At 53.3% G+C, this 57,420-nt stretch carries 58 protein-coding genes and 1 tRNA gene (1 of these 59 only partly in view); 13 read left to right on the forward strand and 46 right to left on the reverse strand.

The window, feature by feature from the left end:
- Positions 1–67: 67 nt before the first annotated feature.
- Both AB1S56_RS20860 and AB1S56_RS20865 read right to left on the reverse strand, forming a co-directional pair.
- A complete protein-coding gene (locus AB1S56_RS20860) occupies positions 68–1,096 on the reverse strand; it encodes a LysM peptidoglycan-binding domain-containing protein (RefSeq protein ID WP_340873390.1) in 1,029 nt (342 codons plus the stop codon).
- Between the two features lie 302 nt (positions 1,097–1,398).
- The gene (locus tag AB1S56_RS20865; RefSeq protein WP_340873391.1) at positions 1,399–1,716 is read right to left on the reverse strand and encodes a hypothetical protein; all 318 of its coding nucleotides are present in this window, start codon (positions 1,714–1,716) and stop codon (positions 1,399–1,401) included.
- A 146-nt stretch (positions 1,717–1,862) separates the two neighbouring features.
- Here AB1S56_RS20865 and AB1S56_RS20870 point away from each other — a divergent pair, with 146 nt between their 5' ends.
- The gene (locus AB1S56_RS20870; RefSeq protein WP_340873392.1) at positions 1,863–3,092 is read left to right on the forward strand and encodes an aminopeptidase; all 1,230 of its coding nucleotides are present in this window, start codon (positions 1,863–1,865) and stop codon (positions 3,090–3,092) included.
- A gap of 124 nt (positions 3,093–3,216) precedes the next feature.
- Here AB1S56_RS20870 and AB1S56_RS20875 read toward each other — a convergent pair whose 3' ends face one another.
- The 6 genes from AB1S56_RS20875 to AB1S56_RS20900 form a co-directional block, all read right to left on the reverse strand.
- Positions 3,217–3,924 carry a DNA alkylation repair protein gene (locus AB1S56_RS20875; protein WP_340873420.1) on the reverse strand — a complete coding sequence of 236 codons (708 nt, stop codon included), beginning with the start codon at positions 3,922–3,924 and terminating at the stop codon, positions 3,217–3,219.
- A gap of 53 nt (positions 3,925–3,977) precedes the next feature.
- Entirely contained in the window at positions 3,978–5,303 is a 1,326-nt protein-coding gene (locus AB1S56_RS20880) for a hypothetical protein (RefSeq protein ID WP_340873393.1), read from the reverse strand.
- Positions 5,304–5,383: 80 nt separating this feature from the next.
- Positions 5,384–6,007 carry a DUF4157 domain-containing protein gene (locus AB1S56_RS20885; protein ID WP_340873394.1) on the reverse strand — a complete coding sequence of 208 codons (624 nt, stop codon included), beginning with the start codon at positions 6,005–6,007 and terminating at the stop codon, positions 5,384–5,386.
- Between the two features lie 90 nt (positions 6,008–6,097).
- Positions 6,098–7,261 (reverse strand): DUF4317 domain-containing protein, encoded by a 1,164-nt coding sequence (locus AB1S56_RS20890; RefSeq protein WP_340873395.1) that lies wholly within the window; start codon positions 7,259–7,261, stop codon positions 6,098–6,100.
- Positions 7,262–7,412: 151 nt separating this feature from the next.
- Positions 7,413–7,598, reverse strand: coding sequence for a DUF3934 family protein (locus tag AB1S56_RS20895; RefSeq protein ID WP_340873397.1), 186 nt, complete (start codon positions 7,596–7,598; stop codon positions 7,413–7,415).
- Positions 7,599–7,803: 205 nt separating this feature from the next.
- Positions 7,804–8,337 (reverse strand): cupin domain-containing protein, encoded by a 534-nt coding sequence (locus AB1S56_RS20900; RefSeq protein WP_340873421.1) that lies wholly within the window; start codon positions 8,335–8,337, stop codon positions 7,804–7,806.
- A gap of 631 nt (positions 8,338–8,968) precedes the next feature.
- Between AB1S56_RS20900 and AB1S56_RS20905 the strand changes: the two genes are divergently transcribed.
- Complete coding sequence (locus AB1S56_RS20905) at positions 8,969–9,823, forward strand: helix-turn-helix domain-containing protein (protein ID WP_340873398.1); 855 nt, start codon at positions 8,969–8,971, stop codon at positions 9,821–9,823.
- Between the two features lie 156 nt (positions 9,824–9,979).
- A complete protein-coding gene (locus AB1S56_RS20910; RefSeq protein ID WP_340873399.1) occupies positions 9,980–10,909 on the forward strand; it encodes a haloalkane dehalogenase in 930 nt (309 codons plus the stop codon).
- 478 nt (positions 10,910–11,387) lie between these two features.
- On the opposite strand, the gene AB1S56_RS20915 is transcribed toward AB1S56_RS20910, so the two are convergent.
- On the reverse strand, positions 11,388–11,462 hold the full coding sequence (locus AB1S56_RS20915) for a hypothetical protein (RefSeq protein WP_367903476.1): 75 nt from the start codon (positions 11,460–11,462) through the stop codon (positions 11,388–11,390).
- Between the two features lie 362 nt (positions 11,463–11,824).
- Positions 11,825–13,369: a 23S rRNA (uracil(1939)-C(5))-methyltransferase RlmD gene (rlmD, locus tag AB1S56_RS20920; RefSeq protein ID WP_340873400.1), complete on the reverse strand. Its 1,545-nt coding sequence runs from the start codon at positions 13,367–13,369 to the stop codon at positions 11,825–11,827.
- Positions 13,370–13,509: 140 nt separating this feature from the next.
- On the opposite strand from rlmD, the gene AB1S56_RS20925 reads away from it, so the two are divergent.
- A complete protein-coding gene (locus AB1S56_RS20925; protein WP_340873401.1) occupies positions 13,510–14,061 on the forward strand; it encodes an SRPBCC domain-containing protein in 552 nt (183 codons plus the stop codon).
- 139 nt (positions 14,062–14,200) lie between these two features.
- Here AB1S56_RS20925 and AB1S56_RS20930 read toward each other — a convergent pair whose 3' ends face one another.
- Positions 14,201–15,253, reverse strand: coding sequence for a M42 family metallopeptidase (locus AB1S56_RS20930; RefSeq protein ID WP_340873403.1), 1,053 nt, complete (start codon positions 15,251–15,253; stop codon positions 14,201–14,203).
- Between the two features lie 121 nt (positions 15,254–15,374).
- Entirely contained in the window at positions 15,375–17,720 is a 2,346-nt protein-coding gene (locus AB1S56_RS20935; RefSeq protein ID WP_340873405.1) for an ATP-dependent helicase, read from the reverse strand.
- Positions 17,721–17,905: 185 nt separating this feature from the next.
- Between AB1S56_RS20935 and AB1S56_RS20940 the strand changes: the two genes are divergently transcribed.
- Together AB1S56_RS20940 and AB1S56_RS20945 are read left to right on the forward strand one after the other, a co-directional pair.
- Complete coding sequence (locus AB1S56_RS20940; protein WP_340873406.1) at positions 17,906–18,487, forward strand: sigma-70 family RNA polymerase sigma factor; 582 nt, start codon at positions 17,906–17,908, stop codon at positions 18,485–18,487.
- Complete coding sequence (locus AB1S56_RS20945) at positions 18,480–19,265, forward strand: DUF4367 domain-containing protein (RefSeq protein ID WP_340873408.1); 786 nt, start codon at positions 18,480–18,482, stop codon at positions 19,263–19,265. Before AB1S56_RS20940 ends, AB1S56_RS20945 begins: the two co-directional genes overlap by 8 nt.
- A 95-nt stretch (positions 19,266–19,360) precedes the next feature.
- Here AB1S56_RS20945 and AB1S56_RS20950 read toward each other — a convergent pair whose 3' ends face one another.
- The 5 genes from AB1S56_RS20950 to modA all read right to left on the reverse strand — a co-directional run bounded on the left by AB1S56_RS20950 (position 19,361) and on the right by modA (position 22,329).
- Positions 19,361–20,170, reverse strand: a complete 810-nt coding sequence (locus tag AB1S56_RS20950; RefSeq protein ID WP_340873410.1) for a polysaccharide deacetylase family protein — start codon at positions 20,168–20,170, stop codon at positions 19,361–19,363.
- Positions 20,171–20,206: 36 nt separating this feature from the next.
- Complete coding sequence (locus AB1S56_RS20955) at positions 20,207–20,359, reverse strand: hypothetical protein (protein ID WP_340873412.1); 153 nt, start codon at positions 20,357–20,359, stop codon at positions 20,207–20,209.
- A 75-nt stretch (positions 20,360–20,434) separates the two neighbouring features.
- On the reverse strand, positions 20,435–20,836 hold the full coding sequence (locus tag AB1S56_RS20960; protein ID WP_340873413.1) for a hypothetical protein: 402 nt from the start codon (positions 20,834–20,836) through the stop codon (positions 20,435–20,437).
- 23 nt (positions 20,837–20,859) lie between these two features.
- Positions 20,860–21,528: a molybdate ABC transporter permease subunit gene (modB, locus tag AB1S56_RS20965; protein WP_340873415.1), complete on the reverse strand. Its 669-nt coding sequence runs from the start codon at positions 21,526–21,528 to the stop codon at positions 20,860–20,862.
- A gap of 9 nt (positions 21,529–21,537) precedes the next feature.
- Complete coding sequence (gene modA, locus AB1S56_RS20970) at positions 21,538–22,329, reverse strand: molybdate ABC transporter substrate-binding protein (protein WP_340873417.1); 792 nt, start codon at positions 22,327–22,329, stop codon at positions 21,538–21,540.
- A gap of 147 nt (positions 22,330–22,476) precedes the next feature.
- On the opposite strand from modA, the gene AB1S56_RS20975 reads away from it, so the two are divergent.
- Together AB1S56_RS20975 and AB1S56_RS20980 are read left to right on the forward strand one after the other, a co-directional pair.
- Positions 22,477–22,550 (forward strand) — tRNA-Pro (locus AB1S56_RS20975).
- 265 nt (positions 22,551–22,815) lie between these two features.
- Entirely contained in the window at positions 22,816–23,253 is a 438-nt protein-coding gene (locus tag AB1S56_RS20980; RefSeq protein WP_340873418.1) for a methylglyoxal synthase, read from the forward strand.
- An 89-nt stretch (positions 23,254–23,342) separates the two neighbouring features.
- On the opposite strand, the gene AB1S56_RS20985 is transcribed toward AB1S56_RS20980, so the two are convergent.
- Together AB1S56_RS20985 and tnpB are read right to left on the reverse strand one after the other, a co-directional pair.
- On the reverse strand, positions 23,343–24,026 hold the full coding sequence (locus AB1S56_RS20985; RefSeq protein WP_340873419.1) for a serine/threonine protein kinase: 684 nt from the start codon (positions 24,024–24,026) through the stop codon (positions 23,343–23,345).
- A 218-nt stretch (positions 24,027–24,244) separates the two neighbouring features.
- Positions 24,245–25,333, reverse strand: a complete 1,089-nt coding sequence (tnpB, locus tag AB1S56_RS20990; protein ID WP_367903384.1) for an IS200/IS605 family element RNA-guided endonuclease TnpB — start codon at positions 25,331–25,333, stop codon at positions 24,245–24,247.
- Between the two features lie 268 nt (positions 25,334–25,601).
- Here tnpB and AB1S56_RS20995 point away from each other — a divergent pair, with 268 nt between their 5' ends.
- Positions 25,602–26,033 carry a YtxH domain-containing protein gene (locus tag AB1S56_RS20995; protein ID WP_340870513.1) on the forward strand — a complete coding sequence of 144 codons (432 nt, stop codon included), beginning with the start codon at positions 25,602–25,604 and terminating at the stop codon, positions 26,031–26,033.
- 584 nt (positions 26,034–26,617) lie between these two features.
- Here AB1S56_RS20995 and AB1S56_RS21000 read toward each other — a convergent pair.
- Genes AB1S56_RS21000 through AB1S56_RS21010 form a run of 3 tightly spaced genes read right to left on the reverse strand, consistent with a single transcriptional unit; the run spans position 26,618 to position 28,301 of the window.
- Entirely contained in the window at positions 26,618–27,394 is a 777-nt protein-coding gene (locus AB1S56_RS21000) for a sigma-70 family RNA polymerase sigma factor (protein WP_340870512.1), read from the reverse strand.
- Positions 27,391–27,834: an ATP-binding protein gene (locus tag AB1S56_RS21005; RefSeq protein ID WP_340870518.1), complete on the reverse strand. Its 444-nt coding sequence runs from the start codon at positions 27,832–27,834 to the stop codon at positions 27,391–27,393. Before AB1S56_RS21005 ends, AB1S56_RS21000 begins: the two co-directional genes overlap by 4 nt.
- Before the next feature lie 35 nt (positions 27,835–27,869).
- Positions 27,870–28,301 carry a DUF948 domain-containing protein gene (locus AB1S56_RS21010; RefSeq protein ID WP_340870511.1) on the reverse strand — a complete coding sequence of 144 codons (432 nt, stop codon included), beginning with the start codon at positions 28,299–28,301 and terminating at the stop codon, positions 27,870–27,872.
- A 213-nt stretch (positions 28,302–28,514) separates the two neighbouring features.
- Here AB1S56_RS21010 and AB1S56_RS21015 point away from each other — a divergent pair, with 213 nt between their 5' ends.
- Both AB1S56_RS21015 and AB1S56_RS21020 read left to right on the forward strand, forming a co-directional pair.
- Positions 28,515–31,334, forward strand: a complete 2,820-nt coding sequence (locus AB1S56_RS21015; RefSeq protein WP_340870510.1) for a response regulator — start codon at positions 28,515–28,517, stop codon at positions 31,332–31,334.
- Positions 31,331–32,251 carry a protein-glutamate O-methyltransferase CheR gene (locus AB1S56_RS21020; protein ID WP_340870509.1) on the forward strand — a complete coding sequence of 307 codons (921 nt, stop codon included), beginning with the start codon at positions 31,331–31,333 and terminating at the stop codon, positions 32,249–32,251. The genes AB1S56_RS21015 and AB1S56_RS21020 overlap by 4 nt, the downstream gene beginning before the upstream one ends.
- Positions 32,252–32,309: 58 nt before the next feature.
- Here the strand turns inward: AB1S56_RS21020 and AB1S56_RS21025 are convergent, their stop codons facing one another.
- The 6 genes from AB1S56_RS21025 to AB1S56_RS21050 all read right to left on the reverse strand — a co-directional run bounded on the left by AB1S56_RS21025 (position 32,310) and on the right by AB1S56_RS21050 (position 35,794).
- A complete protein-coding gene (locus AB1S56_RS21025) occupies positions 32,310–32,720 on the reverse strand; it encodes an ATP-binding protein (RefSeq protein WP_340870508.1) in 411 nt (136 codons plus the stop codon).
- An 11-nt stretch (positions 32,721–32,731) separates the two neighbouring features.
- The gene (locus AB1S56_RS21030; RefSeq protein ID WP_340870517.1) at positions 32,732–33,064 is read right to left on the reverse strand and encodes an STAS domain-containing protein; all 333 of its coding nucleotides are present in this window, start codon (positions 33,062–33,064) and stop codon (positions 32,732–32,734) included.
- 37 nt (positions 33,065–33,101) lie between these two features.
- A complete protein-coding gene (locus AB1S56_RS21035; RefSeq protein ID WP_340870507.1) occupies positions 33,102–33,746 on the reverse strand; it encodes a hypothetical protein in 645 nt (214 codons plus the stop codon).
- A gap of 77 nt (positions 33,747–33,823) precedes the next feature.
- Positions 33,824–34,966, reverse strand: coding sequence for a fused response regulator/phosphatase (locus tag AB1S56_RS21040; RefSeq protein ID WP_340870506.1), 1,143 nt, complete (start codon positions 34,964–34,966; stop codon positions 33,824–33,826).
- A 167-nt stretch (positions 34,967–35,133) separates the two neighbouring features.
- Positions 35,134–35,559: a general stress protein gene (locus AB1S56_RS21045; RefSeq protein WP_340870505.1), complete on the reverse strand. Its 426-nt coding sequence runs from the start codon at positions 35,557–35,559 to the stop codon at positions 35,134–35,136.
- 73 nt (positions 35,560–35,632) lie between these two features.
- Positions 35,633–35,794, reverse strand: coding sequence for a DUF1328 domain-containing protein (locus tag AB1S56_RS21050; protein ID WP_340870504.1), 162 nt, complete (start codon positions 35,792–35,794; stop codon positions 35,633–35,635).
- Positions 35,795–35,963: 169 nt separating this feature from the next.
- Between AB1S56_RS21050 and AB1S56_RS21055 the strand changes: the two genes are divergently transcribed.
- Complete coding sequence (locus tag AB1S56_RS21055) at positions 35,964–36,131, forward strand: hypothetical protein (RefSeq protein ID WP_340870503.1); 168 nt, start codon at positions 35,964–35,966, stop codon at positions 36,129–36,131.
- Positions 36,132–36,269: 138 nt separating this feature from the next.
- On the opposite strand, the gene AB1S56_RS21060 is transcribed toward AB1S56_RS21055, so the two are convergent.
- Complete coding sequence (locus AB1S56_RS21060; RefSeq protein WP_340870502.1) at positions 36,270–36,488, reverse strand: hypothetical protein; 219 nt, start codon at positions 36,486–36,488, stop codon at positions 36,270–36,272.
- A 160-nt stretch (positions 36,489–36,648) separates the two neighbouring features.
- Between AB1S56_RS21060 and AB1S56_RS21065 the strand changes: the two genes are divergently transcribed.
- The gene (locus tag AB1S56_RS21065; protein ID WP_340870501.1) at positions 36,649–37,185 is read left to right on the forward strand and encodes a superoxide dismutase family protein; all 537 of its coding nucleotides are present in this window, start codon (positions 36,649–36,651) and stop codon (positions 37,183–37,185) included.
- A gap of 108 nt (positions 37,186–37,293) precedes the next feature.
- On the opposite strand, the gene AB1S56_RS21070 is transcribed toward AB1S56_RS21065, so the two are convergent.
- From AB1S56_RS21070 to AB1S56_RS21150, 17 genes are all read right to left on the reverse strand, one after another.
- Positions 37,294–38,028 (reverse strand): MBL fold metallo-hydrolase, encoded by a 735-nt coding sequence (locus AB1S56_RS21070; protein ID WP_340870500.1) that lies wholly within the window; start codon positions 38,026–38,028, stop codon positions 37,294–37,296.
- Positions 38,029–38,174: 146 nt separating this feature from the next.
- Complete coding sequence (locus AB1S56_RS21075) at positions 38,175–38,918, reverse strand: hypothetical protein (RefSeq protein WP_340870499.1); 744 nt, start codon at positions 38,916–38,918, stop codon at positions 38,175–38,177.
- The gene (locus AB1S56_RS21080; protein WP_340870498.1) at positions 38,915–39,520 is read right to left on the reverse strand and encodes a hypothetical protein; all 606 of its coding nucleotides are present in this window, start codon (positions 39,518–39,520) and stop codon (positions 38,915–38,917) included. The genes AB1S56_RS21075 and AB1S56_RS21080 overlap by 4 nt, the downstream gene beginning before the upstream one ends.
- A 384-nt stretch (positions 39,521–39,904) precedes the next feature.
- Complete coding sequence (locus AB1S56_RS21085; RefSeq protein ID WP_340870497.1) at positions 39,905–41,131, reverse strand: MFS transporter; 1,227 nt, start codon at positions 41,129–41,131, stop codon at positions 39,905–39,907.
- Positions 41,132–41,417: 286 nt separating this feature from the next.
- Complete coding sequence (locus tag AB1S56_RS21090; RefSeq protein ID WP_340870496.1) at positions 41,418–42,272, reverse strand: ABC transporter permease; 855 nt, start codon at positions 42,270–42,272, stop codon at positions 41,418–41,420.
- Positions 42,272–43,186 carry an ATP-binding cassette domain-containing protein gene (locus tag AB1S56_RS21095; RefSeq protein ID WP_340870495.1) on the reverse strand — a complete coding sequence of 305 codons (915 nt, stop codon included), beginning with the start codon at positions 43,184–43,186 and terminating at the stop codon, positions 42,272–42,274. The genes AB1S56_RS21090 and AB1S56_RS21095 overlap by 1 nt, the downstream gene beginning before the upstream one ends.
- Complete coding sequence (locus AB1S56_RS21100) at positions 43,170–43,607, reverse strand: hypothetical protein (RefSeq protein WP_340870494.1); 438 nt, start codon at positions 43,605–43,607, stop codon at positions 43,170–43,172. The genes AB1S56_RS21095 and AB1S56_RS21100 overlap by 17 nt, the downstream gene beginning before the upstream one ends.
- A 32-nt stretch (positions 43,608–43,639) precedes the next feature.
- Positions 43,640–44,077, reverse strand: a complete 438-nt coding sequence (locus AB1S56_RS21105; RefSeq protein WP_340870493.1) for a LytTR family DNA-binding domain-containing protein — start codon at positions 44,075–44,077, stop codon at positions 43,640–43,642.
- A 495-nt stretch (positions 44,078–44,572) separates the two neighbouring features.
- Positions 44,573–48,232, reverse strand: a complete 3,660-nt coding sequence (locus tag AB1S56_RS21110) for a phosphodiester glycosidase family protein (RefSeq protein ID WP_340870492.1) — start codon at positions 48,230–48,232, stop codon at positions 44,573–44,575.
- A gap of 33 nt (positions 48,233–48,265) precedes the next feature.
- Positions 48,266–50,191 (reverse strand): CehA/McbA family metallohydrolase, encoded by a 1,926-nt coding sequence (locus AB1S56_RS21115; protein ID WP_340870491.1) that lies wholly within the window; start codon positions 50,189–50,191, stop codon positions 48,266–48,268.
- A 41-nt stretch (positions 50,192–50,232) separates the two neighbouring features.
- On the reverse strand, positions 50,233–51,129 hold the full coding sequence (locus tag AB1S56_RS21120) for a carbohydrate ABC transporter permease (RefSeq protein WP_340870490.1): 897 nt from the start codon (positions 51,127–51,129) through the stop codon (positions 50,233–50,235).
- A gap of 12 nt (positions 51,130–51,141) precedes the next feature.
- Entirely contained in the window at positions 51,142–52,077 is a 936-nt protein-coding gene (locus AB1S56_RS21125) for an ABC transporter permease subunit (RefSeq protein WP_340870489.1), read from the reverse strand.
- Positions 52,078–52,169: 92 nt separating this feature from the next.
- Positions 52,170–53,813, reverse strand: a complete 1,644-nt coding sequence (locus AB1S56_RS21130; protein WP_340870488.1) for an extracellular solute-binding protein — start codon at positions 53,811–53,813, stop codon at positions 52,170–52,172.
- 204 nt (positions 53,814–54,017) lie between these two features.
- Positions 54,018–54,794 (reverse strand): GntR family transcriptional regulator, encoded by a 777-nt coding sequence (locus AB1S56_RS21135; protein WP_340870487.1) that lies wholly within the window; start codon positions 54,792–54,794, stop codon positions 54,018–54,020.
- Between the two features lie 166 nt (positions 54,795–54,960).
- Positions 54,961–55,512 carry a glutathione peroxidase gene (locus AB1S56_RS21140; protein WP_340870486.1) on the reverse strand — a complete coding sequence of 184 codons (552 nt, stop codon included), beginning with the start codon at positions 55,510–55,512 and terminating at the stop codon, positions 54,961–54,963.
- An 83-nt stretch (positions 55,513–55,595) separates the two neighbouring features.
- A complete protein-coding gene (locus tag AB1S56_RS21145; protein WP_340870485.1) occupies positions 55,596–56,846 on the reverse strand; it encodes an MFS transporter in 1,251 nt (416 codons plus the stop codon).
- 19 nt (positions 56,847–56,865) lie between these two features.
- On the reverse strand, positions 56,866–57,420 hold the 3' portion of the coding sequence (locus AB1S56_RS21150) for an ABC transporter ATP-binding protein (protein ID WP_340870484.1). The gene runs 192 nt beyond the window's last position; the window shows 555 of its 747 coding nt (coding positions 193–747); its start codon lies beyond the right edge, outside the window; it ends in the stop codon at positions 56,866–56,868.

The raw sequence follows: 57,420 nt of genomic DNA on the forward strand, positions 1-57,420 counted from the left end.
CATATAATATCACACTATAAAACAAACTTTCAAGTCACAATTTTATCCATTTCGAATTTTCATTTACTTATGGATGGATGACGACCTTCGCTCCCATTGGCAGCAAGTTGTATAGCCATTCCACATCCTCATTCAGCAGCCGGATGCAGCCGGCGCTAGCGTTCGTACCAATGGATTCAGGAGCATTCGTACCGTGAATGCCGTATTTCTCCCCCTTCGTATTCGGAACGCTTAGACCGAGCCAGCGGCTGCCCAGCGGATTATTCGCTGCCCCTCCAGCAATCCCTTTTGCCGAGTACCACGGATTCTCAAGCTTCATGGCAATCTCGAAGGTGCCTGTGGGCGTCAGCCCTTTTTTCCCGCTCGCGACACTGAAGCTCTTCAACACCTTGCTTCCAGATTTCACATCAAGCTTATGCTCGGAGAGATCGATTTCAACGCTCAGAACCGCGGCGGCCACACTTGTCGACAAGCCAACGGAAGCGTCCTCTGCCCTGTAGAATGGGTTCGGAATTTGAAGCACCTGCCCCACCTTTATGACGCTCGCCGCAACCTGCATGCCGTTAGCTCTCGCAATTGCATTTTGATAATCGGATACCTTGTAATAGACCGTTGAGATGCTGAACAAGGTTTCGCCAGCTTGAACGAGATGTCTCTTCTCTCCGGCTGGGAGCGGTATTCGCAGGGCCATACCTGCCTTCAACGCTTGAGCGCTCTTCAACTGATTGTATTGCATCAACACGCTAATATAGTTGGCCCGGCTGAAATAACGGCTTGCAATTCCATACAGCGTATCGTTGTTCTTCACCGTGTAATAATCGAATACGAGCGGATTGTTGAGCTCCAGCTGCGCTCCCACTCTAAGCTTTTCATCAGGATCAAGTCCATTCTGCTTCGCGAGGCTTGTGAAATCGCCGTTCAAATAATGCTTTCGAGCGATTCCGTATAAGGTATCCCCCGCCTGAACCCCATAATAGATCCGGATGGTTGCCTCCTCTTGTGCGCTGCCAGCGCTTGAAGCATAAGGAGCTGCAGCCAGCAGCGCCAAGCCAGCAGCCATACTTACGGCCCATTTCCACTTCTTAATCAACATCATCACACCTTCTGTCCAATGGATTGCGGCTCACAAGATTCGTCGCCTTCAGGCAAGAATCCTTTATTTTCGGCAGCAAGCCTAACAAATTAATCCAATCGGAGCAGAAGCGTCAGACAAATACACGCAAGCCGGGTCCCAAAGTCGTGCAACTTATGGCCTTAACCCGGATGTAGACCAGGACTTGGCAGCCGCAACACCGCAGCCTATTCAAGCTCGCCGGCGAGCCTTACGCTCCAAATAAATGTCGAGCAGGCTATACGCTGCACCAGCAGCACCAAACAGCCAGATCGAAGTCCAGCTATTCAGCCTACAAAACCCTCGTCATACCAGCTGCGGAATATCGTATAGCCTCCCGCCGCACTAAGCATGATCATACCCGTACAATACACCGCTGTGTTAACCGTCCTGCGGAACATCCAAGATAACGGACCAACAATGACCGGGTAGAGAGGGACTGACATCAGAAACACTAACGCGACATAACTAAAGCCGCCATTTTGCAAGCCATAGTATTCAGTGGTTGTTATTTTGAAGCCTTCCGTCATTTCCAAAGCTAACCATGCAAGCACAATTAAAATTGTAGTAGCCATCCATAATACAATGTGTTTGACAAACCGCATGATATAACCCCCTTCATCATTTGGCTCTGGCTTGTTTTGTCCACTCCTGATGACAGGTTTGAAGCCTTACCGCAATCTGTTATGCTTGCAATGTAAACGATTCGGCCGATCCGGCCTGCAATAGATTCCAATAGGAGGAATAACAAATGCCGTCTATAACCGATTTACACAAATACGCCGATCTGATCGTCAGAACAGCGGTACATATTCAGCAGGGACAAGAGCTGTGGATCAATGCCCCCATTCATGTTCCGGAGCTAGTCCGGCTCATCGTGAAACAAGCTTATGAAGCAGGCGCGAAGAAAGTACATGTGGAGTGGCGTGACGAGCAAGTCACGAAGCTGACGTATGGTCTGGCACCGGACGAAGCGTTCGAGGATTATCCGGCGTGGCGGGCTCAGGCCATGACAGCACTGGCGGAGCAAGGCGGGGCTTATCTGCTTATTCATTCCGAGGACCCTGAGCTGCTCAAAGGCATTGATCCGAGCCGAATCTCGAAGTTCTCGCGAGTATCCTCCGCCGCTCTCGCCACCTTCCGGTCTTATATGTCCTCGAAGAGAATGACTTGGTCGATCGTGGCGGCTCCATCCGAGGGCTGGGCCAAGCTGGTGTTCCCGGAGCTTCAGGGCGAGGACGCCGTGGAAGCCTTGTGGGAGGCCATATTCCGAATTGTCCGTGTGAGCGACGAGGATCCCGTAGCCGCTTGGGAGTCGCATAACAACAATCTGCTCGCCAAGCGTGCTTATCTGGAGAGCAAGCAATACAAGAGCCTCCATTACAAGGCGCCGGGCACTGACCTGATCATCGAGCTGCCTGACAATCATCTCTGGAATGGAGGCATCTCCAGGAACGAGCAGGGCCATACCTTCAACCCGAATGTGCCGACTGAAGAGGTATATACCGCACCGCACAGAGACGGCACAAGAGGTGTTGTTCGAAGCACGAAGCCCCTCAGCTATCAAGGCAATCTCATTGAAAACTTTAGCCTGACCTTCGAGAATGGGCGGGTCGTCGACTTCACGGCCGAAAAAGGCTACGATTCATTGAAGGCCATGCTGGATTTGGACCATCAATCCCGTTACCTTGGCGAAGCCGCGCTCGTGCCGCATCGCTCACCTATTTCGGCCTCGAATATTATATTTTTCAACACTTTATTCGATGAGAATGCGTCCAATCACCTGGCTCTTGGCAATGCGTACCCCACCTGCATTCAGGGCGGAGCCTCCATGTCCCGCGAGGAGCTGGAGCAGGCCGGTCTGAATCAAAGTATACTTCACGTCGACTTTATGATCGGCTCGGCCGAAATGGACATTGACGGCATCACGAAAGACGGCCAGGCTGAGCCCGTGTTCCGCCAAGGCAACTGGGCATTCTGAGGTGTTCTGAGGTGTCTCGGATGTCCAGATATCCAAGACAAGCGCAAAGTTACAGCGGCCTTGCCTGTTTCCTTCCCCTTGCGTTCGCTGCGCGAGCTATGGCATGCAGGCAGGCCCTCTCCCCCTAACACCTCACATATTTGCGCTTGAAGCCAATCCCCCCACGGTCGATTGCCTTCTGAATCATGTCGGAGGCATTCAACAGCTTGCTTTTGGCGTTGTCCTTCTTGAACTCTACAGGTCCGACCTCTCTTGCGGCTTCCACTGCCTTCTCGTGCAGCGGCTTGAAGGATACAGCAACCGTGTACAAAAAATTGTTCATCGACGATTTGGTCCGCAGCGGCGCATCGTGTATTGCATCCTTCACCTTGTCCAGCATCTCGGCCAGCTTGCTCTCGGCAAACTCAGTGTCAGGCCTGCTTCCCAGCAGCCAGCAATAACAGCTCCAGCCCGCAGACATTCTCAGATCGTCTCCGCTTGCAATCCACTTGTCAGACACCTCTTGCGCAATGTCCGTCTCCGACAGCGTAACCGCCACAACAAAATCCGACAGCATGTAGAAGTAAGCCTGGTCGATCCAGCGCTCGAAATCCGCTTCGGTCATAGCTTGCGGTTCCGCGATAACGCCAGCGAAATACATAGCATCATAATTCCCTGTGGCGTACAGCTCCTCCGCCAGCGCTTGATTCTTGCGAATCTTCTTGGCAATCGGCTTCATCTCGCCTGTCGCTACCCCGAATACAGGCTCATGCGCCCCGTTCGATATATACAGCTTCTTCATCCGTTCCTTGCCGATTGCCTCCAGCTCCTGCATAACCGTCTCTACATTTATCTGTACAAGAACCTCCTTCTCTCAACAGCTCGTCTAATTATGCAACAACCCCCTTAAGGGTTAGCCAACATCCAATTCTGAGCTGCGTCAATAAACTGAGCGTTCGGCGTATCCTTAGCCAGCTCTATCAGAATGGCGTGCACTTGACCCGGAGTGTTGGGATAGGTGTATTTCTGTTTGACATACTGGATGAATGCGTGCTGTACCGATTGGGTTCGTCGAAGCAGCTCCGCTGTCTGGTAGCACTGCTTCACCAGATTTCTCCACTCTATAATCTTGTCGAAATCCAAGACTGCTGGGAACTGTGACAGCAAGCCCTTAGCGTGTGCCTGCAGCTTCCTTACACGCTCCTCATCCGCAAGCATCGTCTCGGTGTACAAAAATAACCGATCCATGCCTTCATAATCCATGATGGCCGCTTTAAGAGCCATGCCTGTCTTGACAAGCTCACGATCCGGAGTAAACGCATCTGCCAGGTCGCAAAACGTTTGAACCACCTTAAGCTTCGAATAATACGGCTCAAAAAAACGGGACAGCTCGATATTCTTGGACATAGCCAGAATACCCTTCTGCTCCTCGACTCTTGGGGCAGCCTCCTTGCGCACGTAATCCCGAGCCGCTGTTCCATCCTCTGCTTCCTGCCTGAAGCCAAACGGTCCTGCGTTTAGTCCAAAATAATGCAGAGCGCCTTTGGTTTGCTGCAGCTTGTTCTTATAATCTTCCTCGTAAATATCCTCAGACCCGGTTATACCAAACAGAAAGTTTTTGGTAGCCTCCTGCTTGTTCTTGGCATTGCCTATACCCGACTCCCAGCCATTGGTGTCTCTGAGCTTAATGAACTCGTCCCGCTTGGCTTTCTTAATGTCAACCTGAATGTCATGCTCGATCTGGTGCTCTTTCGCTACATAGCTTCCATATTCGTTGTAGAAGCTGTCATTCGTTGCGACAAGAAGCTCCTGCAGGTCCAACTGATCGTACAGCACTTCATATACAAAAGGCCTTCTCCGCCAGCCTGATCCATCCTTGCCCAGTATGTGCTCCTCTGACTTCTCGCTAGTAATATCGATCCATGCCAGCTCCATCACTCCGTCCGATATGACGATATCCGGGCGTGTATGGCCGCTGGACACCTGCAAATCAATCTTCAGGCCATTATAGGAGCTGGGCAGTCTCGTACAGGCCAGCGTCTCAATCGCATAACCGAAACGAGCGTGAAGAAGCTTTGGCTCCGCTGCAGGATTCTGCACAAAGGCATTCGCCGATGTATACCATTGCATGAGATATTTGTTCGTGCTTTCCGCCGCGAATGTCTGCCAAGCTACAGCTTCCTTGCGCGCCTGGAGCACCTTCGTATTAATCTCATTGACAATTTGCTCCATAAGCCCCTCATACTTCAATACAACCGTCGGGTCGGCAAAGGTTGTCTCATAGGGTTGAATCCTTCGCTGTACGAGGGGCCTTACTCCGGGAGCCGTTCCTCCTGAGGCTGCTGGACTACAGGAGCAGCTGCCGCTCCGCTTACGCCAAGCTGCTGCGCGCGATCGCCCATCAGGTCCGCCTCCCGCTCCAGCCCCTCATCCTCATTAATGGCCACATCCTTCAGCTGCACAGTCGGCTGCACACGCCCCTGCCGCTGCTGAACCACATGCCAAGCCTCATGCGGCAAGTGCTTCTCCTGCCCCGGACCAAGGTGAATGTCATTCCCTTGAGCGTAGGCAAGCGCGTCCAATTGGCCAGGCTTGTCCGAGTTGTAATGAACTCTCACGTCTCCTAGATCCATTCCAGACAGCCCCTCCGTGCCCGCCCTGATGGCATCCGGAAGCCCGCTGTTCCCGGATGAGCGAGGAGGACGATTCCCCCCGGCACTTAGCTGCGCCGCATATTCAGGGCGCTCTTGCTGCTCCAGCCCACTCGCCAGAAGCTGGGCAACCGCCCGATTGCCTATAACCTTCTGCAATTGGATGAGCTGCCCGACAGCACCCGGCGCAGTCCGTTCACGACCAGGTGCAGCGCCCTGCGCACCCCCTTCTCTTTGACCTGCCGTATGCTTCTGTTCAGGAGCCTTGCCGCCTCGTTCGATCATCCTACCGCCCACTCTCCATCAATAATAACTAAATATTACTAGATAGTAGAAGGTAATTCTAGGTGTCATTCGTACTGAATATGACCGCCCCTACAACGTCTCTGTGCTAAGCGTAAACCCTTCAATAACAACATCCTCGTCCACCTCAATCAAGAGGCAGCGCTTCCCCCGGTAGTTGACCTGCTTCACATACTTCAAGTCCTGCGGGCTGACCGATACGGTCGCTACCTTGGTCTCGATCTTAATCGATTTGGAAGTGAACTTAGGCATGACGCTGCTCGCCTTCAGCTCATAATTTCTATCATCGATAACCGTATGGAATGCCTGCTCCACCTTCTCCGTCGTTACATTCTCGACCCCGCTCGCCGTCAGCAGCTGCTCCACATCCTTGTAGTCCAGCTTCGGCGGCTCCTCCTCGGAATGAGTCTCCATGATCTGATGAATCTCCTCGTACACCTGGGCAATCGTGCTTGCATCGAGCTGCTCTCCTGCTACTTCCTTCACTATTTCCTCAAAATAATCCCGTTCCTCCAGCGCCGTAACCGTTCGCTCGGCATTCAGCACATCCTGTATGAACCGGAAATCAGGATCATTCGGCTTGCCTGCGCAATACAGGATACGATTCACGTCGGACGCATTGTCCGTCACGCTGGGGTAGAAGAAACCCTGATCCGGCGAGCTTAGCTTAATAATGGGATCGACGACGACATTATACTTGAATTCCCGCTCTACGTAGTCGAACAGGAGCGTATTCCGCGGCTGCTCAGTGGAGTTAACGCTGCATAGGATGAACAGATGAGAGAACATCTCGTCCTTCCCCGTCTCCTCGGCTTCATCGTTGCGCGCCTTCGTCGGCCGGAAATATTGCCCCCGCACAAAAGTCACGACTGTGTCCCGTTCATACCTGTTGTCCTTCAGCATTTTCTCTACCAGGACGAGCATCAGGTTCATCCACTCTTCCGTGTCGCCCGTCACCATTCCTTGATGAAGCAGCACCTTCGAAGGCTCCTCCGCCTCCTCCTGGAACTTTAATTCGAACAGCTTCTGATCCAGCTCGCCAGCCAGCAGCTTCTTGAAATTGCCCATATACAGCTCCTGCTTCTCCCGATCCAGCAGGGCAAACGGCTGGCATTCGTAATGATAGATTTCTTCGCTGTCCTTCGTAATATAGACATTAAGAATGTCATACAGCTTCAACAAATCATGATCCAGCTTAAATTGCTTGCGTATGTGCGCGAGTTCTTTTTTGATCATATGGCGTTAGACAACTCCTAATAAATAGAAATGAGAATTCCTAGCGACTGCGTTTAGATGTGGGATGTATCGCCAAATAGGGAGAAAAGCCTCTGCGGCGCGTGTCGCCGCGAGGCTTTAGGATTGAGCTTGGGTATTCCTTATCGATATCCTATTTCTCTGATTTATTGCCTTGGGGCTTCTGAGAAGCCGAAGCCGAGCCCTCTTTCGTTTTTGTTCCTTTGCTCTTATACGGCTTAGGCGCGCTCGCGGCCTTCCGCGCGCTTGCCTGCCAGCGGTTCCAGCCCTTCTTGTCCGTCCCTCTGCCCGTTCCGCCCTTGCCTTTTCCTTTAGTCAATTCATCACTCCGCAGTCATTCACCTGAATTTGAGTTTGTTCCCAAAAGTACATTAGGTTTATAGTGTACCACTATATAGGATGAACTGGAAATACGAACATCTGAAGTGAATCCCGCGACGCTGCAGCAAGGCTAAACACAAGAAATAGCCTTGCAAGCAAGGCCATTCCTAGGTTCATATCTCTACCATGCAGGTGTTATGAAGCTACGGCGCTTCCGTCGATTCCTGAGCGTCGGCTTTCGTCACATGTATAGTGCCATATGGATGCTCAGGCGGCGCATAGATGACATACACCTTCAGAGGGCGATCGCCCGTATTGGTGATGTTATGCCATTTGCCAGCGGGAATCATAACGGCAAAATCATCGTATGCCATCGCCTGGAAATCCAAGCTGTCCGGGCCGTCGCCCATCTGCACCAAGCCTTCGCCGTCTTCAATCCGGATGAACTGATCCGTTGTCGGATGAACCTCCAAGCCAATATCATCACCTGGAGGAATGCTCATCAACGTCACTTGAAAATGCTCTCCCGTCCATAACGCTGTACGGTAATTGCTGTTCTGCTTGGTGGCTTGATCGATATTCACAACAATCGGCCGCGGTCCATAATCCTGCAAGACCATGTTGCCATAAGGTCTGTAGCTGCGATTGCTCCAGTCGGCATAATAAGGATTGGATGGGTACCAGTGGCATGGCATCGGCTTTTGCCATTGGGGCCAATAACAAGGATAAGGGTACATCATATTGCTCCTCTCGCAATGTACGAATCGACCCTTTATCCTATGCAGCCGCCCAGCTGGAGGTACTTTCATCCATTCGCCGATCGATTGATACAGCTCGACGAACGATGGACATTCGGAATCGCCACCCGGAATACCGAGCCTTCAGAACGGAAGCGCTCCGCACGATACAGCCGATCAAATATACGCGGCAGATTGAACGGCATGTTCGAATTGTGCACGTATGAATATCCGCTCACATGTCCTTTGAAATACCGAATGTGTAGAGTATAGACCGATGATAACTATCCGTACATTGACGTCCAGCAAACATGCGATATTAAAAGATTCGTGTACGGAATACCGAAATAAGGCATTTGGGGAAGCCGGGAGGCTGAAGAATAGGACGCCCTTCTAATAACCGTTTCATTGTGGAGTTCAAATCAGGTATAATGATGGGGAATTTATGCGTTAAATCTGTTACATTCGTAATGAAATCCTATAAGAAGTCCACCTTATCCGAATACGGATCGCTTGGTTCAACGGCCGTTCTCGATACAAGCAACAATACGTTGATTGTGGGCGACGCTTTCAAATGCGCGGCGGTGTAGCGGTTACCGATCAACTTCTGTTGTCATAAAGGGAGTGCCTCATGCTTGTTCAAAAATTTACCCCGTTACTGATATTACAACCCTTTATCGAAGGCATCCTGGTGCAAGAAGATTGGAATGTAGTCAATTTTCCCAATCGGAATCCGGTCAAAGTTTTGCCCAGCACCATGACGATAATCGGCATACAGTACGGAGAGCCCATGAAATTACTGGAGAATCAAAAGGCCGTTTCCATGGGCTCCAGCGGGATCACCGGCATACATGCCAAAGTAAAAGAATACATCGGCACGGGCGCAATCGGGACCGTGATTCTATCCTTTAAGCCCGGAGGCTTGTCCCGGTTCACGCGCTTTCCGCTTCATGAATTGCAGAATGTAGATGTGCCGCTGGAGCTTGTTTTCCCCCGGCAAAGCGTCAGGGATATGGAAGAACAGTTGGCCGCTGCCTCCGATGCCGGCGAGCGGGTCGGCATCGTGCAGCAATTCCTGCTGTCTGAGCTGCGGGATCAGGAGGAGGAGCTTCTGATTCAAGCGGCGGCAGATGCGATCCTGCAACAACGGGGCGCGCTGTCGATTGAATGGTTGGCCGCGCAGCTTTACGTGAGCAAACGCACGCTAGAACGGCGCTTCAGTGCTTCGATCGGCGCGTCCCCCAAACAATTCGCGAGGGTTTTCCGATTCCAGCAAACGATTCGGCTGCGCAACGCCGGTTGCGATTACCTGGATATCGTTCACGCTTGCGGCTACACAGACCACGCCCATCTGGCCAAAGACTTCAAGTCATTCGCCGGGGTAAGTCCCGAGCAATTTTTCCGCAGCGAGGTTCAGCCGGAATTGAAACGATCCTTCCAGGGGAACGAAACCTCCTCCCGCCCCGTCGAACACTTGTATTATTGAGTGGCTTACCCAAACGCAAGCCTTCCGCAGACAGCGGACGGGCTTTTTTTTATGCCAACAAAGTTGTCGCATTTTTACAATGTGCGATTTTGGGGGAATGCTACACTTGGATTATCCATTCTCCATTAAACCTCAAACAAAGGAGTTGTTTCAACCATGTCTCATTCCGAAACCTTACCTATTGGAAAAGAATATCCATTTGAATCCCGTTATATGACGGTAAACGAAAGCCAACTGCATTATATCGATGTCGGATGCGGCGAGCCAGTCGTGTTCCTTCACGGCAATCCCACCTGGTCGTACACGTTCCTCAATATCATTTCTTACATTCAAGCCTCCAACCGATGCGTCGCGGTCGATCTGATCGGAATGGGCCGCTCCGGCAAACCGGATATCAGCTATACCTTTCTGGAGCATGTCGATTATGTGACCCGGTTCATTGAACAACTGGGTCTCGACCGCATCACGTTGGTCGCCCATGACTGGGGAGCGGCGATTGGCCTGCACTACGCGATGAATCATTCGGATAAGGTCAAAGCCGTTGCACTGCTCGAACCACAAGCATTGGTTCCGAATGCGACCTGGTCGGATTTCTCTCCTCCGGAAGCGCAGCCGTTGTTCCAAAAGCTGCGCGATCCGGAGGAGGGCTGGCCGTTCATGCGGGACAACAGCGTGTTCATTGAGGGCATGACGAACACGATCATTAACCGGCCAATCAGTCCGGAAGAGCATGAGCACTACCGGGAGCCGTTCCGCAAGCCGGAGGACAGGAAACCGATGTGGGTGTTCCCGAACCAAATTCCGATTGAAGGTCAGCCTTCCGAGGTCGTGGAAGCTGTGAATACACGAAATGCCTGGTTCACGGCCTCTCCCATCCCGAAGCTGCTGTTCTACGCGACGCCCGGCTGCACGGTTCGTGAGCCGCAGCTCGCTTGGTGCAGGAAGCATCTGCCCAACCTGAGGCTGTTCGATATCGGCAAAGGCTTCCACCATCTGACGGAGGAAAATCCGCACGCAATCGGGCAGGAATTGCAGCGTTGGCTGGAGCAAGAGAACAAATCCGAGATCTTTCACTGCAACCTGTGAAGTGAGACAGCCCTGATTAGATCCAGCCCATCTACAGCGGAGATGGCCGGAGAACCACTCTGGTCGCCCATTTTATCCCGCTGATTTACTCATCTACTGTATCTCCCTTCTCCGCTCTTCAGGCATTCCGCGGGCAAAAGGCAACTCATTGTTATTAAGCCGATCAGATTAATCATCGACAACTTTATACGTGGAGCAAGAGGTTGGACCCCATCTTCCACAAAAGTTAAACCGGCGAACTTCATTCCTGTGCCAGTGAAGTCAGATGCGAAGTCGAAGACTTCCAGCAGTCTTCGCATTCGAATCGGTTCTGCGTAAACGTCAAACAACACCCGCCTTATTTACAAGATTTGACGTTTAATTCATTACCGGAATCACTCTCTATAAATGAGAGCAGCACCTCTTTAACGGAACTTAAAGAGGTGCTGTAGTCTAGTATTTCATTATTTAACAACTATTACGGGACATTGGACTCGCTTTACAACTTTATGACTGACATAACAAATTCCTGGAACATGTTCAAACCACGGTTGCCGATCACGACGAGGTCCACTTTCTCGGTATTCGCGTATTTAACAATCGCCGGCCCGGATCCCCGGTTATGATTTTCATCTCGTTACTCATCTGATTCCCGCCGAAGATGCTGTCAACTTCCTCAGGAGGAACGGGTTTTGAAAGTAGCAGTTGAGATCTAACTGCTCTAGGAACCAGCAAATATTGCTCCTTAACCGGCAAGATTGTTCCAGTATTTCTTTGCTTTCATAATTTTTCTTCATGAATTAGCCGTGTATCAAACCCTAGTTAGGTACGTGTTTCCGAAATACCCAAAATTTATTTACTCCATTTGATTAATCATCCAAATATAATAAAGTCCGAACAGTGGAATGTTCGGACTTTATCAGGTAACTGCGACTTCTATTCAATAATTCTTACAAGCGACACACAACACTCCACATGGCTCGTCTGAGGAAACATATCCACCGGCTGCACCCATTCCAGCTTATAGCCGCTGGCCAGCAGCGTCTTGCAGTCCTTCGCCAGCGTCGAAGGGTTGCATGAGACGTAGACCAGCCGCTGGGGGCGCGCCTTCGCGATGGCTTGCAGCAGCGGCAGCTCGCAGCCTGTACGCGGCGGATCGACAACAACGACGTCGGGACGCACGCCCTGGGCAACCCACTGCGGGAGCAGCTCCTCCGCGCGACCCTCGAAGAAGCGCGCGTTGTCGATGCCGCTGGCGCGGGCGTTGTCACGCGCGTCGCGCACCGCCTCGGGAATCAGCTCGATGCCGCGCACCTCGCGCGCGCCGCCTGCAAGCCACATGCCGATCGTGCCCGTGCCGCAATAAGCGTCGACCACAAGCTCCTCGCCCGTCAACGCCGCCGCTTCCTTGGCGGAATTGTACAGCTTCACCGTCTGCTCCGGATTGAGCTGGAAGAATGCGCGCGGCGACAAGGAGAAGCGAACGTCCCCGAGCGTCTCCTCCAGCCGTTCGTCCCCCCACAGCACCGTCGTACGCTCGCCGAAAATGAGCGGAGACTTGCCCTTATTCACGTTCTGCGCGATCGACTTCACCATCGGCAGCCTATCCCGCAGCCGCTGCACCAGGCGCCTGGCGTCAGGCAGGCGATCCACGGCCGTGATCAACGTCAGCTGCACCCACTCCGATGCCAGCCCTACCCGCGCGACAATGGTACGAACAACCCCTTCGCGGCTTCGTTCATTATAGATCGGGATGCCCAGCTCCTTCAGGACGGCCTTCGTACCGTCAATGGCCTCATTCACGACGGGATGCTGCACCGCGCAGCCAGCGATATCGACGAGCTTATGCGACCCTGCCGCATATAAGCCGGTTACGATATCCTCACCCTGCCGCCCTGTTTGAAGCTGAGCCTTGTTCCGGTAGCCCCAAGGATTGTCCATGCCCAGAATGGGACGCATTGGCAGCTTTTCGATTCCCGCGTAACGCTGGAACGCCTCCTGCACCAGCTCCTCCTTCGCCCGAAGCTGCGCCTCATAGGTCATATGCTGAAGCTGGCAGCCCCCGCAATCATCATAGACGGGACATGGCGGCTTCTGGCGATCCGGCGACTTCTTCTCAAGCTCGACAATCTCAGCGTTCAGATAGCCCGACTCCGCCCGCGTCACCTTCGCCTTCACAACCTCGCCCGGCAGCGCTCCTTCGACGAACACCGCTTTGCGCTTGAAATAGCCGACACCTTCGCCGTTGATGCCAATACGCTTAATCGTCACGACGATTCGATCGCCCTTCTTCACATCCTCCGCGGAGGCAGCACCAGTCATAGATGAGGAACGCTGCGAAGCTCCTCCCCGTCTCTGCCCGCTATCCGCTGCCTGCCCTCGATACCCCCCCGACAAACGCTCCCCCTGAGAAGCTCCTGTCTTCCGCTTCCATTCCGAAGCCGCTCCGGCCTTCTGATGCTTGCTTCCATTTCCCGCCATGCTGCTCTCTCCGTTTCCATATCATCGTAGGTCCACTATACCACACCTCACCGCCTTCTCCCTAGCGATCCCGTTCTATGGTATGATGGGGTCAATCCGCTATTACGCGCAATGTTTCAACTTAGGAGGATGACCAGACCATGTTTCTAAAAAAGAAAAAAACCGCCGCTTCCGCCGGTCCAACTCCATCCGGCAAGCGAAGCCTACATATCTCGCGCGTATTCGACGCGCCGCAGCAAGAACTGTTCGATATCTTCACCCAAGACGAGCATATGCGAAATTGGTGGGGACCGCGAGGCTACGAGATGACTATCATAGGCCAGGAGCTGAAGCCAGGCGGCTTCATCCACTACAAGCAGCAATCGCCGGAAGGCCATGTCATGTGGGGCAAGTTCATGTACAAGGAGATTGAAGCGCCGGAGAGGCTTGTCTACGCGAACTCATTCGCCGACGAGTCGGGACGAACTGTCCGGGCATTCTTCAGCAAGGACTGGCCGCTCCAGATTATGAATACCGTCACCTTCGAGGAGCAGGAGGATGGACGCACGAGGATCACCTTGAACGGTCTGCCGGAGGATGCCAAAAAAGCCGAGCTGCGAGTCTTCGAAGCGATGCGCGAGAGCCTGAAGCAAGGCTTCGCGGATACATTCGACTTGCTGGAGCAATATTTGGCCAAGCTTAAAGAGGCGTAGCGTTCTCGTAAGGCGCAGTCTTTTTGAACGATAAATCGTTCAAAACCGAGCAAATGCTTCCGCCCGTCAGGCGCAAGCAAGCACAACAATCCCCTCATTCCCAACAATAAAGTGGGAATGAGGGGATTGTTGTGCCGGTCTAGTCCTCCATCACATAAGCCAGCAGCAGCGCCGCCGTGCCTGTGATCGCGTCCGCGTGCGTACGCTCCATGCCGTGGGACGCGTGTACGCCGGGCCCAACAAGCGCCGCGCGGATATTGCTTCCGCCTCTGAGCGCGGCCGTCGCGTCCGAGCCGTACTGCGGATAGATATCCACCGCATAAGGCAGTCCCTCGCGCTTCGCCAGCTCGATCAGCTTCGTCGTCATCCCGTAATCATATGGGCCGGACGAATCCTTGGCGCAGATGGATACCTGCCGTTCGGAGCCCGACAGATCATCGCCCAGCGCCCCCATATCTACAGCGATAAACTCGGAAATATCAGGGGGAATATAGGACGCTCCGTGTCCAACCTCTTCGTACGTGGAGATGACCAGCTTCAGCGTATGCAGCGGCGTCTTTCCTTCTCGCTTCAGCCACTCCAGCAAACCGAGCAGCGCCGCTACGCTTGCCTTGTCGTCCAGATGCCGGGACTTGATCCAGCCGTTCGGCAGCATACGGACGCGGGGGTCCCAGGAGATAAAGTCGCCGACGCCGATCCCCAGCTTCTCCGTATCCTCCTTCGACGCCACCGATTCGTCGATCCGAATCTCCATGTTCTCCTCATCCCGCTTCATGCTCTTTGCGTCAGGGTATACGTGTACGGACGGCTTGGTCGTCAATACTGTCCCCTCGTACTTGCGGCCGTCTCGTGTGTGGATAAGGCAATACTCCCCCTCCACCGTCTCCATGGCATAGCCGCCTATGGAAGTAAACCGCAGCATGCCGGAGGATTTGATGGAGCGTACCATCGCCCCTAGCGTATCGACATGAGCGGAGATGCCGATAACCTTGCCTGGCTGCTGCCCCGGTATCGTTATAATGCCCGTACCTTTGGGCGTTTGCTCCATTTGACAACCTAGACGTTCGACCTCCCGGCCGAGGTGCTCCATAATCGCCATGCAGAATCCGCTGGGACTCGGAATGTTCAGAAGCTCGTTCAGCTGGCGGAGCATATACGCTTGATCGAGCTGTGGGTGTAAGGGTGTAGTCATAACCGCATTCTCCTTCGATGTTCTTGGCCTTCCATCTATTCCTCTATGGTAGCACGCTTGCGGTAAAAAACATAACAAGCTCTCCGGCAAAAAAACGGCAGCCATATCCCGCCCAGGAGCTCTACATCAGCTCCAGCAGCCCCATATCGAGGCACATAGCCACCGACAGGGACTTGGCGTTCTCCGGGCCGAAGCGGATCGTGATCCGCTCTCCGTCTAACGCTTCAATGACGCCGGGGCCAAATACCTTGTGCCGCACGGCCTGGCCCTCCTCCAGCGCCTCCCGCTTCCGCACCGCATGCGGGTTGAGCTCCCGCTTCGCCGAGCCCGCGGCCGCGCTGGCTACGCTGCTCGCGCTGCTGGAGCGAAAGCGCCGCGCGCCGCTCTCGCTTCCGCCCCCGCCCGAGCCCCTCCGCTCCGTCCCGAACTGCAGCTTAAACCCGCCTGCCTCCGAAGCCCCGGCTCCTGCAGCCTGAGCTCCCCGCCACTCCGGCTCCGCGATATCCCGCACCGCCGTCATGAACGTCGACTCCTCCGTCTTCTCGCCGTCCCGCTGACCATAGGTAATCAGCGTCAGCCTCTTCCTCGCCCGCGTCATGCCGACGTAGAACAGCCGCACGGCCTCCTCCATGAGAGGCATGGAGCCGTCCGCCGCCCGCTTGTCCTCTTCCTTTGCTGGAATAACGCCTTCGATAAGATCCACCATATACACCTGATCGAACTCCAGTCCCTTGGAGCTGTGAAAGGTAGAGAAGGTAACCGCGTCCTGCCCCTTGCGCAGCTTTGCGCTATTCAGCACCTTCTCCAGATATTTCAGCCGGGCTGCGAAGTCGGCCATCGTCTCCAGCCCCTCCGCAATATCCTCAAGCGTATTCAGTATGCCGATCAAATAATCCTTGCGGAAGCCCAGCCGCTCGCACATTTTGTCCAGCGCCTTCTCGTAGCCGAGACGTGTCCGGATGACGCGGATCGCCTGACGCGGCGGCATGCCGCCCATCTCTTGGAACGTCTCCTGCGCCTCCTTCAGCAGCTTCACCTGATAGTCCTGGAGCTGGACAAATTGGCGTAAATTATCAAACACCGATTCGCCGTTGTCAATCGACTTCAGCACCGCAATTTGATGCTTGCTGATGTAGCCCGCCATTTTCATATGAATGCTCTCGAGAATGTCGACCCGCTTGTCCGTATAGGTCATCCGCATGAAATTAAGCACGTCCTCGATGATCCAATGCGAGAAAAAACGGTTGTCCGCATCCTTCATATAGAATGGAATGCCAGCCCGGTCGAATTCGTTCATCAGCGTGATAGACGACGAATTATTCCGGTACAACACAGCGACCTCGGACAGCCTGTCGGCCTTGGAGGCTTCTCGCACAACGAGCTTCGCCTGCTTGCGGTAATCCGTCAGACGTTTGAACACGATGGGCTCATGAGCTGCGTTTTCTGTAAACATCTCCTTGGGATAGCGGCCCAGGTTCCGCTTGATGAACAGATTCGCCGCCGTCACAATCTCCTTGGAGGAACGGTAGTTCTGCTCCATGAACAGCGTGACCGCCTCCGGATACACGTCCTTGAACTGAAGCAGGTAGCTTGGCTCCGCTCCCCTCCAGCTGTAGATGGACTGATCGTCGTCCGCCACGACACACAGATTGCGATGGCCCCTCGCGAGCTTCTCAATAATGGCATGCTGCACGAGCGACGTATCCTGGCTTTCATCCGTCAGGATATAATCGTAACGCCTCTGATACTTGCGCAGCAGCGCCTCGTCCTTCTCCAGCAGCTCGTTGCACAACGTCAGCATGTCGTCAAAGTCGAGCAGCAGCTTGTCCGTTCCATTCCGCTTGAATTGCTCGTAGGCGGCTAACAGCTGGGCGGCTTGAGGAACATCAGACTTCACGCTCTCCCACTCATGGGGTTGGAGCAGCTTGTTTTTGACAAAGCTGATATACGTCGTCAGCTCCTCCATTATGTCATCCGTTGCATTCTCGCCTACAACCTCCTTGTACAAGCCGCGCAAAATAATCTTCTTATGAAGAGGGAGCCCCTGCTCTCCTTTGCCCGGTCCGGCTTCACCCTCCTGCTCCGCCGTATCCACCGCTCCTTCAATGATCTCGTAAGCCTGGCCGCTCCTCCACAGATGGCTGCGGACCGCCTCGAATGCCAGGCTGTGAATCGTCGAGAAATCGACTGGCGCCAGCTGCGGGAACCACTTGGCGAAACGCTCCTTCATATCCCGCGCCGAAGCCCGGCTGAACGTGACAGCTTTGATGCGCTCAGGCTCAACGCCCAGCTCCTCGATCAGATAGCCGATGCGCATAATGATCGTTGTTGTTTTGCCCGATCCCGGAGAGGCCAGCAGCAGGAGAGGACCTCGCGCGTGGCCTACCGCCTGCTTCTGCACCTCGTTCAGCCTGACGCCCAGCTCCTCCCGTTTGCGCTCCAGATATAAGTCCAGCTTTCCCATCATGCAATCCCTTCCGATCTATCAAACGTTGGTGCCATTATATCATATCCTTGCCTTATCTATTTCCGCCTGATGCATTCGCCTTCCAATTGTCAAACAAATTTACCATACAAATGCTAGATCTTCAGGTATAATGTGAGAAGAGAATATTTGGAAAATAGATTCAACGAGATGCACAAGGGGGCCGCATGATGGATAGCAAGCTCATCCTCTTGTCCAGCGCCAGCTACAGCGCTCTCGCGCCGCATTTGCAGAAAGAGATCTATCAGGAATTCTACCAATTCGCTTATTCCCCTATTATTTATATGGTGAAGGAACATGCTGCGACGGAAGATATTATCCAGAACTCTTTTATCAAAATTATTGGAAGCGCGCCGCGGGCGGACAACGAGGCCCAGCTTAGAAGCTGGATGAAGGTCGTCGTAAAGAATATGGTTTATAATTATTTTCGAAAAACGAAAAAAAGCCGCAACGACATCGACGCGGACAGTGTCTATATGAGTGAGAGCGTTCATTTCTCAACGGAAGCAGCTTCGCTGGAGCAGGAGGTTGAGCTTACGCTGATGAAGGAAACGATTACCCAATGCTTGAACGAGCTTCGTCCGGAATACCGCGCATTGATCGAGCTCAGATGGAAGAAGGAGCTCAGCTACCGTGAAATCGCCGCGGAGCTCGAGACCACGGAAGAACGAGTGAAATACAAGCTGTTCCGGGCCAGGGAAGCCATGAAGAAGATGTTCCGGAGGAGATGGGGGGAGAAGATTGAATAAGGAGGAGTTCGACGAACGGTTCGACCGCGCATTCCAAGAAAAAGTCAAGGATCACGAATTCGTGCCCGATGCCAGCGAGTCCTGGCTGCGGGTGAAGAAGCGGATCGACAGACGATACAGAATAAGAAGACAGCTGCGCACGCTGCCTTACGTCGCCGCCTCCTTCCTGCTGGGCGCTTATATATTCGGCACGCCTGTTGCTACTGAGGCATTCAAGCCTGTATTCCAGGCTTATCAAGTGGTTATCGAGGGTGTGCAGCAAATGGTTTTCCGCTCGGCACCGCAGCAGACCGACTTCGTGTCCCAGAACCTGCCCAAAACCTTGCCGCCTCCCGGTTATGTAGACGAGACAAGCCAGCAAGGAACGTCCATCACCGTAACGAAGCCTTCGGAAATACACGATCTGGCGTTCCCGGCCCCGTCTATTCGGTATGTCCCTGAGGCATTCTCGCTGCATAACATCCAGTTGTCCCAGGTTGTGCCGGGCGAAGGGAAATATACCCATATTCACTATGGCTATGCCCGCAGCGACGGGATGGTTTTACACGTGGTAGTGATGAAGCTGCCGCAAGGCGCCGCTTATTCATCAGGAGGCGGCTCGGAAGACATCATAATGAAGCCCATCACCATTCATGGATTCGAGGCTTTCCTCTACCTGGAGAAGGACGGCTGGTCCATGCTGGAATACATGCGGGATGACATGCTTGTAAAGATCAGCGGACCGATTGACGAGGACACGATTGTGCGAATGGCGGAAGAGCTGAGGATTTACGAATAGCAACCGCAAATGGCTGCGCCGTCCTAGGGCGGGGCAGCCTGCGTTTCGCGCGCATGAGACAAGACGGAGCCGCATCGGGCGGCTCCGTCTTAGCATTACTTCAGATATTTGGTCTCGCCTGCACCGAGCTTGACGATTTCGCCATCCGCGCTGAACCACACGTCCATGGCGCTCGGATTATATACGATTCCCCGATTCACCGAGAAGCGGAGCGCCTGAATTGCGTTTTGGTACCGCACAATGTCCGTCATAGACGCTTTCCAGACGGATTCCTCGCCCCCCAGCAGCTCTCCCAGCTTGTCTACCAAATCCCAATTGTCGTCGTTGTCGAACTCGAAGCTATGGCCCCAGATGAAGAGCAGCTCCATCCGACCAAAGCGCCGCTTGGACGCAAGCAATTGCTCCGCCTTCGCTATCATATCCTTGTGGTGGCAGGTTGGATGCCATCGAAGCGGATCCTCCGGCATATGGAAGCCTCCATGGCTCTGAACGGTCCGGGCATACTCGATGCCCAGCGCTGGCAGCGCCTGAACGATACGGTCGTTGTACGTGCCATACGGATAGCTCATGCCGCGTACAGGGTAGCCCGCAATCGCTTCCAGCTCTCTGCGGTCGGACAGAATTTCCTCCGCAACCTGATCTGGCGGGGATTGATCCAGGAACGGATGCGTAACGGTATGCGCGGATATTTCATGGCCGCGGAACAAATCCGCAGTTTCTTCTCGGGTGATGAAGCGCTCTTGGCCTAATTTCCCTGAATTCAAATGAAACGTTCCCTTGAGTCCATAACGGTTGAACGCCTCAACCAATCTTCGATCCTGCTCCCTGCCATCGTCGAAGCTCAAGACCACCGCTTTGCTCAAGCCGCCGGGATAACGGTCGAAATGAATTTTGACATTACTCATAGCTGCCCCTCCTCTGATATCTATCTGCTCATTGAGCTATAATCTATTGTTCTCCTCTTGGCTGCGAATCTCCTCCCTATACCGGTCCACCGCTTCTTGAACGGGATCACGCCTCGGCAGCCGATTCAGCTTATAGTTAATACGCAGCAGCAGCACTATGATGATGCCCAGCAGAATGTAGACGAGCATGCGACTCCTCCTTTGGTAACATGCTTTCTAAGCAACGAATTTGCATATAAGCGAATTGACATATACAGCCACCTGTTAGTGACAGTCCTGCTCCACTTCTACATCGTCATTTATCGTGACTTTCGCGCTTCCCGACAAATATTCCGTATACCCGCAGACGCTGGTTTGTACCGTAGCTCCCTCTGCGTTTGTATGTGTCATGTACACACCATCTTCCCCTAGAATGTCCAGATCAGGTGTAAACTTGAACGTTTTGCCGCTCTCAAGCGTATGGTCCAATGTATGCTTGGATTGTCCTCGAACCGTTCCCGCTTCGACAATGACAATATTCCCATTACTTTCGTTCTTTACAGTTACTGTGAAGGGCTTCATCATATTCCATAGGCCAGTCTCTTTCAGAAGCAGCAGTGCACCCATACCAGCCGCCAATATTGCCACAACTACAGCTATTACTATTACCATGCTTCTGGTCCGCATCTCCATCCTCCTTGAAGTCATTATCAATGCTTCCGCCTTCGCAGGCCTCCCGTTGCCAGCAGCAGCACAAACGATATGACGACCATACCAATGGTCCAAGCCCAGGCCATATCCATGCTGCCAGCGTCTACCGCAACATAGATCGCAGTAGGAATGGTCTGCGTGCGGCCGGGAATGTTCCCCGCAATCATCAGCGTCGCGCCGAATTCGCCCAAGCTGCGAGCGAAGCCCAGAATATAGGCCGTCATGACCGCGCGCAGGACCAGGGGCAGAGCAATATATCGAAATACGGCCCACTCGCTGGCGCCAGCGGAACGCGCCGACTCCTCCAATTCCCGGTCCACACCGTCGAACGCCACCTTCATTGTCTGATAGACAAGAGGGAACGCCACAACAACCGATGCGATAACGGCCGCCCATGGCGAGAACAGCACTGGCGCCGAGAATACCCACTCCGCCAGCTGCCCCAGCCAGCTCCTTCTGCCCAGAGCCACAAGCAGCAGAAACCCGACCACAGTAGGCGGCAGCACCAGCGGCAGCATTAATGCCGTCTCGAGCAGCGTACTCCCTCGGAAGCTGCGCCTTGACATCCACCTGGCCGCCGCGACGCCGGATACGGCCGCAATGGGACTAGCAAGCAGAGCCACCTGGAGCGACAGCAGCACCGGCGGCCAGAACGCCTCCCAGGTCATAGCCTCGCCCTACTTGGACTCACTGAAGCCGTATTGGCGGAACACACCCATCGCTTCATCACTCTGTAGAAATTCATACAGCTTCCTCGTTTCTTCGAAATCATCACTATCCCTCACAATACCCGCCGGATACTGTATAGGCGAATAGCTGGAGGGGTCCACCTCAAAGGCGATGGCCGCGCCGCCAGAGGCAAGGGCGTCTGTCTTGTATACGAAGCCGGCATCCACGTTGCCCGTCTCTACGTATTGCAGCACTTGCTTCACATCCTTGGCTTGTACCGTCTTCCCCTGAAGCTTATCCCACAGGCCCGCCTGGGTCAAAGCCTCTTTGGCGTACGCCCCCGCTGGCACACTGTCGGGAATGCCAATGGCAACCTTAGACACTTGGCTCAGAAGCAGCTCCTCCAGCCCTTCCAACTGCTCTCTCCCATCCTTCGGCGTCACGACCACCAGCGCATTCGATAGCAAGCTCACTGTCTGCCCCTGCTGAACAAGTCCTTTTTCGATCAACGTATTCATATGGCTGGCAGCTGCTGATATATACAAATCCACTGGCGCCCCTTGCTCAATCTGCTGCTGCAGAGCGCCGGAGGACCCAAAGTTAAACAACAGCGTCACGTCCGGATTTGCCGACTCGAACGCTGGCTTCAGCTCATTCAACGCCCCCGTCAGGCTGGCGGCTGCCGATACGGTAATCACAGCCTTACCCTCTGAGCCATCACTTGAGCCGCATGCGCCCGCAATTGTGAGGGAGACCGCCAGCAGCCATCCCATTAATCCCCTCTTCATCTTCATGCCCATATTCTCACCGCCTGGCACAATGGATAACTAAATTGATTGTAACCACATTGATCCAGGCTTGTAAACGAGAAGTACGCCTCCACACTCTCTTTACAACCGCCAGCTCGCTTATTATAATAAACAGTAACCGCTTCAATTTATCGCCGTCGGGGTATGGCGCAGCCTGGTAGCGCGCACCCTTGGGGTGGGTGAGGTCGCACGTTCGAATCGTGTTACTCCGATCATATGGCATAACAAGCAGCCGTCCTCTCGCTTCTTACTGAAGGGAGAGGACGGCTGTTTGCTATGTTCTTCTTTCCCTCATCTCATTACTTAGCAAGAGAATAGAGCGTGCCAAATGAGCTTTAAATCCTCATTTATGTAATATTAGATAACATAAATGATTAAAATTTTCGTTATTTTGATCAAAACGATTGATATTATGGAAAGCGCGCGGTAGAATGATGTTATTATTCATAACACGAAGATGATATTGGAGGTGCTGTCTTGCTCACGATTGCTCTTATTGCTCATGACGCCAAGAAAGAACTACTGGTCAACTTTGTTATTGCCTACAAGCACATCTTCGACAAGCATAGGGTCTATGCTACCGGTACAACAGGCAACCGAATTATTCTGGAAGCCAAGGTTGAAGTCAATCGTCTCAAATCAGGTCCGCTTGGCGGCGATCAACAGATCGGCTCCATGGTAGCGACTGACGCCATTGATCTTGTTATTTTCCTGCGCGATCCACTTGTTGCGCAGCCTCACGACCCGGATATTACCGCCCTGCTTCGTCTTTGCGATGTGCAATGCATTCCCGTTGCAACCAATATTGCAACAGCGGAGCTATTGATCAAATCAATGGAGCATGGCAACCTTCAGTGGAGAGAGAGCGTGCGCGCCAAGTACCTTGACCCGTTGCCCACCGGAACATGCGGTTAACCCAGCGACTCCTTCATGCAGCAGCAAACAACCATCCTCTCGCTTCGCGTGAAGCGAACAGGATGGTTGTTCGTTATACTTCTTCACCCTTATTTCATAAACCTCGAGAACAGGGCGCTAACCCTCTGACCGTATTCCTCTAGATTCAGATTGGCTTCGTCCAGCCTTCTGTATCCGTTTTTGACGAAGTCCAGCAGCCATAGCGGTATTTGTTTACCCTCAATACTTGGATAAAACAATTGATACGCCCACAGCAAGTGGTCCCAACGATGATCATCGCCCTCCAGCACATACTCAGAGACGTCCAGCACCTTGCCCCTGCCGTCCTGCACCACAACATTCTTCAAATGAATATCACGAGGATTCAATCCTCGTGCTCTGACAAGCTGCCGGGCATCCTCTACATCTGCAATAACTTGAGGAGGCACGGGAATGCCTTGAATTAAGCAATCCAGCAGCGTGGGTCCCGGCTCGTAGCCGATAGCCAAATAATTGCGCCCCTCCCCGTAGAAGGCTGGGAAATACGGAATACCCTCCAGCCGCTTGTACACCTCTCGCTCGCGCTCCTTCTTATGGAGCGCTTGATCCGTATATATTTTATAGGCAACGTCCGGCACCTCTTCATAGATAAACACAGCAGCGTCCGTTCCCAGTCCCACACAATGAAGGCCCTCGGCATATCCCGTTAGACTAACCTCCTCATTGCGGTCATTGCCCTCTACTTTCATACGGCTTATTGCCGCCTCCGCCAATCTCCATTCTGGCGCTGCCATGCGGACTCCTCCTTCGACTCCCAAGCTTGAACATTCTCTTATACGATGCCGTGATGGAGTTGGGTTCAACCTAATAATCCCTATTGAACACTCCCGCCACCTAAGAGGTGGAGGATTCTTGGGTTGCTGCTCCTCACGGAGCAAAGTCGTAGCGATATTTTTTTGAAATATCGTACACCAAGCGATCCCTGTGGTTCCCACAGTTCCTATTTTGTTCGTTACTGGGCCATGGCCTTTATGTTTTGTGCCGCATTCCAATCTCGGTCATGTGGCGTTTGGCAAGATACACATGTCCATCCCCGCACGCTCAAATCCCTCACTTCTGCTTGCTTGTACCCACAGACGTGACAGGTTTGGCTCGTTGGCGCAAATACTGGTGTTTCCTTGATCGTTCGCCCATACCACTTGGCTTTGTAATGCAGTTGACGGCTCATTTCGCCCCAGGATGCATCTGCTATGTGTTTGGCGAGGTGTCGTTGTTTCATCATGTTTGCAATACGTAAGTCCTCGAGACAGATCGTTTGGTTTTCACGGATCCATTTCGTAGTCTGCTTATGCATCGCGTCTAATCGGCTATTTCGAATCCTTTCATGGATGAGGGCGACTTTTCTTTTCGCTTTAGACCAGTTACTTCCGCCTTGTTTCCTTCTTGCAAGGATGCGCTGCCATTTCGTGAGCAGTCGTTCATATCGCAATGTATATCTTGGATTATCCATTGCAGGACCTTCCGAAGGCACGGCAAGATACTTGATACCCACGTCAATGCCAAGTATGCTGTCCGTTAAAGGAAGAGGCTGGATGTCAACCTCGCATACCAACGATACAAACCATTTGCCGCTTGGGGCTAGTCGTACGGTAGCGGATAGGATCCGGCCTTCGATCTCTCTTGACTTGGCATAGGGTACCCAGCCGAGCTTGGGAAGTTGCAGACGGTTTCCCTTCACGGCAATGTTCCCGTTCGTATATCGCGTCGTATAGCTTTGTACGGGATGCTTGCGACTCTTGAAGCGAGGTAGATCGTTCTGCTTGTTGAAGTGGCGCTGATATCCGTCAGCCAAGTTTCGCACAGCTGACTGCAGGGCAATGCTATCCACTTCTTTCAACCAAGACCACTCGCGCTTCATATCAGGAAGCTGAGATGCGCAGGCGTTATAGGACAAACCTTTGCCTGTAACCTGATAGATCTGACTCCATTTTGCTAGGAGGTGGTTGAACACAAAACGGCAGCAACCCAACGTTTTGCGCAGTTGCATGATTTGTACATGACTAGGATAGATCCGAAATTTGAAGGCTTTATGCTGGAGCATCGTCTGATTCGTCACCTCGCTGCAAAAGAGATGAATGTTAACTCATTCCAATTATAGCACAAATGTTCGTGTCTATCCATGAGCAAAATTCCCGATTCATCCCCTAACTACACTCTCACTTCGTGAGTAAGGTAGCTTAGATGCAGGGGTATTCTCGATGTCTATGATAAACGAAGCATTTCCTGTTTGAATCTGAAGCCATTGGTTTAATACATCTATAAGAGGCAATAAGCCCTTGGACAAATGATGAACAAAGGAGAGATGAGCCATGCCAAAAGAAAACTCAAACTCGGGAGTAGTTATGGGAGCCGTTATAGGAGGCGCCGTCGGCGCAATTACCGCGTTGTTGTTCGCACCTAAGGCGGGCGGCCAGCTCCGTTCCGACCTATGTGGCCAGCTGCAAACCATCGGAAACCGCGCCAAGGAGGTAGCGAATACGATTGGTACGCACGCGAAGGATCTGGCGACAACTGTCAGCACACACGCCAAGGATCTGGCCGAAAATGTCAGCGAGCAGACGAAGGAAGCCACCAGCAAGGTTCAGGAGGAAGCGGCCGACACAATCCAAGCCGTCAAGTCCAACATGAACTCAATGGCACCAACGGAAAACGATATGAAGAAGCTCGGCAAGGAAATGGATGAGATGCCGACCGACTCCGAGCTTCGCAACAAAGGCAAAGTGACTGATCCCGCTCAATAAGGGATCTCACGACCGAAGAAGCGCCTCATGGCGCTTCTTTTTCATTGCCAGTTAGGCTAGTTAACCTATCCTCTATATGCGGAACGTACAGCTCATTTTCTCAAAGTTCTGCTTCCAAGCCACACTGGTTGCAGAACGTACATGTAAAGGAGTCGCATGGAGAGCAACGTGTCCATTGACCCCTACGATACATGCGGAATAACAAAATTTCGTTCAAGTCCCACACCCGCAGCACTCTTCTGCCCCGAATAGAAAGAAAACCGCCTGACGGCATCCTTGACCACCGCCTTCGCCATCGTCTCAACCGGGCTTGTTACGGTCGTTAAAAACCATTAAACAAGTCTGATCGGCCAGCCAACGCTGTAACGGTCATTTTCGAATATTAGAACGACAATGGAGGTAAAGTCGGTGCGTTTAGGAGGGCTAAGCGCCAAATGTGACCGTTACATGCTGGAAAGCGTCAAATTTGAGCTCTAAGTGCATTTTTTGTCCGTTAGCGTCGTGGTATTCAAACCGGCGCGAAAATACAAAAAAAGCCCGCTGTGCGGGCTTTTCTAAATACATCGGGCCAACCAATCTTCCTCCTACCCATCTCCGTCTGCGTCGTCAAGCAGCGTTCTCAGCCGTTCGATCGCTCTTCGCTGAATGCGGGATACGCTCATCTGGGAGATGCCCAGCCGCTCCGCAATGTCACGCTGCGGCAGGCCTTGCGAATAAGCCAGCTCCAGGACAACCTGCTCCTGCTCCTTCAGCTGGCTGAAAGCCTCGCGCAAGTCCATCCGGCTCTCCAGCGACTCCACACCATCGGGCTCTGCGGCAATCATATCGCCGATTGTCGCCGCCCCTTCGCCCTCTGCAGAGAGAGGTGTATCCAGCGACACATATTGATATGACTCCCTGGACGTCAGCACCTCGATCGTCTCCTCGACGGACAGCTCCAGCCTCTCGGCGATCTCCTCAATCTTCGGGGAACGGCCGTACTGCGCAGTCAGCTCGTCGATTGTTTTCTGCACGAGCAGCCCTTTTTCTTTTATCCGCCTAGGAACCTGTATGTACCATGATTTATCGCGTAAAAAATTTTTGAGATGGCCAATGATGCTTTTCATCGCATAGCCTTCAAACGGAATACCCTTGTCAGGATCGAATTGCCTGAACAACCGAAGCATGGACATCTGGCCGACCTGATACAAATCCTCATATAGATCAGGTCGGCTTCTAGACAGCTTGCCGGCAGCCATCCGAACGATCGCCTCGTAATGCATGAGCAGAGCGGTTGCGCTGTCGTTGCACTCCTCGGCTCGATAACGCCGCATGAACTCCTCCACTTGCTTGGGGGTTAGCTCCGAGGACTTCCCGATCATACCATCTCCTCGTTTCTGCTCAAGCGCTTAATGAGTACAACCTCCGTGCCATTGTCCGAATTGACCTGCACCTCATCCATCAGGGCTTGCATCATAAAGATGCCAAGACCGCCGACAACCGCGTCCGCAATCGCCAAGCCATGCAGCGTCGGCCTGCTAGACTCAATCCCAATTCTATTATAGTTGCGTCCATTGTCCTTCACCGTAATCTGCAGTGTGCCTTCACCCTGCAGGAACGAGAGATGGATATCGCCAGCTTCCGTTGCATCATAGGCATGAAGCACAGCATTCGAGCACGCCTCGGTGACCGCAACCTTCATATCCTCAATTTCTTCATAAGAAAAGCCCGCTTTGCCCGCAACAGCGAACAAAACGGCTCTCACCATATCCAAGTATTCGGCCTTGGCCGGTATCGACAATTTCACGGGGGCTATGTTCATCATCCATATCCTCTCTCTTTCCTATCAAGTATACCTTAATTTTGCCTCAAGCGAGTCATTACGCGAATAGTGGATGCGATGGCATCGGCGATGGCGCCTACCTTCCCGCTGCTTGCGTCGCGTGCCGCTTTGCCTCCTTGCTTCACCTTCACCGCGGCACCAATCGCCGCTTCCTTCACTGACATGGTCAAAGCCTGGGCGGCAATCCCGATCTCCTTGACGCTGCCGAACAGCGCATCGAGCTCCTTCATCTTTCTGTGGGCGTCCAGCGTAATTTCGTTCGTGTTCTGCACGACCTCGCGCGCGTCGCGGCTTACCTGCTGAAGCTCCAGACGAAGCTCGCCAATGGTGCGCTTTGCCTCCTCCATAGCCGTGCCCGCCTGGCGCAGCATCTTGGATACCTTGAAATATAGTCCGACAGCAACAATGGTAATGATAGCTACACAAATTCCGATGAGTACATTCATAATCTCGATCTCCTCTCATATCCCTTTTATTTGATTTTCGTTTGAATCCTCTTGACTCGTATTACCCGGGTCTACCCTTCTTGAAACAGTCCGTATGCTGGAACGTTTCACCACATTTTCACATTAAAATGGGAATGTCGCCGCACGGCATGGTATACTAGATTTATATGTGCGGGACTATAACCAATCTACTCAGGAGCTAAGGAGGCTACGATGTCTGCTTCATCGCGTAAATTCAGCATCAAGTACAAAATCGCCATCGGCTACATCTTGATCCTATGCTGTCTGGGCGCCGCAATCGTGATGGTATCAGAACGGATCGGCGTGCTGCAGAACGAGATCGAGACGATGACGACCAGGGATTTGGAGATTAACAATCTCATTACGTCCATTCGATATAACGTTGTCAGTATGGAGACAAGCCAGCGGGGCTTCCTGCTGACAGGGAGCGAGACGTACCTGGATCCCTATACCCGCGGCAAGGTGGAGTGGGAGGACAACTATCGCCAGCTTTACAACTATCTGTCCGAGGATCCGAATAAAAGAACGGATCTGGAAAGCATCAAAGCCACGATTCAGCATTGGATTGATACGGCAGGGGAACCTACCATCCAAATGAAGCGAGAGAACCAGACCCAGGCTATTATCGATTTCTTCGAGGAGGATCCCGGCAAGGAGGACGTTGAGATGCTGCGCGAGCTGCTGGAGGGCTTGCGGCTGAAGCATCTGGAAACGAACAAAATGCATATAGCGGACCTGGATGAGCGAAATGACTGGCTCCTTACGATGCTGGTCAGCATGCTTGTCGCGGTCGCTGTGATTTCCTTTTTCATTGTATCGTACGTATCTGGCTCTATCGTCAAAACAATTACACAGGTATCTTCTACCATTAAGGAAATATCCAATTCCAAGGGCGACCTGACCAAACGGATACACGTGGGCACCCGGGATGAAGTACGAGAGCTCGCGGAGTCGACCAACGAGCTGCTGGGCAGCCTGGAGTCCCAGTCCTGGATTCAGCGGAACGTCGCCAATGTGGCCACCATGAACCAAGGCTTCAGCAGCCTGCAAGACCTTGCTTCTTCCTTCCTGAGCCAGGTCGCGCCAATTATCGGAGCTTCTTACGGTGTCCTGTACTACCGGAGAGGGACGGGCGAGAAGCAGACTCTGGAGAAGCTGTCCGCTTATGCCGCTTACGGAGACGACCGCTCCAGAACCAGCTTCGCCATCGGTGAAGGTCTGGTAGGGCAATGCGCGCTGGACAAGCGCCCGTTCCTGCTGAATCAGCCCAAGGACTATGACAGCAGCATCACAAGCGGAACGCTGGAGCTGAAGCCGCGCAGCGTGCTCATTGTCCCTATTGAATTTGAACAGAAGGTTATTGCCGTGATGGAATTTGCTTCGACGGAGCCCTTCACAGCTCATCATCTGAAGATGCTGGAGGCCATCGAGGAGCACTTCGGCGTTACAATCGACAATACGGCAGGACGGATGGAGGTAGAGCGCCTGCTCGCGGAATCGCAGGCGTTGACCGAGGAGCTGCAGGCGCAGACTGAGGAGCTGCAAGCCCAGTCGGAGGAGCTGCAGATGCAGCAGGAAGAGATGCGTATGACAACAGAGCATCTGGAGGAGCAGAATCTCTACGCCGAGCAGAAGACCAAGGAACTGGAGCAGGCCAAGGCAGAGCTCGAGGACTACGCCGAGAAGCTGAAGCAGAGCGCCCAGTACAAGACGAACTTCCTGGCGAATATGTCGCACGAGCTGCGGACGCCGCTTAACAGCATCCTCATCTTGTCCCAGATGCTGTACGAGAATGAGAACAAATCCTTGTCGCAGGAAGAGGCTGGTTATGCCAAAGTCATTCATTCCTCCGGCACAGATCTGCTCGACCTGATCGATGACATTCTGGACTTGTCCAAGATTGAAGCCGGAAAAATCAAGCTGATCATGGATGAAGTGAGTGTAGCTGAGGTGCCGGAGCTGCTGAAGCTTGTCTTCGATCCTGTCGCAGAGAAGAAAGGCCTTGACTTCCGAATCGAGCTGCAGAAGGATCTGCCGCCGATCATGCAGACTGACGGCCAGCGGCTGCAGCAAATTCTGAAAAACCTGCTGTCCAACGCCTTCAAATTTACCGAAAGCGGCTCCGTCACGCTTAAGCTGCACCGGGCCGATCCGGCCATTGTCAGCTCGCGCATGCCTGACGCTTCCACAGACGATATGCTGGCCTTCTCGGTCATCGATACCGGCATCGGCATTCCGAAGGACAAGCAAGGCCTTATATTTGAAGCGTTCCAGCAGGTGGACGGCAATACAAACCGCGTCTACGGGGGCACTGGTCTCGGCCTCTCCATCTGCAGCGAGTTCGCTCAGCTGCTAGGCGGCTTCATCGCGCTTGACAGCGAGCTGCACAAAGGCAGCACCTTCACCCTGTACGTGCCTGTGCGCCTGCAGGAGACGCAATCGGCTCTGCGCCAAGCTGAGATTGAAGCCGCGGCTGCTTCGGCTGAAGCGCCTGAAGTTATAGAGCTAGCTCCGCCTGCAAGCAGCAACCAGAAAGATGCCTCTCCTGCAGCTGGCGAAGATGCCGAACCGTCGCAGAAGAAGCAGCAAGAGCAGAAGAAGCGTATCGATGAAGAAGCGTTAATGCAGGGCAAGAAGGTTCTTCTTGTAGAGGATGACGCGCGCAACGTCTTCGCGCTCGTGCGTGCGCTGGAGTCTCAAGGCCTGGAGGTCACCGTCGCCAACAATGGACAAGAATGTCTGGATATCGTCGCCTCGGATAGCGATTTCGATCTGGTGCTCATGGACATTATGATGCCGATCATGGACGGCTTCGAGACCACGCGCGCACTGCGTTTGCATCCGCTCATGAAGAATACGCCAATTATTGCCTTGACGGCTAAAGCCATGAAGAGCGATCAGGAGAGCTGCCTGGCCGCCGGGGCGTCGGATTATATCAGCAAGCCTATTCAGATGGAGCAGCTGTTCTCGCTTATGCGAGTCTGGCTGACGAAGCAGGTGGGACAGGTATGAGTCACAGCGATTGGAACGAGGATCAGGCCCTGCCCGCGTTCAGCAATATCAGCGAGAACGGCGAGTGGCTGGATGAACCGGAGCAGACTAACGCGATTGAAGAGCTTGAGATTGATCTGCTGTTGGAAGCCATCTACAGAGTGAGGGGCTATGACTTTCGCAAATATTTGCGTTCTTCCCTGAGAAGACGTATTCGGAACCGTATGGGGCAGGACAAGCTCCGCACCATATCAGCGCTGCAAGAGAAGCTCCTGCACGAGGAAGGGTATATAGAGAAGCTTCTTGAGGATTTTTCGATCAAGGTGACAGAGATGTTCCGTGATCCAACATTCTTCCTGGCGTTCCGGGAGAACGTCGTGCCAGAGCTGCGCAAGCTGAAGGAGTTACGCATCTGGCACGCGGGCTGCGCTACAGGGGAAGAGGTCTACTCTATGGCCATTCTGCTCCAGGAGGAAGGCTTGCTGGAGCGCGCCACACTCTACGCGACCGACATGAGTCCAGAGGCGATCGCTCAGGCTAAGGAGGGCAAATTCCCGCTCAAGCGAATGCAGTCGTACACAAGAAACTATCTGCAAGCTGGGGGAACACAGGAATTTTCCGCTTATTATACAACGGATCATTCCCACGCCTACTTCCATGCCGATATGAAGCGGCATATGATGTTTGCGCAGCATAATTTGGCTACGGATGGCTCCTTCAATGAATTTCATGTCATCCTATGCCGGAACGTGCTTATTTATTTCGATACCAATCTTCAGGCCAGAGTGCACAGTGTCTTATGCGACAGCTTATCGAGTGACGGCTTTCTTGCACTGGGAAGCAAGGAGTCGCTCCTCTCCCCGCTCAAAGCTAATTTCCGGGAATATATGCCGGAGGAGCGGATCTTCCGCAAAGCGAAGCCTGTGGAAAGACCATAACCACATAATCAATAGAAGAAGGAGGCCCTTCGCTCAATGAGCGGATAGGCCTCCTTCTTCACGCATGACGATATTTGGTCAATACCACTTCCGTTTTCCCTTGGTCCGATGACATGCGAACAACATCCATCAGCGCCTCCATCAGATAGATGCCAAGTCCGCCAACGCGCAGATCGCTAGTGCTGCCGCCCTGTATAGGCGACGCTTCCTGTCTGGCCGACGTATGGTCAAATGACATGCCGTAATTGACTACACGAACGGTCAGACCCGTATCAAGAGGCTCGAAGGTCACGTCGACAGGCTCAGCGTTCGACTCCCCGCTTCCATGAAGCACTGCATTGCTGCACGCCTCCGATACGGCGACCTTCATATCCTCTATCTCCTCATAAGCAAACCCTTGCTTTGCGGCTATACCTGTCAGACAAATTCTAACGACATCGATATACCCGGCATCGGCCGGTATCTGCAAGTGGACCTTCCTCATGCTCCGGCTTCTGTCCCTTCTTTGAGATGCCCGGTAAGACCCGTCATATTGAAGAGGCGTTTGACAGCAGGCGGAATATTCCGGACATAGAACGGCGCATTTAGACTATCTCTGGTTTTCAGAATAGAAACAATAATACCAATACCCGTGCTATCGATATAAGTGAGTCCTCCCAAATCGAGGACAAGGTCTAAATCCTCGCGCCTGAGCACATGCTCCAGTGCTCCTTGAACCTGAGGGACCACCGACAGATCCAACTCTCCAAACAGCTTCAGCTCGAAGCTCTTCTCCGACTCTAGTTGCTCGATACGAAAAGGTTCCATCATCATTCCGTTCACTCACTCTCTTCCATTAGTACTTTCTTGCCTACACAGTTGCAATATGATAATAGCTTGCATATACAGGCTGCTTCGTCTCGCTGTCAAGGTATAGCTTCAGCAGAGCTTCACCGCTCTGGAATACGATGCCATCCTCCGCGATGTAAGCCGGCTCCCCCAAATAAGCGGTTAACCCTGCTTCCGTCATCGGAATTTGGTTGCCGTCGATGATAAGGCTAGCCTGCAAAGGCACGTCTACATATTGAACATACTCCCCGTAGAACGCTACCGTCAAGGAAGCATAGCGGTATAACTGGAGTTCAGCCAGGATTTCGTCCTGCGTAATCTCTTCAGGCTGGCCCAGCTTATCAACAACCATGCTTGGTGTATCGTAGAGCGAGATTCCGCCAACACTCTGCAGCAGGAGAGCCTGTTCATATGAAGTCTCCGGAGCATCGGATTCCGCCTGCTCGTCCCGGCTGAGATCAGCCGTCCGGACAGATACGCTCGCTTCCGCAGTTACGCCTTCCAGGACGTGCACTGCGGCCGCGACCGGCGGAGATTCGGAGACAATCAACGGCTGCACTTGCTGCAAGCCTTCGGTCTGGACTTCTGTCGTCCCGCCGCCGGCCGTTTCTCCGTTGCCTCCTATAGCTCCACCTATGAGCATAGCGATTAGTAATACTAACTTCATAATGAACACCCTCCTGCTCGTGATCGGCTTTCAAGGTCCTTATGACTGGTATAAACCAATATGCGATTTTTGAAACATCAATTCAATTGGATACGCACCATACAAATATCGTCCCGCTGCTTGCTCGCTTCGCCGGATGACTGGATGATATGATCCACAAGCTCCCCCGGCGTAGAATCCGGCAAGCCTCTTACGCCTTCCGCTATCCGCTCCAGCGACGCCTCGTCCGCTTCCACATCTATCGCATCCAGCAAGCCGTCCGTATACAGCACAATCGTCATGCCGGGCTCATAGGACAACGTTTTCTGGCGTACGTGAATGGAATCAAAGAGACCGACCGCCGGACCGCTTGTCTCAAGCGGCGTCAAGCTGGAGTCCGTGACGGCTATACCCGCAGGATGGCCGGCATTGGCGTATTGCAACGTACGATTCTCGGTGTCGATAAGCACAAATATAGCTGTAAAATAAAAGTTAACCAGCTCCGTCGGACGATACAGCTGTCCCATCCGATTGTTAAGCTCCTGCATCACTTCCTCTGGATCTGTAATGCGCAGGACCATATCCTTGAGCACCGATGAAATAAACATGCAGACGAGCGATGACGAGATGCCATGACCCATCATATCCAGCAGAATGACGCCATACCTGCTCCTGTCAATTGGGAACCAGGCGTAATAGTCGCCAGCCAGCTCGGAGGATGGCCGATATTCCGCTTCCATACAGATGCGGTCATTCCGGATAGGCGGACTGAGCACGCTTCTCTGCACCTGCTTGGCCAGCTCCAGCTCGTAGCGAATTCGCTTGTCGCGTTCCCTATGCCAGTCCTTCTCATGCTTCAAGCGAAGCGCGGAGCGGATGCGGGCAAGCATCTCCAGCTTATTGATCGGCTTCATCACATAATCGGTAGCACCTGCATCCAGCGCTTCCGCAAGCTTCATCGAATCGCCGACTGCCGTGACGAATACAATGGGCACATCCCGATAACGATTATCCGACACGATACGCCTGCACGCCTCCAGTCCGTCGATCTCCGGCATCATCATATCAAGCAGGATCAAATCTACCTGCTCTTCCATATAGGCGGAGGAATCGATATGAAGCATGTCATACAGCTCCATAGCGGACGACGCGATCCGAATGTCGTTGTAGCCTTCCTTGCGCAGGATCGTTCTTATAATCATCTGGTTCGTCGCGTTATCGTCTACGATTATAATACTCAAGCGAGGGTCCTCCTATGACAAATTGCTAGAATGATCAAGCGTAAACGCCTGCTCCGTCCAGTGGCAGGGCAGTATACGTTTCGCGTTGACATATAAGTCCAGTATAGATTTGAAAAAACATGTATATAACAATAGCCTACCCTTGCGGGCAGGCTAATTCAACCTATTTATTTGTAAGGGGGGTCGTTGTGCATCGCGTATGGTACGTATGGGTAGTAATAAATGTCGCGGTCGAAGTCATCATCCCCATATTCCCGGCCGCCCCAAGCAATTACGACGATCACATCGCGGTCCATCTCGGCCTCCAGCCGCTCCGCTTCGTTCTCAGCTACGCCGAGTGAGCGCATCTTGGCTCTCAGCTCGTCGCCTGTGGATCGGAACCAGTTGGCGATCGTTGTGCCAAGCCCTTGATCCCCGACACCAATCTCTTCGGCGTCCGTTCGCTCCGCCAGACGCTTTGTCCTTGTCTTGTCATGCGTCAGGACGAAAATGTGGTCCTCCGCATATCCTTCGCTGCGGAATTCATTGACATGATTTTGCACCTCTTGGCTTGTCATAGCCGTACGCACCTTGGTCATTTCCGTGTTTCTCATCGTAATCCCTCCTAAATATCTTTTTGTCTAATAACCTGATTAAGCATTGTCCATTTCTATTAAGCTAGTGTAGCTAAACTTTCCTTCTTCCCAGAATAAGGGAAGCCAAGAACAGGATGATAAAAACTACGAACAGCACCTTGGCTATCCCCGCCATTGCGGAGGCAATTCCCATAAATCCGAATACGCCTGCCACGATGGCGAGAAGGAAGAACATCAGGGCCCATCCCAGCATGAGATTCACCACCTTTCAATCTTACTTCCTGTATGCCGTAGCATCTTACCGGCTTGCTCATTCTTAACCTAATGCCTAACCGTTGAAACACATTCCGCCAAAAGATTCATTTCGGCTTTTCCGGGGTATACAGCATTAAACCTTCTATTACAAAAAGGAGATGATCGTTATGAACGGCAATACACCTCATCAGAATGTAGAAATTGAAGAACGTCACGTTCAGAAAAAATCCGATTCCAGTCAAGTGCTATCTACTTTGATCAAATATGCAGCCTACCTCCTGATCTTCTTCGGTGCGCTGTACTTCCTGGTCAAATACGTGTTCCCGATGTTCTAGGCAACGACGGAATGAGGCCGCCCCCGAGCTGAGCTTGGGGGCGGCCTTCTTTGTTTGCGCCCAGTTCTTCTCACTAACGCAGCAAAAGCCTCCCTCTCCAATTGTGGAGGGGAGGCTTTCTGCATCACACCGTCTATATTATTCCGTTTTTGTACCTTCTGTCGTTTCAGGCATAACCGGCTCGGTTACGACTGGAGCGTCCGTCTCAACAACTGCGTCATCGTCATTGTTGACGTTCACTGACACGTCGTTTCCATTCTCGTTGTTGCAGGCCGCAGCGCCGAACATCAGAGCCGTACACAAAGTAGCTGTAAGCAGTAATTTCGTCATCGCATGTTTTTTGGTTGATTTTTTCATCGTATGATTCCTCCTGAATATGTGTATGTTTGTGTATTTCCTATCCTCTCTTAAACCAGCCTAATGAGGATGAAACAGGTAAGGTATGAGAAAATACTCAGAATAATTTCCATTATTATGAACATGCTATAGGAAGTCCACTACCATTCAGGAGGAAGCTATGAAAACATGGGTTACACTCTCTACTGCAATTCTGCTGGCATCTTCACTTGCCTTTCAGCCTGCCATGGCGGAAGAGGAGGCGAAGTCGGGGCAGCTGAACGTCCCGCTTATCAATAGCAAGGGCGAGCCAATCGGCAACGCTACGCTTCTGCAGCGCAACGATAAAGTCATTTTGCATGTAGAAGCCAAAGGGCTTAAGCCCGGTGCGCACGGCATCCACATTCACACGGAAGGCAAATGCGAGGCCCCGGACTTCAACTCCGCTGGCGGGCATTTCAATCCCCATAACAAACAGCACGGCTTCAAAAATCCGCAAGGCTTTCACAGCGGCGATCTCCCCAATATTCAGGTGAAGCAGGACGGTACAGTGAACGCCAAGCTGGCCAGCGAAGCTGTATCCTTGCAGCCTGGCAAACCGAATTACCTGCTAAAGGAAGGCGGAACGTCGTTAATCATTCATGAGAAGCCCGATGACTACGCCACCGACCCATCCGGCAAATCCGGCGCCCGCATCGCTTGCGGCGTCATCAAGTAGCGAGAAAGGCCGTCCCTCACGGAGGAACGGCCTTTCTTGCCACATTTGCGATTAATCCTGCCTATAGACACGGTCGCTCCTGATTGAAAAGCCTCGACTGAGGGTTTCTCATTCCTCTTTGCGAAGAAGCTCCTTCAGTCCTGCACTTGCATCACCTTCGTAGATGCCGCCATGGTAGCAGATTAATTGAGATATTGGAAATGTTGACAGCCGCTCGATCGAGGCTAACACGGCAGGCTTGTCCATAACGAATTCCGGGTTGGCAATCCCCAGCTTCCCATCCTCATTAATCACAACCGCATCTGCCGCTATCATAGTCCCAGTCGACTGAACATAGAACGATAGATGCCCCGGCATATGTCCCGGTGTATGTACCACCTCGATCCCGCCACAATAGGGCAGCACCTCTCCATCCGACACCATCTGATCTACAGGCACGGTTTCCATGCTCTCCAGAAAGCTGATAAAAGACTCCGCCTGCCGCTTCTGCTCCTCAGGCAAGCTGTCATGGAGCGCTTCCGCCTGCTGGAGTCGGAGCGACCTGCTCCTCCCGGCAATATAGGGCTCCTCCAGCTCTCCAGCGATCACCCGAACGTGAGGATACAAGCGCTTAAGCTCCGCGAGCGCCCCCATATGATCCATATCGTGATGAGTGATGATGATATCTGTCAGGTTCTCCATAGCGAGCCCTTGCTCCTGGAAGGCCTGCTGCAACAGCGGCAAAAAGCCTGGATAGCCGCAATCCATTAAAATCATACGCCCCTCATCCTTCAGAATGACGGGAGTAATGGTCTGCTCCGAGCCCATCTGCTCAAATGTAATATCAATGCCATATAGCTGCAAAATCGTTCCTCCTCTTACCTTCAATTTCACCAGGCTGCAGCCCGGTATCTCTACAGAAACTGTAGCATGAAATCGCAGCAAGGTGCAGGGAAAGTTTGGTTATAGCCAACTGGTATGAAATAATAATATTAAATCTGCGCCGCCGACTATTGCCCAGGCTGCTCCAAGTCCTGATCATCCATAATCAAAAGAAACTGAGTATTATCATCCCCACTTTTGGAGTAGCCACTACGCGGGGAAGCACCCTCCGCATAATCAGGAATCCAGCCCAGGCGCAGCGTGGACTGACGGGAGGATAGTCCCGAGAGCAGATAGTCGAGTACATCGCCGGTCGAAATCTGACTCCATCTTGTTTCCTCTCTGACGATGTCCGCCCAATCCTCAGGGAACGGAAGCGCTCCGTAAGGCCGCTCTGTCAAGTCAACACGCTCCTCCATCTGAACGCGAGGCGTATAATAATACACCCCGCTTGACATGCCTGCATTCCGATCTCGTATGATATAAAATCGAATTTGCTCCATTTTTCCCAGAGGATTTAGGTTCCAGACTATATAGCGTTGGGAAGGGTCTGAATGATTCAATATACGCAGCTCTGGTCTACCGCCTGGGTCTACCCTAGTCACCCTCCACTTCCCCTTGCTCCACTCCAGAAACCCCATTCCGTATTTCCCGCTACTAGACACATAAGGAACAAATAGCTGCCGACCGTCGAGCCTAATCCTATCGAGCACGACCTCCGCATCCGCCTTCCAATGGGAAAGATTCATCGCCTCCGCAGCTTCATCCTCGCTCGGAATCGGTCCAGGCTTCCCGTCGTAGGTTCGGAAAAAAATAACAGCCGTGGCTGCCAGAATGAGCGCTATAACCGCTAACCACCTTCGCCGCCTCATTCCTTCGCCTCCATTTCCATTAAGGGCATCTCCGAACGATAATATGAATAACGCCCCTGCGATTCAATTAGCAGTCCCATCCCGTCAATCTCCAAGTAGATTGAGGCATGCAGGCCGCTTCCCCATTTGGGCTCGGCTCCGAACAGCGCGTAAGGAAATCGTTCATGCTGGTAAAATTCGCCGCTCTTTTGTCTTGAATCATAGAACCAGCTCAGCGAGGATTGTATATCGGCTGGATAGTACGAGGCCATTGCTTCTCTGAACAACCCCTCGTCGAACTTCGTATCTCGCGCAGATGGATGGATATCCGCTATTCTCGCTTCACCCAAATCGGCCATATAGGTGAACGGGTCATCCTTGTCATAAAGAGTCTGATGCGCTAACCCACCTAGCAGCGCCGTCACAAGGAATATGTAGTTCGCCCAGAAGCCTGTCCAGGCAAATCTCCGGTACTTCTGCCAAGAGGAATTGCGGAGGATGAAGCTCAGAATCCATACTCCTAGCGGTAGCAACGCGATATTGTATACTTGCCCGAACAAAAAAATATTAACGGAAAACGAACAAAAGCCGACGAGAGCAGCCAGCAGTAATTTCCAAATCACAGGCTTCGTCTCCTGATTCCGGTATACGCGTACCAGTAAAAAAACGATTGTGCACCACCCCAATGCTCCTGCTGCCGCCCCCACCACATTCCATGAATTAATCCAGTTTATCTGCAACCCTGCCTCCCTAGTCTCTTCTTATACGCCGCAAGTCGAGAGTAATTAGGTATCCTCCTAACCTATACAGCCCCCCATCTCGGCAAGCACATCAGAGGGTCGGCCACGACTAGGCTAAAATGCTCTCTATTTACTTTAACATACCTAATTTGGGAAATGGATACTTTTATTGAGAAAGCCTCTATCGAGGACTTTCAGAGAAAACTTATACATTGTGGTAAAAAAGCAGCCCGGCTTTACTCGATGTACATAAGAGCCTACACCTGCTCAAGCCCCCGCCTCCATCGCCTTCAGCTTCACCTTCGCGGAGCGCAGCTCACCCAAGTGGAAGAACCAGATGGCAGCGATGGAGATAAACGCCACCGTCACGAACAGAGCTTGTCCGCCATACCCCTGCAGCAGAAGGCCGCCAAGCCATGGGCCAAGGAAGTGCCCCAGGCTCGTGAAGGACTGGGCTCCGTAGTAGGTGCCCCTCATCCCGTCGGGCGCGATTCGGTCGAGAAGGATGGAGCCCGCCGGGAAGGTGAGAATCTCTCCCCATGTGAAAACAATCATGGACACGACGAGCATCCACCAGCTGCCGCTGAAGCCGAAGCCGAGGTGCCCCATCCCGTAGCAGATGGAGCCAATCGTGATCGCCGTCATAGGCGTCCGCTTCTCCGCCCACTTGGAGAACGGGATCTGAAAGGCGACCACGACAATCGCGTTAATGCTCATCATCCAAGCGAATAGCTCGACGCCGTTCGCGAACCCCTTGTCTATGAACTGCGACAGTGTGGATGTCATCTGCGAGTAGCCAATAGCCGTGACTATACCGCCAATCATAAAATACCGCAGAGCCCGGTCCCTGCGAATGATTCGCCAGGACTGGACCATCGTGACGTGCTCCTTCTTCTCGCCTTCAATCTTGCGAATGCCGAATTTGTGGAGCAGCACATGCAGCAGGAGCCCATAAGCCAAATATATACAGCCGGTAATGAGCCAAGGAAGCCTTCCGTCCATCGCCGCGAACAGGGTGCCGAGAAGTGGACCCACGGCAACGCCAACATTAATCGCCAGGTAGCGCATGGAGAAGACGGAGAACCGCTTCTCCCTCTCTGTCAAATCCGCCATCAATGCCTGCGACACGGGCTCATAGAACGAGCGGCATAGACCGTTAACGGCGTTAAGCAAAGCGAAGACAATAGGCATGTCCGTGATCGCAAAGCCCAGAAACACGAGCCCCCACAGATAGATAGCGGCAAGCATAACGACTCGACGACCGAACTTGTCGGACAAATGCCCGCCGAAGAAGCCCCCCAGCATACCAGCCAGCGCCCCGCCACCCACAATCATGCCGACCATTGCAGGACTCATATCTGTCTTCGCAATCAGATATATCGCCAGGAAGGGCAAGCTCATCGAGCTTGCGATCCGCGCAAAGATTGTGCCAGCCAGCAGCACGTTAACAATGGGATGGAAATCTTTTGTCATGCCGAGAAATCGCTTGAACATCCTCGAATTCCTTCTTTCTCCTGCTGTGTCGTTCCGCAATCAACCTGCCATGTAAGGAGGGATTGCATCATTATACAGGAGCTCTTATTTTCCGACAATCCCATTTTATTGAAGCGCCGCGTTGTGCGGATAAAGCACAAATAGACGTGTCTGACACGTCTATTGACTCCAGCCTATCACTCCACCGATAGCTGCCGCTCGCTCACGCACACTCTGCTCCCACGCAACGGCAGGAGCCTTGCTCTCGCAAGGCTCCTAGCGGGCAGCCAGCGAACAGCGGCTGCATTTATTGGTTGGTTCGCCTCATTATCGCTATCGACAGCAAACAAAACACTAGCGTTGTGCCCGCCAGAACGGCCAAGCTTGTGCCCATAGTCGACAGGCTGCCGCCAAAGTCGAACACGACACCCATATCCACCTTAAACTCCCGGATGGCTTCCTCTGGCGCACCATCAAAGGCTTGAGCCATCGGCTCCTCCACCATGACTGAGCGAAGCAAGGCTCCCGCATGTGAGATGGGAAACAGCTTGATGACCCATTGCATCGCTACCGGCAAGGTTCCGATTGGAATGTAAATGCCCGTCAGAAAGCCAATCAGCGTGCCGATTATGGTGCTAGCCGTGGTAAAAGCGCTAATAGTCCGCAGCATGGAGGTGATAAAAAACATAATCGATCCGCCAGTCAGCACAGAAAGCGCTAGAATGCCGATCACCTGGATGATGGACCAGAAGGACAGCCACTGGCCTCCAAACGCGATGATGTACAACTCAGCCATTAGCAGCGTGACAACACTTAAGATCATGCCAATCGAGCACGCGCTCAGGATGTAGCCGCCTACGATATGCTGTCGCTTGACTGGTGCCGCCGTAAAATCCTTCAGCAGGCCGCGAGCCCTGTCATCCACCATGACGCCGAACGCGCCAAGCGTTGCCGTCACCGTAGTGACAGCCAATATGCCCGCCATGACCCAGCTGTTCAGCAGGAACTTAGCCCCCTCAACGTCGGGCAAGTTGCTCGACAGCGTTTCACCCAGGAACAACACGTAAAGACCCAGAATAATGAAGACAGACATGAATGACATAAGCACTCCCGTTCGATCCCGGAAAAAAAGCTTCAAATTCCGCTTGGCAATAATGAACACTATGCCCGCACCTCCGTGCCCGTCAGATTGAGGAATACATCATCCATCGTCCCGCTTATAATTTCCAGACCGGCAATGTTCTCTCTGCACCCTTCAATCAGCTCCAGAGCCTTTATCGTCTCCGGAATAGGGATATGATAGATCCCTCCAACAACAGAGAACAGCGTTGATCGTGCTTCCAAATAAGCGCTCAGCTCCTCCTCATGGTGAGGCTTCAGCTTCAGCAGATCCGTCGCGTAGCGTTCCTTGAGCTCATAGGGCGATCCCTCCGCCAGCACCTTGCCATGATCCATAATGACGATTTGATCGGCCATAGCGGCTTCTTCCATATAATGCGTCGTAAGAAAAACAGTCATGCCTCGCTCCTGCTGGAGCTGTCGAATGGTCGTCCAGACGTTTTTGCGGGTCTGCGGATCGAGGCCCGTTGTAGGTTCATCTAAAAATAGCACCCGAGGGGTATGAATCAACGCCCTCGCGATATCCGCACGCCTGCGCTGACCCCCTGACAGCTTGCCGTACGGGCGCTTCAGGAAGTCGCCTGCCCCTGCAGTCTCCACAGCCCGTGCTGCAGCACGCTTGAGCTCGCTGCGACTCAGCCCGTAGAAGCTGCCGCGAACCAGCAGGTTTTCTTCCACAGTCAGCAAAGGATCCAGCAGGCTGTCCTGGAAGACAATCCCGATCGCGGATCGAATGCTGTCATTATCCTTGCCGAGCTGGAAGCCCGCAATATGAGCTGTCCCCGCATCAGGCTTCAGCTGAGTCGTCAGCATATCGATTGTGGTCGATTTGCCGGCGCCATTAGGACCAAGGAACGCGAACAAGCTGCCCTCCTCCACCTCCAAGTCGATCCCCTTCACCGCTTGCAGCGATCCGAACGATTTGACGAGTCCTGCTGCCTTAATCATAGCGTTCATCCCTGTTCCCTCCCGTTTGCTTGTATCTTCTTGAAAGCTGTTCATTAATCGCACTGGCTTCCGCTTTGTCCTTGATCATCATGAACGCGCTGACGATGACGTAGATGGCGACAATCATGGCGAAGATAATTAGTACGTAGAGTGCATTCAGCGGAATCATTTTCGCGGCAAAACCGATTCCGAACACGCAGACAGAAACGTCCGCAACCCGAACGAAGGCAGCCGCCATCGGATTGCGAATGGGCAGCCGATCCGTTACCGCAATCAGAATCGACCCGCAGAGCGTAATGAGAAACATGAGCAACACTTCCCGCGCCGATGCCGGCCTGAATAGACCAAGCAAATTCAACGCGGAATAGATAAGCATGAGAAACGTAAATGAATAACACGTAATTGCAAAATAAGCTTTATACTTCGACATCACTCGGACCTCCTGTGTGAAAACGCTGACCGCTACAGCTGGATTTTTTCCTTGAGCGCCTGCACGTAGTGGCGATTGATGACAAGCTTCTCCTTGTTGAATAGCTGCGCCTCGAATTTGCCGTTCAGGAGTGCGCGCACGCTCTCAAGCTTGGCGACGTTCAGAATGCAGGACTTGCTAATACGCAGGAAATGACTGTTCGCGAAATGATTCTCCAACTCATACAGCTTATAACCGCATTCATATACATCCTTCTCCACGTAGATGAACGTCTTGTTGTCCGTCGATTCGAAGTAGTAGACATCCTCCAGCCGAATCAGATAGCTCGATCCTTCCTTCTTCCCCGTAATGGAGAAGGAGTAGAGCCGGATCTGGGCGATCAGCCGCTCCAACTGCTCGTCGATCATTCCACATTTTATCGTAATTTCGACGTTCTCGTGCTCCAGGGACTGGTCAATAATCAGCTTCAAGCTTAGCGCTCCTTCCTTGCTGCTCTCGACGGTTTATCGTATCTGTAGAACAGCATACCACCTTCTGCCAGATGCGCAATGCCTTCTGGGGTGAGATGCACGAGTTTAGGGTCAAGATGCAGTGTAAACAAGAAAAACGTATGACGGCGTCCTGAATAAAAACTTTCGCCATAGTCATCATCTCGACCGGGCTTCTAACGGTCAAAAAAATCCTTTAAACTAATCAAATCGGCCATCCAAAGTTGTAACGGTCATTTTCGAAAGTTAGATCGATAATTGTGGTAAAGTCGGAGCGTTTAGGAGGGCTAAGCGTCAAATTTGCCCGTTACAGGCTGGAAAGCGCTACATTCGAGCTCTAAGCGCATGTTTTGTCCGTTAGCGTTGTGGCGTTCGAACCGCGTGAAAATGTTATAAATTCTGGTGGTAAAGACTTCATCCTGCCGCTTAAAATGAAAATCCCCGCTTATCAGCGGGGATGACATATTCGCTTCATATTCAAGGCTCGTCTACGACAACAAGCAGCGATGAAAACACCTCGCGCGGCACACCTGGCGTATTGACACCGTCGACCTTGTTAATCGGCGTATTGTTGATGTCGTAGCCTCCGCTGCTGTTCAACGTAGCCGCGGTAGACGAACCGCCGCCGTCCATGTTCAGCGCTTGATAGGCGCCGAGCTCCTTCATATATCGGCCAAGCTCTTCTATATAGAAGCCAGTAGAGCCGCCCGCTCCCCTGCCGTCTACAACAACGAAGAATACGCTGCCGTCGCTCCGGATGCCAACGGCTGTACGGGGATGCCTGTCATTGTGGCGATAATAGGTTTGCTCATCGTAATCCGGGTGCGACGGACTGGAGATGACCTTGCCCCGGAAATCCTGGACTCCCCCATCCTTTACCAGCCAGTATTGGCCGCCCGAGGCTTGGTACAGATCATCTCGCACCCCCTCCCAATCCTCGTCGTAGGTGCCGATGACTGGCGTGCCGTCATCCTTAATGCCGAAGAAGCCATGGAGCGGATAGCTTTTGCCGTCAACGCCTGATATCCTCACTCCATTAATGACTGACGAGCCGTCTTTAATCATATAGCCTTCAGGGCCTTGCTCCGTGTAGAACTCACCGTTCACGCCAGCGACAACCTTCTTGCCGCTAATATGGGTGGTCGCGGCTTGTTCCGCCACCGTTGCCTTAATGGAATCGTGGCCCTCGCTGTCCTCGATCCGAATATAGTTGCCGTTCGCATCCGTAGGAGGAATCTGGTTGTCCTTCACCCCGACGATAATGGACACATCCGGTCTCGTCAGATCGACGTCGATGATATTGGCTTTCTGGAGATGGCCATACCGATCTACAAAATCCATCTGCCGGTGAACCACACCCGGTGCTACGGTAACCGATTGATCGCGGAGCACGCTCAGGATGATTGGCTTGTAAGCCGTACCAGCTTGGGGCAGCGATTGAAGCTGAGGCCTGCCCTCCTCCTTGTCCAGCACCCATATATGGCGGAAATCCCAATTCAGGGCACTTTCATATGTAGCCTGAGCAACAAGCGATCCATCTGCAGCGTCGGCTCCTTGGCCGTTGCCAGCCGCGCCGCCTGTTGCCGCTGCTCCCTGCACCAGAGCGTTGACCGACGCGATATTGCTCGCAAGCGTCGGCGTACCGTTAAGCCGGCCGACGATCCGGCCGATATTGCCGCCGACGTTGTCAATCGTGCCGGCCAACACGGCATTGCCTTGAATGACTGCTCCCGTATAGGCATATGCCGTAATTCCGCCGGTATTGTTCTCCTCGGATTGTACATCGGGTACCACATAGGAGCCTATAAGCCGCGAGCCAGCCTCCGATACCGCGACGAGCCCGCCGCTCTCTACCCTTGCGCTGACCGAAGCGTCCGCATAGACGTGACGGATTGTGCCCGTGTTGGAGACCGCAACCCCCGCGCTGCGGTAGCCGCCGGACACTGTACCGGTAACAAAGGCTTCGCGGATCGTCCCCAAATTGCGGGCCGCAATGCCCGCTGCCCAATACGTAGAGTTCGTATCCAGGCTCGTAACCGCGACATTCGAGAAGCCGATTCGCTCGATGACGCCATAGTTGTCGACGACAAAGGCCGCTTTCGGCTGTGAGACGCTGCCCGCCGCGTGAAGACCGCTGATGACATGTCCGTTCCCATCCAGCGTGCCGTTGAATGACGGAATAGGCTGGAACATCCCGTTCAGCTCAATGTCCGCCGACAGCACATAATCTCCCCCTGGATTCGTCCGAAGCTGCTCCAGGTCCGCTGCGGTCGACAGCTGAATCGCCTGCTGCTCCGGCACGCTCCGCAAGCCGGGGTGGTCCAGCGCCGCGCTCCACCGCCATACCGCACTGAAATTCCAGCCCAGCGTTTCTTCGTAGAACCATGGACGGTCCAGGGTGGAAGCGGATGCGTCCATGCCTTGAGCATTGCTTGTCGTGCCGCCGGTAACGGGCGATCCTTGCACAAGCGCGCCTACCGAAGCGAAATTGTTCGCAAGCGTCGGCGTGCCGTTCATACGGCCGACAATCCGGCCAATATTGGTGCCGCCGTTCTTTATCGTACCCGCCAGCACCACGTTGTCTCTGATAACTGCGCCGGTATACGCGTATGCCGTAATTCCGCCGGTATTATTGCCTGCCGACTCGACATCTGGCACGACATAAGAGCCCTCCAGCAGCGAGCCGGCCTCCGACACCGCGACCAATCCGCCGCTTTCCACCTTCGCGTGGACAGACGCGTCTGTGTAGACATGACGAATCGTGCCTGAGTTCGAAACGGCAATGGCCGCACTGCGATAACCGCCTGACACATCGCCTGTAACGAATGCCTCGCGGATTGTACCCAGATTGCGGGCTGCAATGCCGGAAGCCCAATAGATGGAGCTTGTGTCGAGGCTCGTGGAGTCTACCTGCCTGAATCCGATTCGCTCGATGACACCGTAATTGTCCACGATGAACGCAGCTTTGGGCAGTGAAGCGCTGCCCGCCACCGTCAGGCCGGTGATGATATGCCCATCCCCGTCGAGCGTGCCGCTAAACGACGCAATGGGTTGAAACATCCCGCTCAGCGCAATGTCCGCCGTCAGCACGTAATCCAAATCTGGACTCGTGCGAAGCTGCTCCAGGTCCGCTGCAGTCGACAGCTCTATCGCGTGCTGCTCAGGTACGCTCCGCAGGACGGGACGATCCAGCACCGCGCTTATCCTCCACCGCTTGCTATAATCCCAGCCCAGCGTTCCCTCATATATGGAGGGATCGCCAAGCGCCGCATCCGTCGCGTTCTGCCCGTGCTTATTGCTGAGCGTGCCTCCGGAGGCCGCCGCTCCCTGCACCAGCGCGCTCACTGACGCTATGTTGTTCTCTAGCGTAGGCGTGCCGTTAAGCCGGCCGACTATCCGGCCAATATTGCTTCCCCCGCTGACAATGGTGCCCGCCAATACCGCATTGTCGCGGATGACGGCGCCCGTGTAGGCATACGCCGTGATGCCGCCAGTGTTATTGTCGGCAGACTGCACATCCGGCACCACATAAGAGCCTTCCAATCGGGAGCCGGCCTCCGATACCGCCACAAGGCCTCCGCTTTCCACTTTAGCGCTAACCGAAGCGTCCGCATAAACGTGGCGGATTGTGCCCGTGTTGGAGACCGCAACCCCCGCGCTGCGGTAACCGCCGGACACCTCGCCGGTCACGAAGGCTTCGCGAATCGTACCCAGGTTGCGGGCCGCGATGCCCGCCGCCCAATAGGAAGAGTTGGTATCCAGGCTGGTTACATCTACATCTGTAAATCCAATATTCTCGATCAAGCCGTAGTTATCAATGATAAAAGCCGCCTTCGGCTGCGATGCGCCGCCAGCCACGGTCAGGCCGCTAATGACATGGCCAGCCCCGTCCAGCGTGCCGCTAAACGCCGATATCGGCTGGAACGTCCCGCTTAACGCGATGTCGGCCGCCAGCCTGTAGTGCCCTGCGGGATTCGTCCGAAGCTGCTCCAGATCCGCTGCGGTCGCCAGAGCAATAGCCGGCGAAGAGCTGCTCGCCCGCACCTGCTGCGGGGCAGGCTGCAGCACAGCCATGATCAAGACATACGATAAGAGCAAAAGCAATGTTTGACGCAAACCCTTCATTCCCATTCTCATTTCCTATCCACTCCTTCTCTCCTGGTCGTGTTGCTATTCCACCCAGATTGGCGCGGTTGCGGCAAATTCTCCGTCATCCTGATACACCTTGACGAAGTAATAGCGCTGACCGACCGGCAGCTCCACCCGCAGATGAAGCTCCAGATCGGCGCACTTGGCACTATATAGCACCGTTCCCTGCTCGCCGATAATATCCGCTTGAACGATGCGACGCCCCGTATCCCTTCGATACGATGCCCGAATGTCAAAGGCCAGCTTGTCCGCAGCCGATATCCGGGAGCCCATGATGGCACCGTTGATTCGGAACCACACCTGCAGGAATAGCGCCGAAGTGAAATATACGCGTTGCCGGCGCACCGCGTCGAAGAAATGCTCCTCCGTCAGCCGATCCACCAGCACGCCTGTGCGAAGGGTGTTTGCGGTGCCCCATTGCCCATGGTGATTGTCCTGACTGCCTACGGGCGCCACATGCCATCCCAAATCAAGAGCCTTGACATAATAGTAGAGTCCGCCCAGCTCCTTCGATTCAATGGTGTTAATCTCCAGCATATGCATAACGCCATCAAGCTCGGGATCGTAAGGCGCGAACCCATCCAGATGGCGATTACCGCACGACCATGGATGATTCCACTGCTGGATGGAGTCGGGATAACGCTTCAGCAGCTCGTAGTAAGCGGGAATATAGTTATATTTGATTTCGTAAGCGTTAATGAAAAAATCCATGTTATACGTGTTCATATGGCCGAACTGGTTGTACCAGGTGGTCTCCGCGCCATACAACGCCAGGAAGGAGCCCTCCTCGGTCTTGGCTGCGGCAACCGCTTGGATGTCCCGCCACTTCCGGCTTTTGTCCCAGTCCAGGTCATGATCGTACAAATTGCTGTGCTCCGTAATGGCCAAAAAATCCAGCTCCCCCGTATATCTCGCGTAATCATACGCATGCTCCGACACACCAATGCCGTCCGAGAAGCCGGTATGGCTATGCAAATTGCCGAAATAGATGCTGTATTCTCCATTCGGCGCGGGTAAATCGACAGGACGCGGACGCGGCGCGGGCAGCGCCGGCGCCTGTGCAAGCCCAAGCCCGTGCAGCATCAGCGTCTGTTCCGGATCGATCGCTTTCAGTACGAGGCAGAGATCATGAATACCCGTCAGCGGCAAATGCTCGGGATGACGCAGCTCCCCGGCCAGGGTGGACCATCGCTTCCACTGCTTGAAGAGCACCAGCTCGCCAATAATGACTCCCTCCGGTCCTCCCAGTCTAGCTTCAAGAGTTGCCTTAAGGGATTTATCCGGATTCACGAAGCCGAACTCTCCCCTCAGTTGATTGACTCCCTGCGCGGTAAAATCAACGTCCTTGAACACCACATAAGAGCCGGTCATGGAGCTGGCCGCCACAATAGCCGTTCGCCCCGGTTCAAGCTCATCCTCCTTCCACAGCACGAAGCCCGCTCCCTCGTCCCATTCCGTTGCCAGAAATAACTGGCCTGCCTGCCTGGGAGCTGCCATTTCTTCCTGCGGCTCATCCGCTCCGAACACCTCGACATGTCGAAGCAACGCCCTCTCGTCGCTCGAGCAATACGTGACCGTTACACGGATATAACGGGCGATGGTTTCGACCTCATGCCGTATGCCTTGTATGGCAGCGATTTGGTTGTCCGTCTTGCTTGCGATTTCTGTCCAGTTCAATCCGTCTCTGCTGGCCTCTACGAAATAGTGAACGTAACGCTCGTCTTCCCCGTAAGCGCTTATCCGAATTTCCGTAATGGGCAATATATGCTGCAGATCAACCTTCCACCATTTGTAATAAGGGCCACCGCTCCAGCAGGTGTCGTCCCGGCCGTCAACGGCCATGCCCGCTTCGCAGCCCTCGATCGCACATTCAGCATTTGCCGGCTTGCCTCGGCTAAGCAGAACGGGCTGTGTCGTTCCGTATTCTCGTAATGGCTCTGTACTCATTCATGTATCACCCATTCAGCTAGTAATTGTGTCCGTCCAACTTATCCTTTGATCGCACCCATCATAACGCCCTTCACAAAATGCTTCTGCACCAGCGGGTACAAGAGCAGCATCGGCAGACTGGAGACGACGATCACCGCGTATTTGACGCCTTCCGTGAGCAGCAGCTGGTCGACCAAGCTTTCGCCTTGTCCGCCGACCATTCCCCCCATATCCTCTTGAATCAGCAGGTTGCGGATCACCATCTGCAGGGGCATTCTCCAATCGTCGTTCAAATATATAAGCGCCATAAAATACGCATTCCAATGGGCAACGGCATAATACATGGTCATAACCGCAATGATCGGCATCGACAACGGCAGCACAATGTGAGTCAGCGTTCGTATATTGCTGCACCCGTCCATAAACGCCGCTTCCTGCAATTCATAGGGAATGGACGTTTGAAAATAAGTGCGCATCACGATCAGGTTCCATACGCTGACCGCGCTCGGAATGACCATAACCCATAAATTGTTATATAAGCCCAGAACGTCCTTGTAGATCAGAAACGTCGGGATCAGACCGCCATTAAACAATAATGTGAAGGTAAACAGAAGCACCAGCACATGGCGCCCCACCAGGTCCCTGCGCGATAACGCATAGGCTCCCATGGTCGTCATGACGACATTAATAGATGTGCCCACCACCAGATAGAGGATGGAATTGCGGTAGCCGGTCCATATATCCGGATTTTGAAATACCTTGCGGTACGAGTTCAGCGTCAGATCCTGCGGCAGCAGCCACAGCTCGCCTTTCACAATCGCCCAGGGATTGCTCAGGGAAGCGCTGACGATGTAAATCAGCGGATACAGCGTTGCTGCCGTAATAAGCGTCAATATCGCATAAATGGCAATGTCATACATTCGCTCGCTGGCTGACTTCTTTCCAGAATGGTTCATGCTCCCCCTCCTCTACCATAGACTTGTGCCGCTGACGCGTTTAGCGATTTGGTTCACGGCAATAATTAGAATGAAATTAATGAAGGAATTGAATAAGCCCACCGCCGTCGAGAAGCTGAACTGCGAGCCTAGCAGGCCGACCTCATAGACATAGGTCGAAATCACGCTGGAGGACGAACGATTCAAATCGTTTTGCATCAAATAAATTTTTTCGAAGCCGATATCCATAATCGAGCCAAATTGGAAAATCAGCATAATTATCGCGGTCGGAATAAGCGCTGGCACAGCGATATGCCGAAGTCTCTGCAGCTTGGTTGCGCCGTCGATCATGGCCGCCTCGTACAGGCTTTTGTCCACCCCCGCCAGAACCGCTACGTACAGCACGGAAGCAAAGCCCATATTTTGCCATATATCAGAAAATACATAAATGCTCTTGAACAGCGCCGGCTCTGTCATAAAATAAACGGGATCGCCGCCCAGCCGGACGATGATGGTGTTGACCAGTCCTGTAGACGGAGACAGGAACGCCATGACGATCCCCACTAGAACGACGGTCGACAGAAAATGCGGCATAAAGGTGATGGACTGCACGCTTTTCCTGAACCGTCTGCTCTGCACCTCGTTAATGAGCAAGGCAAAAAGGATGGGGATTGGAAAAGCGACGATGATTTGATAAAGGCTAATGCCAAGCGTGTTGCGGATCAGCGTCCAGAACTGATAATTGTTGAAGAATCGTTCAAAATGCTTGAAGCCTGCCCAGCTGCTGTCCCAGAAGCCTTTGGCTGCGCTGAAGTCCTTGAAGGCAAGCTGGATGCCGTACATCGGCAAATATTTGAGCAACAAAAAATAAACGACGACGGGGAGAATGAGCAAATACAAATCCCAATTCCGTCGGACTGAGCGGGGAATACGCAGGCCGCGTTCTGTGCTTCTGGCACCGGATGTCATAACAGCACTCCTTTTTATCGCTAGTCCATAGACTGATGGGCAGCGCAGGATAAGGGCTTTCACCCCCATCCAACGCTGCCGTCGCATCCAGGCTACTTGGTATAACGCTCGTACGCCGCAGTGTAGATTTCGCGCAGCCGGTCAAGGCCCATCCGTTCAATCTGCTTGACATAGTCGTCGAACTCGTCCAGCGACGCCTTCCCCATCACGAATTCCGCCGTCCGCTGAGCGACCATGGGATAGATATCCGACTCCATCGCCAGCTTCTCTTCCGCCTCTGCCGCCGTAAAGCCGAATGGGGACCACAGCTCGTCCGGCAGGTAAGGCCTCAGCTTCTCTGCCGCTTCCTTCGCGGAGGGCTGTGTCTCGCCGCCTTTGAAGTAATCTTCAAGAATAAGCGTCGGAAGCGAGCCGCCTGCATACGGCACATATTTGGACACAACCTGGTCGAAGGACGAGCCCTCCGGAATTTCGTTGACAAGCTCCGGCAGGAAGTCGTAATGCCCGTCCGCGTTTTTCCCATACGATTCGCCTTCTATGCCCAGATACAGCATACGAATGCCTTCTTCGCTATAGAAGTAGTCGATCCATCTCATAGCTGCCTCGGGATGCGGATTCGAGCTGGAAATCATGAACGCGCCTTTGGAACCAAAGTGCCCGCGAGCGCTTGTGTAGAGCTGTTCTCCTGCAGGCCCGATCAAAGCTTGATCCAATCCGGCATAGTCGTCCGCGTTCGTATTCGCTCTCGCGATGACGTTGCCGAAGGAGAATGCGCCTACCTGGTTTTGTTCATTAAGCGCCAGAACCTTCGCGCCTGTATTCGTGAAGATTTCCTGATCAAGCAGCTTCTCCGTGTAGAGCTTGTTCATGAAGGTCAGTAATTCCTTGTATGCGTCACTGATTGGGAAAAATCTCAGCTCGCCTGACTCGGGATCGACATCCCAGTTGCCGTTGCCCATACCACGATTGCCAAGTCCAAACGCTCCGCGCAGCACGTGTATCGCTTCATCAAGCGAATCCGCCGTGAATGGCACCTCGTCCGCCTGACCGTTCCCGTTCATATCTCCATCGCGGAATGCCTTAAGCGTCTCGTACAATTCCTCTGTCGTCTTCGGCATACTCATGCCCGCCTTGTCCAGCCAGCTCCGATTGAGGAACAGCTTCCGCCAGATCTCGATGCTCGGGGAATCCGTCAAGCTCGGCATAGCGTAGATGTTGCCTTCAGCCGTCTCCAAGCCTTTGCGAATATCAGGATACTTCTCCATGACGGCCTTGAAGTTCGGCGCGTACTGATCGATTAATTCGTTCAGCCTCATCAGCGAGCCGTCGGCTCCATACTTGTCCACATCACTGTCGGGCATCTTGGTCCGGAAGAACACATCCGGCAATTCATTGCTGGCAAGGGCCAGATTACGTTTCTCGGTCATATCGGCACTCGTATACTCATCCCATTCCATGTGAATGCCGGTCATCTCCTCGTACTTCTGCCAAACCCGAATTTCATTCCAGTCTGTCGGCTGTGCAGGGCTGAGCATAACCATTGCGGACATCGTAATGGGCTCGTTCACAATCGGGAAGCCTGTATCGTTCAGCAGGGCAGGCTTGCTTGTCTCCGTCGGCGGCGCAGAAGCGCTTGCTCCCTTCGTATTCGTATTCGTATTGTTATTGCCGCTGCATGCCGCCAGCGTAGATGCCGCCATTACACACGTCAACATAACCGATAATGCTTTTCTCATAACATCGTTCCTCCCAGTTGATCCCATTTATTTTACAGAATATTAAGAATATTGTGACAATAATGAGCGTGTCTTGATCCCGCATCGTCATACCTGATGTCAGCTGAACGCTGATGCTTGTATCATCGACACGGGCTGGGCAGCGCGACGCGAGCGGTAACGCGCCTAAGACTCCACTGCCTGCTCCATTGGATGAAAGCGCCGCTAACCGCCGCTTCTTGTTCCGGTGGCCAAGGATTCGGCATATGCCGCTTTTTTCCGCAGCTTCTGCTTATACTTGTATTTGTATTTGTCGCTGATAATGAAGCTTTCACAATATTCGATGATGTGTTCCTGCGCGCTTGTTACTCTGGTCAGATGCATGACGGCCGTATTCTTCTTGATCTGCAGCATGGAGGCGATATGGGCCGGACAGTTCGCTGCCTCAACCTCGACCTCCGCTTCCTCCGCCATAAGACCGGAGCAATGGAAAATGGTCATATATAATCCGTCGCGATCCAGATCCACTTCTGTCGCCTTCTCCAAATATCGGCTTGGAATATAGGATCGTTCCCAAGCAAATAGTTCGCCGCCGATATGCCTCAGCCTGATCAGTTCATGAATGGGCTCATGCTCACTCACTTCCAGCTGCCGCATCAAGAGTGCTGAAGGCTGCACCTGCAGGAACGAAATCATTTGGAACGACGATTCCAGCCCGCTGCTCTCAAGCTCTTTGGACAAGCTGTAATTACTGGACAGCTCATGCTCGAATTGCGGCAGAGATACGAATGTGCCTTTTCCTTGCTTGCGCACCAGATAACCCTCCTGCACAAGCCCTTTGATCACCTCGCGCACCGTTATTCGGCTGACTCCGTATTCATCGCACAGCTCTCTTTCGCTGGCGATCTGCGCGCCTGGCGCCCAAACCTTGCTCTGAATCTTCTCCAGCATTTTGCTTCTAAGCTGATATTGGAGGGTGACCGGCAGCTTGTCATTGAGCATTCTTTCGACCTCCCTTCTCTTTACAAATTCTTTAAAGTGGTTATAACCACTCCGTTTAACTGGTTATAACATTATGTCATATTAGACTTGAAGTCAATATCATTTACAAAGACTAAAAGATAAAAGCCGCCAGCACTTAGGCTGGCGGCAGTTGGAATGGCTGCTGTTAACGTTTCAGCACATATTCAATAATCGGTTCCATCTCGTAGGGATCCGTCGTGGACTCGAAGCGCTCGAACACTTCCCCTTCGCGATCGATTAGAAACTTTGTAAAATTCCACTTGATAGAGTCGCCCTCCATATAGTGAGGCAGCTTCTCTTGAATGAGCGCAATTAATATTTTGGCGACGGGATGCTTCTCATTGAACCCTCTAAACGGCTTGGAATCCGCCAGATGGGTGAACAACGGATGTGCGTCATGATCGCGCACGTTCAACTTCTGGAACATCGGGAAGCTAACGCCATAATTCAAGAGGCAGAACGCTTCGACCTTCTCGTTGCTGTCCGGCTCCTGATCAGCGAACTGATTGCAGGGGAATCCCAGAACGACCAGTCCCTGCTCCTTGTATTTCTCGTACAGGTTCTGAAGCTCCTTGTACTGGAACGTAAAGCCGCATTGGCTTGCCGTGTTCACAATGAGCAGCACTTTCCCCTTGAATTCCTCCAACGATACTTCGCGGCCGTTCATAGCTGTGACTGAATAGGAATAGACGCTCACTGAAACTCCTCCTGGTGACTAATAATAGGTCTTGTCATCCCATTATACATGTCTGTATAAGGTTTGTATATAGTTGTCCCCTATTAGACCGACTGTTGTTGACTCATGGCAACAGCCGTCTTCCGCCTCCCGTACGCCACCGGGAGCATCGCCGCGCACAGCAGGGCGCAGATGATGTACATCCATGAATAAGACAGCAGGTCGGCTGCCGGTCCCATCAGAATGCCGCCGAGCGACACGCCCAGATCAGCCGAAGCGATGAACAGACCGATCAGAACGTTGCGGCTATGCTGCGGCAGAACGAAGGACAAGTAGGTCATCAGCGATGGATAAAGGATCGCCTGAGCCAAGCCCATCAGGACAGCGCCCAGGTAGAAGAAGATGAAGCCTCCGGAAGCTGCAATCCCGACGAATAGAGAAGCCAGCGCAAGAACAAGGATCGTGCCCATCATAAAAGCATTATGCCATTGGCCATCCGACGGTACGCGTGTCCGAAGCGTGAACCTGGCCAGCACAACGGTGCCTGCCTGCAGCATGAGATAGATGCCGGCGCTGCCGCCGGACACCTCCGCCGCATACAAAGGAACAAATGCGGTAACCGCCCCGAATACGAGCGAAGCCGCCAACATAATGGAGCAGCTTCGGGACAAGGCGCGATTCCGGAGGAGCTGTCCAAGCGACTCCAGCATGCCCGATCCCTTCTTGTCCGCGGCCTGCTGTTCCACACCTTTCTCGTTCGCGGCCTGCCCGCCTCCCGAGACGTCCGAGGTTCCATTCGATTGCGGCGCCATTCGGACCGTATACCCGAACAGTCCCGTCAACACAGCGATTGCTATCATGACAAAGGCGAACGCGCTCATGTCCCCGCCGTCCCATAAGCTAATGGCCAGCAGCGGGCCAACGATGCCCGGCATATACGTGAACAGCGAATAGAGCGAGATGCCCTGCGCGCGGTCCTTATCCGGCAGGGCGTCAATGATGCCGATCTGCAGCGCCATGGAGAAAAACGCCGTACACACGCCCTGCAGCATCCGAGCGAAAAAATAGCCCGGAAGCCCCGTAAACGTGTATAGAATGAGCGCCAGCCCGTTCAAAATGAGGATCGTGCGCAGCACCTTCACCGGACCCCGCTGCTGTATGATGCGCCCTGCCCATGGACGGAAGAACATCGTCGTGAGCAAATAAGCGCCCATAACGATGCCGATGGTCGTATTGCTCGCCCCCAGCGATTCGCCGCGCAGCGGAATAATGACGTTCAATATGGCATTGCCGCTGAAGAACAGCAGAGCCAGTCCATATAGTCGCATAAAAGGCCATGATAATGCACCGCGCATCGCAAATTCTCTCCCAACCTTATATCGTAATCGACGACGCCAGCAGCTTCTGCGCGTAAGAGGACTGTACGCTTCCCAGCCTGCTCGTCTCCAGCAGCTCTTCCATGCGGCCATCCCGGAATATCATAATCCGGTCGCACAAGTAGGCAGCTGCCTGAATGTCATGCGTAATAAAAATATAGCTCGTGCTGCTGCGCTCCTTGAGCCCCTTGAGCAGCTCCAGCACCTGAGCCTGCACCGATACGTCGAGCGAGCTCACCGCCTCGTCCAGCAGTATGCAGCTGGGCGCCGTGGAGATCGCTCTGGCGATACAGACGCGCTGCGCTTCTCCGCCTGACATTTCGTGCGCATATTTCGAGCTGTAGCTTACTGGCAGGCCAACGAGCTGCAGCAGCTCGCCCACCTTGTCCTTCATCTCGCTCCGCGTCATCCCAAGCGCCTGCATCGGCTCCATAAGCGCCTGCTCGACAGTGAAATACGGATTCAGGGAGGATCTGTAATTTTGAAAGACAGCGCTTATGGCGCCCGCCCGCGCTCTTCGGTCGGTAACAGGCTTGCCCTCCAGCGTGATGGT

The organism is Paenibacillus sp. PL2-23, assembly GCF_040834005.1.
Classification (GTDB): Bacteria; Bacillota; Bacilli; order Paenibacillales; family Paenibacillaceae; genus Pristimantibacillus.

Bases quoted from the DNA above. Each gene is read 5' to 3' on its own strand.
- AB1S56_RS21045 (WP_340870505.1), bottom strand. From the start codon at position 35,559: ATGAGAAACACGGAAATGACCAAGGTGCGTACGGCTATGACAAGCCAA.
- AB1S56_RS20880 (WP_340873393.1), bottom strand. From the start codon at position 5,303: ATGGAGCAAATTGTCAATGAGATTAATACGAAGGTGCTCCAGGCGCGC.
- AB1S56_RS20955 (WP_340873412.1), bottom strand. From the start codon at position 20,359: ATGCTCGTCTACATTCTGCTGGGCATCATCATAGTGCTGCTGCTGCGT.
- AB1S56_RS20925 (WP_340873401.1), top strand. From the start codon at position 13,510: ATGTTTCTAAAAAAGAAAAAAACCGCCGCTTCCGCCGGTCCAACTCCA.
- AB1S56_RS20960 (WP_340873413.1), bottom strand. From the start codon at position 20,836: ATGCGGACCAGAAGCATGGTAATAGTAATAGCTGTAGTTGTGGCAATA.
- AB1S56_RS21015 (WP_340870510.1), top strand. From the start codon at position 28,515: ATGTCTGCTTCATCGCGTAAATTCAGCATCAAGTACAAAATCGCCATC.
- AB1S56_RS20860 (WP_340873390.1), bottom strand. From the start codon at position 1,096: ATGATGTTGATTAAGAAGTGGAAATGGGCCGTAAGTATGGCTGCTGGC.
- AB1S56_RS21035 (WP_340870507.1), bottom strand. From the start codon at position 33,746: ATGAAGTTAGTATTACTAATCGCTATGCTCATAGGTGGAGCTATAGGA.
- tnpB (WP_367903384.1), bottom strand. From the start codon at position 25,333: ATGCTCCAGCATAAAGCCTTCAAATTTCGGATCTATCCTAGTCATGTA.
- AB1S56_RS21060 (WP_340870502.1), bottom strand. From the start codon at position 36,488: ATGAAAAAATCAACCAAAAAACATGCGATGACGAAATTACTGCTTACA.
- AB1S56_RS20900 (WP_340873421.1), bottom strand. From the start codon at position 8,337: ATGTACCCTTATCCTTGTTATTGGCCCCAATGGCAAAAGCCGATGCCA.
- AB1S56_RS21000 (WP_340870512.1), bottom strand. From the start codon at position 27,394: ATGATCGGGAAGTCCTCGGAGCTAACCCCCAAGCAAGTGGAGGAGTTC.
- AB1S56_RS21050 (WP_340870504.1), bottom strand. From the start codon at position 35,794: ATGCTGGGATGGGCCCTGATGTTCTTCCTTCTCGCCATCGTGGCAGGC.
- AB1S56_RS20985 (WP_340873419.1), bottom strand. From the start codon at position 24,026: ATGGCAGCGCCAGAATGGAGATTGGCGGAGGCGGCAATAAGCCGTATG.
- AB1S56_RS21030 (WP_340870517.1), bottom strand. From the start codon at position 33,064: ATGATGATGGAACCTTTTCGTATCGAGCAACTAGAGTCGGAGAAGAGC.
- AB1S56_RS20995 (WP_340870513.1), top strand. From the start codon at position 25,602: ATGCCAAAAGAAAACTCAAACTCGGGAGTAGTTATGGGAGCCGTTATA.
- AB1S56_RS21055 (WP_340870503.1), top strand. From the start codon at position 35,964: ATGAACGGCAATACACCTCATCAGAATGTAGAAATTGAAGAACGTCAC.
- AB1S56_RS20870 (WP_340873392.1), top strand. From the start codon at position 1,863: ATGCCGTCTATAACCGATTTACACAAATACGCCGATCTGATCGTCAGA.
- AB1S56_RS21130 (WP_340870488.1), bottom strand. From the start codon at position 53,813: ATGAGAAAAGCATTATCGGTTATGTTGACGTGTGTAATGGCGGCATCT.
- AB1S56_RS21110 (WP_340870492.1), bottom strand. From the start codon at position 48,232: ATGAGAATGGGAATGAAGGGTTTGCGTCAAACATTGCTTTTGCTCTTA.
- AB1S56_RS21095 (WP_340870495.1), bottom strand. From the start codon at position 43,186: ATGAACGCTATGATTAAGGCAGCAGGACTCGTCAAATCGTTCGGATCG.
- AB1S56_RS20910 (WP_340873399.1), top strand. From the start codon at position 9,980: ATGTCTCATTCCGAAACCTTACCTATTGGAAAAGAATATCCATTTGAA.
- AB1S56_RS20865 (WP_340873391.1), bottom strand. From the start codon at position 1,716: ATGCGGTTTGTCAAACACATTGTATTATGGATGGCTACTACAATTTTA.
- AB1S56_RS21065 (WP_340870501.1), top strand. From the start codon at position 36,649: ATGAAAACATGGGTTACACTCTCTACTGCAATTCTGCTGGCATCTTCA.
- AB1S56_RS21120 (WP_340870490.1), bottom strand. From the start codon at position 51,129: ATGAACCATTCTGGAAAGAAGTCAGCCAGCGAGCGAATGTATGACATT.
- AB1S56_RS21085 (WP_340870497.1), bottom strand. From the start codon at position 41,131: ATGTTCAAGCGATTTCTCGGCATGACAAAAGATTTCCATCCCATTGTT.
- modA (WP_340873417.1), bottom strand. From the start codon at position 22,329: ATGGGCATGAAGATGAAGAGGGGATTAATGGGATGGCTGCTGGCGGTC.
- modB (WP_340873415.1), bottom strand. From the start codon at position 21,528: ATGACCTGGGAGGCGTTCTGGCCGCCGGTGCTGCTGTCGCTCCAGGTG.
- AB1S56_RS20935 (WP_340873405.1), bottom strand. From the start codon at position 17,720: ATGATGGGAAAGCTGGACTTATATCTGGAGCGCAAACGGGAGGAGCTG.
- AB1S56_RS20930 (WP_340873403.1), bottom strand. From the start codon at position 15,253: ATGACTACACCCTTACACCCACAGCTCGATCAAGCGTATATGCTCCGC.
- AB1S56_RS21145 (WP_340870485.1), bottom strand. From the start codon at position 56,846: ATGCGCGGTGCATTATCATGGCCTTTTATGCGACTATATGGACTGGCT.
- AB1S56_RS20885 (WP_340873394.1), bottom strand. From the start codon at position 6,007: ATGATCGAACGAGGCGGCAAGGCTCCTGAACAGAAGCATACGGCAGGT.
- AB1S56_RS21005 (WP_340870518.1), bottom strand. From the start codon at position 27,834: ATGAACATAGCCCCCGTGAAATTGTCGATACCGGCCAAGGCCGAATAC.
- rlmD (WP_340873400.1), bottom strand. From the start codon at position 13,369: ATGGCGGGAAATGGAAGCAAGCATCAGAAGGCCGGAGCGGCTTCGGAA.
- AB1S56_RS20905 (WP_340873398.1), top strand. From the start codon at position 8,969: ATGCTTGTTCAAAAATTTACCCCGTTACTGATATTACAACCCTTTATC.
- AB1S56_RS21115 (WP_340870491.1), bottom strand. From the start codon at position 50,191: ATGAGTACAGAGCCATTACGAGAATACGGAACGACACAGCCCGTTCTG.
- AB1S56_RS21020 (WP_340870509.1), top strand. From the start codon at position 31,331: ATGAGTCACAGCGATTGGAACGAGGATCAGGCCCTGCCCGCGTTCAGC.
- AB1S56_RS21135 (WP_340870487.1), bottom strand. From the start codon at position 54,794: ATGCTCAATGACAAGCTGCCGGTCACCCTCCAATATCAGCTTAGAAGC.
- AB1S56_RS21010 (WP_340870511.1), bottom strand. From the start codon at position 28,301: ATGAATGTACTCATCGGAATTTGTGTAGCTATCATTACCATTGTTGCT.
- AB1S56_RS21100 (WP_340870494.1), bottom strand. From the start codon at position 43,607: ATGTCGAAGTATAAAGCTTATTTTGCAATTACGTGTTATTCATTTACG.
- AB1S56_RS20940 (WP_340873406.1), top strand. From the start codon at position 17,906: ATGATGGATAGCAAGCTCATCCTCTTGTCCAGCGCCAGCTACAGCGCT.
- AB1S56_RS21075 (WP_340870499.1), bottom strand. From the start codon at position 38,918: ATGAGGCGGCGAAGGTGGTTAGCGGTTATAGCGCTCATTCTGGCAGCC.
- AB1S56_RS20890 (WP_340873395.1), bottom strand. From the start codon at position 7,261: ATGATCAAAAAAGAACTCGCGCACATACGCAAGCAATTTAAGCTGGAT.
- AB1S56_RS20950 (WP_340873410.1), bottom strand. From the start codon at position 20,170: ATGAGTAATGTCAAAATTCATTTCGACCGTTATCCCGGCGGCTTGAGC.
- AB1S56_RS21125 (WP_340870489.1), bottom strand. From the start codon at position 52,077: ATGACATCCGGTGCCAGAAGCACAGAACGCGGCCTGCGTATTCCCCGC.